39 protein-coding genes are annotated in these 44,829 nt (G+C 69.9%); 16 read left to right on the top strand and 23 right to left on the bottom strand.

Annotation, left to right across the window (positions count from 1 at the left end):
• Nucleotides 1-51 precede the first annotated feature (51 nt).
• From E3O62_RS14505 to E3O62_RS14495, 3 genes are all read right to left on the bottom strand, one after another.
• Nucleotides 52-2,802, bottom strand: coding sequence for an alpha/beta fold hydrolase (locus tag E3O62_RS14505; RefSeq protein ID WP_241973525.1), 2,751 nt, complete (start codon nt 2,800-2,802; stop codon nt 52-54).
• Entirely contained in the window at nt 2,799-3,821 is a 1,023-nt protein-coding gene (locus tag E3O62_RS14500; RefSeq protein WP_134394415.1) for a 3-oxoacyl-ACP synthase III, read from the bottom strand. Before E3O62_RS14500 ends, E3O62_RS14505 begins: the two co-directional genes overlap by 4 nt.
• A gap of 173 nt (nt 3,822-3,994) precedes the next feature.
• A complete protein-coding gene (locus E3O62_RS14495; protein ID WP_134398963.1) occupies nt 3,995-7,615 on the bottom strand; it encodes a bifunctional proline dehydrogenase/L-glutamate gamma-semialdehyde dehydrogenase in 3,621 nt (1,206 codons plus the stop codon).
• A 141-nt stretch (nt 7,616-7,756) separates the two neighbouring features.
• Between E3O62_RS14495 and E3O62_RS14490 the strand changes: the two genes are divergently transcribed.
• The 4 genes from E3O62_RS14490 to E3O62_RS14480 all read left to right on the top strand — a co-directional run bounded on the left by E3O62_RS14490 (nt 7,757) and on the right by E3O62_RS14480 (nt 11,069).
• Nucleotides 7,757-8,674 (top strand): LysR family transcriptional regulator, encoded by a 918-nt coding sequence (locus E3O62_RS14490; RefSeq protein ID WP_134398962.1) that lies wholly within the window; start codon nt 7,757-7,759, stop codon nt 8,672-8,674.
• Nucleotides 8,671-8,763 (top strand): META domain-containing protein, encoded by a 93-nt coding sequence (locus E3O62_RS17245; RefSeq protein ID WP_241973524.1) that lies wholly within the window; start codon nt 8,671-8,673, stop codon nt 8,761-8,763. Before E3O62_RS14490 ends, E3O62_RS17245 begins: the two co-directional genes overlap by 4 nt.
• 71 nt (nt 8,764-8,834) lie before the next feature.
• Nucleotides 8,835-10,457, top strand: a complete 1,623-nt coding sequence (locus tag E3O62_RS14485) for an NAD(P)/FAD-dependent oxidoreductase (RefSeq protein ID WP_134398961.1) — start codon at nt 8,835-8,837, stop codon at nt 10,455-10,457.
• 99 nt (nt 10,458-10,556) lie between these two features.
• Complete coding sequence (locus E3O62_RS14480; RefSeq protein ID WP_134394419.1) at nt 10,557-11,069, top strand: hypothetical protein; 513 nt, start codon at nt 10,557-10,559, stop codon at nt 11,067-11,069.
• Nucleotides 11,070-11,165: 96 nt separating this feature from the next.
• Here E3O62_RS14480 and E3O62_RS14475 read toward each other — a convergent pair whose 3' ends face one another.
• A complete protein-coding gene (locus E3O62_RS14475) occupies nt 11,166-11,729 on the bottom strand; it encodes a thioesterase family protein (RefSeq protein WP_134394420.1) in 564 nt (187 codons plus the stop codon).
• A 203-nt stretch (nt 11,730-11,932) separates the two neighbouring features.
• Here E3O62_RS14475 and E3O62_RS14470 point away from each other — a divergent pair, with 203 nt between their 5' ends.
• On the top strand, nt 11,933-12,571 hold the full coding sequence (locus E3O62_RS14470) for a LysE family translocator (RefSeq protein WP_134398960.1): 639 nt from the start codon (nt 11,933-11,935) through the stop codon (nt 12,569-12,571).
• 56 nt (nt 12,572-12,627) lie between these two features.
• Here E3O62_RS14470 and E3O62_RS14465 read toward each other — a convergent pair whose 3' ends face one another.
• A complete protein-coding gene (locus E3O62_RS14465) occupies nt 12,628-13,338 on the bottom strand; it encodes an alpha/beta hydrolase (RefSeq protein WP_241973523.1) in 711 nt (236 codons plus the stop codon).
• 172 nt (nt 13,339-13,510) lie between these two features.
• On the opposite strand from E3O62_RS14465, the gene E3O62_RS14460 reads away from it, so the two are divergent.
• Entirely contained in the window at nt 13,511-14,482 is a 972-nt protein-coding gene (locus tag E3O62_RS14460; RefSeq protein ID WP_134398959.1) for an aldo/keto reductase, read from the top strand.
• Nucleotides 14,483-14,594: 112 nt separating this feature from the next.
• Nucleotides 14,595-15,455, top strand: a complete 861-nt coding sequence (locus E3O62_RS14455; RefSeq protein ID WP_134394424.1) for an aldo/keto reductase — start codon at nt 14,595-14,597, stop codon at nt 15,453-15,455.
• 33 nt (nt 15,456-15,488) lie between these two features.
• On the opposite strand, the gene E3O62_RS14450 is transcribed toward E3O62_RS14455, so the two are convergent.
• Complete coding sequence (locus tag E3O62_RS14450) at nt 15,489-15,977, bottom strand: YbhB/YbcL family Raf kinase inhibitor-like protein (RefSeq protein WP_134394453.1); 489 nt, start codon at nt 15,975-15,977, stop codon at nt 15,489-15,491.
• A gap of 188 nt (nt 15,978-16,165) precedes the next feature.
• Between E3O62_RS14450 and E3O62_RS14445 the strand changes: the two genes are divergently transcribed.
• From E3O62_RS14445 to E3O62_RS14425, 5 genes are all read left to right on the top strand, one after another.
• Nucleotides 16,166-17,092: a rhodanese-related sulfurtransferase gene (locus E3O62_RS14445; protein ID WP_134398958.1), complete on the top strand. Its 927-nt coding sequence runs from the start codon at nt 16,166-16,168 to the stop codon at nt 17,090-17,092.
• A 92-nt stretch (nt 17,093-17,184) separates the two neighbouring features.
• Entirely contained in the window at nt 17,185-18,399 is a 1,215-nt protein-coding gene (locus E3O62_RS14440) for a cysteine desulfurase-like protein (protein WP_134394426.1), read from the top strand.
• A gap of 84 nt (nt 18,400-18,483) precedes the next feature.
• Nucleotides 18,484-19,404 (top strand): ABC transporter ATP-binding protein, encoded by a 921-nt coding sequence (locus E3O62_RS14435; RefSeq protein ID WP_134394427.1) that lies wholly within the window; start codon nt 18,484-18,486, stop codon nt 19,402-19,404.
• Complete coding sequence (locus E3O62_RS14430; protein ID WP_134398957.1) at nt 19,401-20,243, top strand: ABC transporter permease; 843 nt, start codon at nt 19,401-19,403, stop codon at nt 20,241-20,243. Before E3O62_RS14435 ends, E3O62_RS14430 begins: the two co-directional genes overlap by 4 nt.
• Nucleotides 20,244-20,277: 34 nt before the next feature.
• The gene (locus E3O62_RS14425) at nt 20,278-21,294 is read left to right on the top strand and encodes an MDR family oxidoreductase (RefSeq protein ID WP_134394429.1); all 1,017 of its coding nucleotides are present in this window, start codon (nt 20,278-20,280) and stop codon (nt 21,292-21,294) included.
• A 43-nt stretch (nt 21,295-21,337) separates the two neighbouring features.
• Here E3O62_RS14425 and E3O62_RS14420 read toward each other — a convergent pair whose 3' ends face one another.
• The 12 genes from E3O62_RS14420 to hemE form a co-directional block, all read right to left on the bottom strand.
• Nucleotides 21,338-21,688 (bottom strand): hypothetical protein, encoded by a 351-nt coding sequence (locus tag E3O62_RS14420; RefSeq protein ID WP_134398956.1) that lies wholly within the window; start codon nt 21,686-21,688, stop codon nt 21,338-21,340.
• 88 nt (nt 21,689-21,776) lie between these two features.
• Nucleotides 21,777-23,105, bottom strand: a complete 1,329-nt coding sequence (hemL, locus tag E3O62_RS14415; RefSeq protein ID WP_134398964.1) for a glutamate-1-semialdehyde 2,1-aminomutase — start codon at nt 23,103-23,105, stop codon at nt 21,777-21,779.
• Nucleotides 23,105-24,091, bottom strand: a complete 987-nt coding sequence (gene hemB, locus E3O62_RS14410) for a porphobilinogen synthase (protein ID WP_369828346.1) — start codon at nt 24,089-24,091, stop codon at nt 23,105-23,107. Before hemB ends, hemL begins: the two co-directional genes overlap by 1 nt.
• A gap of 43 nt (nt 24,092-24,134) precedes the next feature.
• Nucleotides 24,135-24,926: a uroporphyrinogen-III synthase gene (locus E3O62_RS14405; protein ID WP_134394455.1), complete on the bottom strand. Its 792-nt coding sequence runs from the start codon at nt 24,924-24,926 to the stop codon at nt 24,135-24,137.
• A complete protein-coding gene (gene hemC / locus E3O62_RS14400) occupies nt 24,926-25,879 on the bottom strand; it encodes a hydroxymethylbilane synthase (protein ID WP_134398955.1) in 954 nt (317 codons plus the stop codon). The genes E3O62_RS14405 and hemC overlap by 1 nt, the downstream gene beginning before the upstream one ends.
• Nucleotides 25,876-26,970 (bottom strand): ferrochelatase, encoded by a 1,095-nt coding sequence (locus E3O62_RS14395; RefSeq protein WP_104169349.1) that lies wholly within the window; start codon nt 26,968-26,970, stop codon nt 25,876-25,878. The genes hemC and E3O62_RS14395 overlap by 4 nt, the downstream gene beginning before the upstream one ends.
• On the bottom strand, nt 26,970-27,734 hold the full coding sequence (hemQ, locus tag E3O62_RS14390) for a hydrogen peroxide-dependent heme synthase (protein WP_134398954.1): 765 nt from the start codon (nt 27,732-27,734) through the stop codon (nt 26,970-26,972). Before hemQ ends, E3O62_RS14395 begins: the two co-directional genes overlap by 1 nt.
• Before the next feature lie 69 nt (nt 27,735-27,803).
• Complete coding sequence (locus E3O62_RS14385; RefSeq protein ID WP_134398953.1) at nt 27,804-28,127, bottom strand: DUF3618 domain-containing protein; 324 nt, start codon at nt 28,125-28,127, stop codon at nt 27,804-27,806.
• Nucleotides 28,117-28,533, bottom strand: a complete 417-nt coding sequence (locus E3O62_RS14380; RefSeq protein ID WP_166786503.1) for a phage holin family protein — start codon at nt 28,531-28,533, stop codon at nt 28,117-28,119. Before E3O62_RS14380 ends, E3O62_RS14385 begins: the two co-directional genes overlap by 11 nt.
• Nucleotides 28,534-28,564: 31 nt before the next feature.
• Nucleotides 28,565-28,873 (bottom strand): hypothetical protein, encoded by a 309-nt coding sequence (locus E3O62_RS16680; protein ID WP_166786502.1) that lies wholly within the window; start codon nt 28,871-28,873, stop codon nt 28,565-28,567.
• An 88-nt stretch (nt 28,874-28,961) separates the two neighbouring features.
• A complete protein-coding gene (gene hemG / locus E3O62_RS14375) occupies nt 28,962-30,443 on the bottom strand; it encodes a protoporphyrinogen oxidase (protein WP_134398951.1) in 1,482 nt (493 codons plus the stop codon).
• A 28-nt stretch (nt 30,444-30,471) separates the two neighbouring features.
• Nucleotides 30,472-31,662 carry a uroporphyrinogen decarboxylase gene (gene hemE / locus E3O62_RS14370; RefSeq protein WP_134398950.1) on the bottom strand — a complete coding sequence of 397 codons (1,191 nt, stop codon included), beginning with the start codon at nt 31,660-31,662 and terminating at the stop codon, nt 30,472-30,474.
• Between the two features lie 71 nt (nt 31,663-31,733).
• Here hemE and E3O62_RS14365 point away from each other — a divergent pair, with 71 nt between their 5' ends.
• Together E3O62_RS14365 and E3O62_RS14360 are read left to right on the top strand one after the other, a co-directional pair.
• Nucleotides 31,734-33,098 carry a glutamyl-tRNA reductase gene (locus E3O62_RS14365; RefSeq protein WP_134398949.1) on the top strand — a complete coding sequence of 455 codons (1,365 nt, stop codon included), beginning with the start codon at nt 31,734-31,736 and terminating at the stop codon, nt 33,096-33,098.
• 58 nt (nt 33,099-33,156) lie between these two features.
• Nucleotides 33,157-34,221: an alcohol dehydrogenase catalytic domain-containing protein gene (locus E3O62_RS14360; protein ID WP_134398948.1), complete on the top strand. Its 1,065-nt coding sequence runs from the start codon at nt 33,157-33,159 to the stop codon at nt 34,219-34,221.
• Between the two features lie 212 nt (nt 34,222-34,433).
• On the opposite strand, the gene E3O62_RS14355 is transcribed toward E3O62_RS14360, so the two are convergent.
• Nucleotides 34,434-35,819 (bottom strand): glycine--tRNA ligase, encoded by a 1,386-nt coding sequence (locus E3O62_RS14355; protein WP_134394440.1) that lies wholly within the window; start codon nt 35,817-35,819, stop codon nt 34,434-34,436.
• A gap of 164 nt (nt 35,820-35,983) precedes the next feature.
• Between E3O62_RS14355 and E3O62_RS14350 the strand changes: the two genes are divergently transcribed.
• Both E3O62_RS14350 and E3O62_RS14345 read left to right on the top strand, forming a co-directional pair.
• Entirely contained in the window at nt 35,984-38,278 is a 2,295-nt protein-coding gene (locus tag E3O62_RS14350; protein WP_134398947.1) for a carbon starvation CstA family protein, read from the top strand.
• Nucleotides 38,275-38,508, top strand: a complete 234-nt coding sequence (locus tag E3O62_RS14345; RefSeq protein ID WP_134394442.1) for a YbdD/YjiX family protein — start codon at nt 38,275-38,277, stop codon at nt 38,506-38,508. The genes E3O62_RS14350 and E3O62_RS14345 overlap by 4 nt, the downstream gene beginning before the upstream one ends.
• A gap of 90 nt (nt 38,509-38,598) precedes the next feature.
• Here the strand turns inward: E3O62_RS14345 and E3O62_RS14340 are convergent, their stop codons facing one another.
• The 4 genes from E3O62_RS14340 to E3O62_RS14325 all read right to left on the bottom strand — a co-directional run bounded on the left by E3O62_RS14340 (nt 38,599) and on the right by E3O62_RS14325 (nt 44,281).
• Nucleotides 38,599-39,507 carry a serine hydrolase gene (locus E3O62_RS14340; RefSeq protein WP_134394443.1) on the bottom strand — a complete coding sequence of 303 codons (909 nt, stop codon included), beginning with the start codon at nt 39,505-39,507 and terminating at the stop codon, nt 38,599-38,601.
• A gap of 69 nt (nt 39,508-39,576) precedes the next feature.
• Nucleotides 39,577-41,541 carry a M13 family metallopeptidase gene (locus tag E3O62_RS14335; protein WP_134398946.1) on the bottom strand — a complete coding sequence of 655 codons (1,965 nt, stop codon included), beginning with the start codon at nt 41,539-41,541 and terminating at the stop codon, nt 39,577-39,579.
• Between the two features lie 66 nt (nt 41,542-41,607).
• Nucleotides 41,608-43,248: an ABC transporter permease gene (locus E3O62_RS14330; protein WP_134398945.1), complete on the bottom strand. Its 1,641-nt coding sequence runs from the start codon at nt 43,246-43,248 to the stop codon at nt 41,608-41,610.
• 31 nt (nt 43,249-43,279) lie between these two features.
• Nucleotides 43,280-44,281, bottom strand: a complete 1,002-nt coding sequence (locus tag E3O62_RS14325; protein WP_134398944.1) for an ABC transporter ATP-binding protein — start codon at nt 44,279-44,281, stop codon at nt 43,280-43,282.
• Nucleotides 44,282-44,829 lie beyond the last annotated feature (548 nt).

Here is a 44,829-nt window from a genome sequence, read left to right as displayed (position 1 = left end):
CGGCGTGCCGGCAGCGCAGCGGCGCAGCCTGCGCGTGACGCGTGAGTGGCCTCACGGGCGGGTCATCCGCGCGCCGGAGAGGATGCCGCCGGCCCAGCGCCCCAGCCGGGTGCGGTCGATCTTCGAGTTGTGACGGATGTCCGTGGGCAGGTGCGGCACGACCAGCACCGCGGCCAGCGGCAGCCCCGCGACGGCACGAACGGCGGCGGCCAGCCCGGGGTCGGCCAGCGCGACCCGGCGGGTCGGCGTGCGGATCTCGACCACGGCGACCACCTGCTGGGTGCCGGCCGGCCCGACCCCGACGACGGCGGCCCGGGCCACCGCTGCGACGGACTCGATACGCTGCTCGGGACCGACCGGGGTCACGACGCCGGTCGCCGTCGTGATCACATGCGGCAGGCGCCCTTCCACCCAGAGTCGTCCGGCGGCGTCGAAGTGTCCGACGTCGCCCGTGCGGTGCCAGCGTTCACCGGGCACGGCGCCGCTGCGGGCGGCCCGGTCGGTCAGCCACAGGCGGTCGTAGTGGTCCTCGACGTGTGGCGCGGAGACCACGATCTCGCCGGTGACCCCGGCGGCCTCCGACAGCTCGCCGGTGGCGTGCCCCCGGGCGTCGAGGGCACTCGTGCGGATGCGCGTGGTCGCCGTCGCGCGGCCGACGCAGACCCCGCCGGGGCCGGCCGGGGCATCCGTCGCCGTGGCCATCGCCGTCGCCTCGCGGATGCCGTCGAGCGAGATGTCGGCCATCAGCAGCCCCTCGGTCATGCCGTAGGGCGTGTGTGCGGAGGCCGACGGCATCAGCCGGGCCGCGGCCGCGAGCAGCGGCTCGGAGACGGGGGCACCGGCGGAGAGAAAGCTCGTCACGCCGGCGAGGCTGACCTGGTCGGCGGCGGTCAGGCTGCCGGCGGTGGCCACGACATTGGCCAGCGCGGCCGGTGACAGGAACACCACGGCCGCGTCGATGGCGGCGACCGCGGCGGCGACGGATGCGGCGGTCAGGGTCTTCGGCTTCGTCACGTCCATGTCCGGGGTCACCGAGCGGGCGCCGAGGGCCGGGCCGAGCAGCGCGAACGGGGCGAAGCCGGCCACCAGGCCGGTACCGCGGCCCACGCCATACTGCGCGAACAGCGCGTGGCTGACCGCGGCGAGCTGGCCGTGCGTGTAGACGACGCCCTTGGCCGGCCCGGTCGAGCCGGAGGTGAACAGCACGGCGGCAGTGTCTCCGGGTTCCGGCGGCGGCGGAAGCTGCTCGTCCACGCCGAGCGCGATCAGCTCGGCGAGGGTGGCGGAGATGTCGAGGGCGCGCATGGCGGCGCGGGGAAACCGCGCCACGGAGATCTTCTGGCCGGGCCAGTCGAGGGCCCGGGCGGCGAGCAGCCCGGGGGCGGCGCCGATCACGTGGTCGGGGCGCGCGCCGCGCACGGCGCGGGTCAGCCCGCGTAGGCCGAGGCCGGCATCCGCGACCACCACGATCGCGCCGATCCGCACGCAGGCGTAGAGCACCGCGGTCAGGTCGGCGCCGGGCGGGACGAGCAGCGAAACCCGGTCGCCTTTCCGCACGCCGATCCGGTCGAGGCCGCAGGCGAGCTGCCGCACCCGCCGGGAGAGCAGTCGCCAGCTGACGACGCGGGGTGCACCGCCCCCGGGCGGGGCCATGTCGATCAGCGCGGTCTCGTCGCTGTTCTGCAGTTCGTCCAGGTAGTGCCAGAGCGGATGCCGCTCGCCGGCCGCCCAGCCGCCCACACCCGGTTCGACCGGAACGTCAACCTGCGGGGCAGCGGAGGCGATTGCAGCGGCAGGCACGGCACGGTCGCCGAGCCAGGTCAGGGCGGCCGCGGCGTAGTCGACGTCTTCCATGACGAGATGCCCGGCGCCCTCGAAGCGATGCACGTCCGCGTGCGGCAGGCGGTCCACGAGGTCGTCGAGGTAGCGATCGCTGAAGATCGGGTCGGTCGGGCCCCAGAGCATCAGGGCCGGTACAGTCAGGTCCCGGATGCCGCCGGAGATGCGGGCGAGTTCGGCCGCGCTTTCGTGTGAGCCATGCACCGGGATGTCGGCGACGAACGCGCCGATCCCGCCGCGGCGGGCCGCACCGCGGTAGGGCGCGCGATACGCCTGCTTCACCGCGGCCGGAAGCGGCGGGTGCGCCAGTGCCAGGGTCGTCTCCAGAAACGCCGGCGTGGCCACGGTGCCGGAGCCGAGCACGCTGCTCCGCAGGGCCAGCCGCAGCGGGGCCGGCACCGGCGCATCGCCCGGCTGGTGCACGGCCGTGTTGAGCAGCATGACCCCGGCGAGCACGTCCGGGTGGTCGACGGCCCAGCCGAGCGAGATCGACCCGCCCCAGTCGTGACCGAAGGTGACCACCGGGCCGGCCAGGCCGAGGGTGTCGGTCAGCTCGCCCAGGTCCCGCACGCGGGCGGCGAGCGGGCGCACCGCGCCGCTCCGCTCGGAGAAGCCCATCTCGAGCTGGTCGACGGCGATGACGCGCCAGGCCTCGCCGCCGTGCCCGGCCGCATCCGTCGCCGCCGTGATGAACTCGCGCCACAGGTAGGACCAGGTGGGGTTACCGTGCACGCAGAGCACCGTGCCCACAGGGGTCACGCCCAGCTCGGCGAGACGCTCCGCGTTGTCGAGCAGGTGCCAGGTGCGGGTGACCGGATGCCCAGAGGCGGTCGACACGACCGGCACCAGGCGCGAGAACGCGGCATCGAGCCCCGCCAGGCCGGCCGGCGGCAGGGACGCGGGCGCCGGCGTCGCGGCGGCGCGCGGGAGACGGTAGGACACGGGCGCAGAGCCGCGCTTCACCAGGCGAGTTCCATCATGGCCGTGTTCAGGCCACTGCCGACGCCCATCAGCAGCACCCGATCGCCGGTCCTGAGCCGCGCGGCCTCCTCGGCCAGGGTGATCGGGATCGACGCGGGCCCCACATTGCCGTACAGCGGGTAGGTGAGCGGCACCCGGCTGCGGTCCAGCCCGGTCGCCTTCACGATCGCGTCGGTGTGCACATCCGAGACCTGGTGCAGGATGTACCGGTCCATGCCCGACCAGTTCCAGTCGCGTTTGGCCTCGGTCCAGGCCGAAACGACGAGCTCCATGCCGCCCTTGAGCAGCGCCTTGGCGTCGGTGAACATGCCGTCGACGCTGCCGACGCAGAGGCCGTTGAACTCGGTGGCGGCGCGGGCCACGCCGCCGAGGATGCGGTGCCCTTCCGGATGCGCGTCGGCCCGACCGAGCACGGCCGCGGCCGCGCCGGAGCCGAGCGTCAGGCTCGCGAACTCGCTCATGAAGTCCTTGCGGTTGATGTCCGGGCGGCCGAGGCGCTCGATCGTGTTGGTCTGGATCTCGTCGGCGTCCTCCCCGTCGATGATCACGGCGTACTGCACCTGGCCGGAGTCGATCAGCTGTGCGGCCAGGGTCATGCCGTTGACGAAACCGAGGCAGGCGTTCGCGATGTCGAAGTTCGTGGCCGAGGAGGGCAGGCCGAGGCCGTGGTGGATGCGCACGGCGACCGAGGGCTCGAGGTGCTTGCGGGTCACCGAGGTGTTGATCATCAGGCCGACCTGGCCCGGCTGGATGCCGGCGGCGGCCAGGGCGCGCTTGCCGGCCGTGACGGCCGCGTCGTCGAAGGCCTGGCCGGGCGCCCAGTTACGGCGCTCGTGCACGCCCGCCACCCGCTGGAGCAGGCCGCTCGGCAGCTTCAGCCGTTTGAGGGCCGGCTGCAGGCGACGATCGATGTCCACCGAGGTCGTGACCTGCGGGGCGAGCTCGGTCGCCACCGACAGCAGGGCGACATTGCGGTGCGTCGTCGTTGCGTTACCGTCCAACTGTGGATCCCCTGTCGAATTGCAGCAGTGGTCAGCCACGCCTCGATCATTGTGCACCAGAAGCCTGATCGTTGTCCGCACTCCTGCTGGTGCAGTCGACCGCAGACTGCGGCCATCACAGACCTATTTTAGCCTTGTGGTCGGCCGTCGTCGCACGGGCCGCAGCCCGGCCCCTAGATGATCCCCTCGGAGAGCGTGCTCGGGTTGCCGAAGCGGTGCGCCGTGATCGAGATCGCCTGCTCGCGCAGGAACGGGAGCAGCTCGACCCGGCCGGCCTGGGTGACGGGGTGTGCGTACACCGCGATGTCCGGGCTGCCGCCGAGCGCGTGGGCCAGGCGGGAGGCCTCCGCCTGCGCCCCTGTCAGGCGGTCCCCGCCGATCAGGCGCACCCGGCTGGTGCGGATGCCACCGGCCTGGGCCCGCTCCAGCCATTCGTCGTCGCTCTCGACCGCGACCGCGATCTCGCGCTCGGCGAGCACGTTGCGCACCATCGGCGGCACCGGGATGGCGCTGGAGACCTCGAACGACGCCGTCGACAGGGTCGCGGCAATGATCACGCGCAGCAGGTCGGCGAGGGTGCCGTCCTCGGTCAGGCGCACGGTGACGGGCAGCGGGCGGTAGCGGAACAGGTTGCGTTCGAGACCGAGGTCTGAGACGTCCCTGACCGCGCCGAACTCGTCGCGCCAGGCCAGCGCGTCACTCAGCGCCGACCGGCGCAGCACGTCGAAGTCCGCGTAGTCGAGCACGGTCTGCGCCGCCTCTATCAGGGCGGTGACGGTCTGGTCGAGGCCGCGCAGGTGGAGCGTCGAGCTGTTGCGGCCGGCTTCGCTCACCCAGCTGCCGAACCCGTACAGGTAGTTCGGTCCGCCGGCCTTGGTTCCCGGGCCCACGGCCGAGCGCTTCCAGCCGCCGAAGGGCTGGCGCTGCACGATCGCGCCGGTGATGCCGCGATTCACGTAGAGGTTTCCGGCCTCGATCGTGTCCAGCCATTCGGTCAGCTCGGCCGGGTCGAGCGAGTGCAGCCCCGAGGTGAGGCCGTAGTCGACCGCGTTCTGGAAACGGATGGCCTCCGCCAGGTTGCGGGCGTGCATCACCCCGAGCACGGGCCCGAAGAACTCGGTCAGGTGCACGTAGGAGCCGGGCAGCACCCCGGTGCGGATGCCCGGCGACCAGAGGGCGCCGGACTCGTCGAGCTGCTGGGGCTCGACCAGCCACTTTTCACCGACGCCGAGCGTGGTGAGGGCGTGGCGCAGCTTGCCCTCGGCCGGCTCGATCAGGGGGCCCATCTGGGTGACCGGGTCGGAGGGGCGGCCGACGCGCAGGGAGGTCGCGGCATCCGTCAACTGACTGATGAAGCGCTCCGATTTGGCGACCGATCCGACCAGGATGACCAGGCTCGCAGCCGAGCACTTCTGCCCGGCGTGCCCGAAGGCGCTCTTGATGACATCGGCGGCGGCGAGGTCGAGGTCGGCGGAGGGAGTGACGATGATGGCGTTCTTGCCGCTTGTCTCGGCCAGGAGGGGCAGGTCCTCGCGGAAACTGCGGAACAGCTGCGCGGTCTCGTAGCCCCCGGTCAGGATGACGCGGTCGACAGCCGGGTGCGAGATCAGGCGGGTACCCAGTTCCCGGTCGGCGAGGTCCACGAGCACGAGCAGGTCGCGCGGCACGCCGGCTTCCCAGAGCGCCTCGACCATGACCGCGCCGGAACGCTGGGCAAGCTTGGCGGGCTTGACGATGACGCCGGAGCCGGCCGCGAGGGCGGCGAGCACGCCGCCGGCGGAGATGGCTACCGGGAAATTCCACGGCGGGGTGACCACGGTCAGCTTCGAGGGCACGAAGATCGCGCCCTGCACGGCGTCGAGGTCGCGGGCCCGTTCGGCGTAGTAGTAGGCGAAGTCGATCGCTTCGCTGACCTCGGGGTCACCCTCGGCGATGGTCTTACCGGTTTCGGCGGCCATCACCTCGACCAGGCGGTCGCGGTTCGCGGCGAGCGCGAGCCCGGCCCGGTGCAGCACTGCGGCGCGCTCCGCTCCGGTGCGCTGCCCCCAGGCGGCGCCGCAGACCGCCGCGGCCTCGATCAGGCGGTCCAGCTCGGCCGGGTCGCTGACCCGGGCGTCACGGATGGCGTCCAGCCCCAGCGTGGATGTCTCGACCCGGCTCAGGATGTGGCGACCCCAGGCCCGGTTCGCGGGCAGGGACGGGTCCGTGTCGGGTTCGTTGTGGAAACCGGCGTGCGGCAGGCTCTCGATCGAGCCGCGGGTGAGCCCGAGCACGGCTGCGGTGAGCCCGATGTCGGACTCGTCTCCGAATTCATCCTCGTCATCGCCGGATTCGCTTGCGGGGACCTCGCCGCGGCCGGCCGCATCGAGCTGGGTGACCTGGGTGCGGTCCTGGCGGCGGTTCGGCTGCGGGACGACCGCGTCGAGGCCCGCGAGAGAGGCCAGGAACCGCTCCTTCTCGCGGTCGAAGAGCTGCGGGGAACTCGTCAGCTCGAACACCGCCGACATGAAGTTGTCCTGGCTGGCGTTCTCCTCGAGGCGGCGGATCAGGTAGCTGATGGCCACGTCGAATTCGGCCGGGTTCACGACGGGCGTGTAGAGCAGGAGGCGGCCGACGTCGCGGCTCACGGCCTCGGCCTGGCTGGTGGCCATGCCCAGCAGCATCTCGAACTCGACCCGGTCGTCCACGCCGCGCTTCGTGGCCAGGAGGTGAGCCCAGGCCACGTCGAAGAGGTTGTGGCCGGCGACGCCGATCTTGACGGCATCCGTGTTCTGCGGGGTGAAGGCCCAGTCGAGCACGCGCTTGTAGTTCGTGTCGCTGTCCTGTTTGGTGGAGTAGGTCGCCAGCGGCCAGTCGTGCACGGCGGAGTCGACGTGTTCCATGGCCAGGTTGGCGCCCTTGACGACGCGCACCTTGATCGGGGCTCCGCCCGCGGCCCGGCGGCCCTGTGCCCAGTGGGTGAGTCCCTGCAGGGCCCCGAGGGCGTCGGGCAGGTAGGCCTGCAGCACGATGCCGGCCTCCAGGTGGCGCAGCTGGGGTTGGTCGAGGATGCGCTCGAACACCGCGATGGTGAGATCGAGGTCGCGGTACTCCTCCATGTCGAGATTGATGAACTTGGCCCCGGTGGTGGAGCCGCCCCCGGTGGTCGAACCGCCCCCCGCCGCCAGCTCGTAGAGCGGGGTCAGGCGTTCGACGACGCGGTCGACGGCCTCGTCGAAGGACCACATCGACAGCTGGCTGGCGATGGAGGAGACCTTGATCGAGACGTAGTCCACGTCGTCGCGGGCCAGCAGGGCACGGGTTCCCTCGAGTCGGCGCAGCGCCTCCTTCTCCCCGAGAACGGCCTCGCCGAGCAGGTTGATGTTGAGCCGGTTGCCGGACTCGCGCAGGTGGGCGATCGCCGGACCGAGCTTCTCGGGCGTGGCGTCCACGACCAGGTGCCCGACCATCTGGCGCAGCACCTTCCGCGCGGCGGGGATGACCACCCAGGGCACCACCGGGCCGAGCACGCCGCCGAGGCCGATGGCCCCGCGCAGGTAGGAGGGCAGGAAGCCGGGCGCCTGTCTCGCAACCTTCTGCAGGTTGTAGCCGGCGACCATGAGGTCTTCCGGACGCATGACGCCGTCGACGAAGCCCACGGTGAAGTCGAGCCCGTTCGGGTCTTTCAGCACACCGGCGAGGCGCTGGGCCGACAGGTCGGCGGGGATCGTGGCGCTCTCGGCGAGCCACTTCTGCACGAGGGCGACCACATCGGCGCTGAGATCGTGCTGCACGGATGGAGTGGAGTTGGTCATGGTCACGAGGCTAGTTCTTTCGTTCACGGCGGACGGCTAATTTCAGTGTGAGGTTTTCGTTCCTTTAGCAAAAGCGAATCTTTATGATCGATATTGATTAGCATTTATGATCAGTATTGAGACGATCGAGGAGAGTGACGGATGCTGGATGTGCGCCGACTGCGTCTGCTGCACGAGCTCAAGATCCGCGGCACCCTGGCGGGAGTCGCCGAGGCCCTCGCTTACAGCCCGTCCGCCGTGTCGCAGCAGCTCGCGCTACTGGAGAAAGAGGCCGGGGTTCCCCTGTTGCAGAAGGTCGGGCGCCGGGTGCGGCTCACCCCACAGGCCGAGGTTCTGGTGCTGCACACGACCTACCTGCTCGAACGGCTGGAACTGGCCGAGGCGGAGATGACCGCGTCGCTGACGACCGTGTCCGGCACGGTGCGCGTGGCCCTGTTCCAGTCCGCGGCGCACGCCCTCATCCCTCAGGCCCTCACGTTGCTCGCCGAGGAGTTCCCCGAGCTGCGGGTCGAAGTCACCGAGCGCGAGCCGGAGCGCGGCCTGTTCGAGGTGTCTGCGCGCGATTTCGACCTCGTGCTCGCCGAACAGTATCCCGGGCACACCCGGGTGCACTGGCCTGACCTGGACCGCGTGAACCTGGCGACGGATGCGCTCCGGCTGGCCGTTCCGCCCTCGCGCGGCGGCCGCGCGGCGGCAGCGTCGCTTGCCGACGCCGCCGATCTGCCCTGGGTGATGGAGCCGGAGGGAACCGCCTCGCGGCACTGGGCAACCCAGCTCTGCCGGTCGGCGGGATTCGAGCCCGACGTGAGGTTCGAGACGGCCGACCTGATCGCACACATCCGCCTGATCGAATCCGGCAATGCCGTCGGCATCCTGCCGGACCTGATCTGGGCCGGGGAGACGCCGACCGTCCGCGGTGTCGAGCTTCCCGGCGGGCCGCTCCGCACCGTCTTCTCCTCGGCCCGGCGCTCGAGTGCCAGCCGACCGGGCGTGCTCGCCGTGCGCGACGCCCTGGCCCGCGCCGTGGAACTGGTCGCCGCCCCCCCGACTCGTCCGTGACCGGCACCGACGGCTGCAACCGGCTCGTCGGCACCTGGTCGATGAGCGGCGACACCGTCGAGTTCGGCACGCTCGAACGTGCCGACTGACCCGGCCGCGCCGGCAGGCTGCGCGCGCCCGACGCCCCGGGCTGGTCTCGGTTCCTGAGTAGTCTCGGTGCATGAGCGAACCCACACACGATGTCGTGATCATCGGCGGCGGCCACAACGGCCTGACCGCCGCCGCCTATCTGGCCCTGGCCGGTAAGAGCGTTCTCCTACTCGAGCAGGGCGAACACGTCGGAGGCGCGGCCATCTCAGCCCAGGCCTTCCCCGGCGTCGACGCGCGGCTCTCGCGCTACTCCTACCTGGTCAGCCTGCTGCCGCAGCGGATCATCGACGAGCTCGGTCTCGAGATCGGGCTGGCCCGGCGCCGGTACTCCTCATACACCCCCGATCCGGCCGACACCCGAACCGGACTCCTGGTCGACCGCGGCGACGAGCCGGCCACCCGCGCCAGCTTCGACCGGGTCGGCGCGGCCGCGGATTTTTCCGCCTGGAATGCCTTCTACCGTGACACGGAGAGCGTTGCCCGGGCGATCTTCCCCACCGTCTGCGAGCCGCTGCCCACCCGCTCGGAGGCCAGGACCCTGCTCGGAGACGACAGGCTCTGGGAGCAGTTCTTCGAGCGGCCGCTCGGCGGTGCGCTCCGTGATCGCTTCCAGAACGACCTCGTGCGCGGGGTGGTCGCCACCGACGGCCTGATCGGCACCTTCACGTCGCTGGAAAGTCCGGAGCTCAACGCGAACCGCTGCTTCCTCTACCACGTCATCGGCAACGGCACCGGGGACTGGGACGTGCCGGTCGGCGGCATGGGCGCCGTCTCCGGCGAGCTGGAGAAGGCCGCCCGGCAGGCCGGCGCCCGGATCGTGACGGAGGCCGAGGTCACCGGCGTCACGCCGGAGGGCGAGGTGAGCTACCGGCACCGCGGCGTCCTGCGGGTCGTTCAGGGTGCGCACGTGCTGGCCAACGTGGCCCCGTGGGTGCTGCGGGGTCTCCTCGGCGAGGCCGCGCCGGCATCCGTGCGCCTCGACGTCGAGCCGGGTGCCGGCCCGGGCGCCGGCTGGAGCGCGGGGCCCGACGCCAAACCGGAGGGCGCGCAGGTCAAGGTGAACCTGCTGCTCCGCCGACTGCCGCTGCTGCGCGACGAAGCCGTGTCCCCCGAGGCCGCGTTCGGCGGCACCTTCCACATCAATGAGACCCTGACCCAGCTGGAGAGCGCCTACGACCAGGCCGACCACGACGGCTTCCCCGAGTTGCTGCCCTGCGAGATCTACTGCCACTCGCTCAGTGACCCGAGCATCCTCTCCCCCGAGCTCGTCGCCGCCGGCGCGCAGACCCTCACGGTGTTCGCGCTGCACGCCCCGCACCGCTGGCTCACCGAGGAGAACAACGACGTCAGCCGCGACCGGCTGCAAGCCGCCGTTCTGGCGTCGCTGAATTCCGTTCTGGCCGAACCCATCGAGGACCTCTTGCTGACCGATGCCGACGGCCGGCCCTGCATCGAGACGAAGACCACGCTCGACCTGGAGCACGCCCTCAACCTCCCCGGCGGCAACATCTTCCACGGTCCTCTGGAATGGCCGTTCCTCGAGGATGACGCGCCGCGATCCACCGCGGCCGAGCGGTGGGGGGTGGCGACGGAGCATCCGCGGATTCTGATCTGTGGGGCGGGTGCCAGACGCGGCGGCGGCGTCAGCGGCATCGGTGGTCACAATGCGGCGATGGCGGTGCTCGAGGGGTAGGCGCCGGGTCCCGGCCCGAGGGCGTGGCTGTTGGTCCCCGCCCGGAGAAGGGCATAGTTTTGGACTGAGGCCCGTGCCTCACTCACCGTGGAGGTTCGCATGTCATTCAAGCCAACCGGACGCCTTGCCTATCGCGAAGACGGTCTGTACCTCATGCTCGACCGGCTCTTCAGCGCGTCGAAGGAAGACGTGTGGGCGAGCGTGAGCCGGTCCGCCGGCCTCCACGGCTGGATCGGAACCTACACGGGTGCTCCCGAGACCGGCGCCGTGCGCTTCAAGTTGGACGAAGCGGATGCCGAGTGGGAATACGTGAGCATCATCAAGTGCATCCCGCCGAAGCGGTTCACCGCCGACATCGGCGAGGGTGCCGCCGCCCGGCACGTGATCCTGCACCTCGTCGAGGGGGCGGGGATGACCACCCTCACCTTCGGCCAGCGCCTGCACTCCGCCGCCGAGGCCGCCACCGTCGGCCCGTTCTGGGACTACTACTTCGACCGCCTCGTGGCGGCGCGCACCGGCCAGCCGATACCCGCCCGGACCCACTACAAGCCCCACGTCGAGTACTACAGTGAGCTCATCCCGCCCAAGAAGGCCACCGAACCCACCGTCTAGTCCTGATCAATTGGTTGTGTCGCTCGCGGAGGTTCAAAGCTGATCCCCCGCGTGGACGCTGACACGGCAGGCACGGCGCGTGGACCGCGCTCCCACTCAGGTCCAGTGGCTGGGGGCGGCGGCGCGGGTGGCGGGCATCGCGACATCCGCGCTCCACTCGAGCAGCCAGGCCGGCACCGTCACGTCCTCGGGCACCGCGCCCACGGCGTCGACGAGCTCGTCGATGCCCACGACCCCTCCGCTGCGCTTCAGGAACCGTCCGCGGATGAAGCCCTGCGCGTAGACCTCCGGGGTGCCGTCGGCGTCGGGCCGCACGAACCGTTGCTCCACGTAGACGGCCTTCTCGTCGAAGCCCAGGATGCGCGACTCCACCGTGAACTTCTGGCCGAGGGTCAGCGACTTGCGGAAACTGATCGTCTCCGACACCACCACCGGGTACCAGCCGCGCTTCAGGAAGATCGCCCAGATGCCGGTACGGTGCAGCATGTCGAAGCGGGCGATGTCCATGATCGACAGGTAGACGCCGTTGTTCATGTGCCGAAGGATGTCTTGGTCGGTCGGCACAGTGATGAACCGGGTGCTGGCCACGTCGTAGTGGCCCAGGCGCGGGCCGAAGCGGGAGAGGACGGAGTGCAGGAGGGTGCGCCAGAGCATGTGCATCTTGAGAGGCTAGCCACCGGCGGTGCCGGGGCGCATTCTGCTGCCGCGAGCCACAAGCATCCGGGCCCGCACGACCGGAACCTGCACGATTACCACAGTGCCTCCGGTTGAGCGTGCCCGTTCCGCGGGTCACTCTCGACCGGACTCGGCGCACTCGCGACAGCGGATGCCCCGGACGCCCGGCCGGGTCTAACCTTTCGTATATGGTCCCGTTGCCCAACCTGCTGACGTTCGCGCTGGCATCCGTCGCCCTGATCGTGCTGCCCGGACCCACCGTGCTGTTCGTGATCGGGCGTTCCCTGGCGCTCGGACGCCTCGGCGGTCTGCTGAGCGTGCTCGGCAACGCCCTCGGACTGATCCCGGTGGTCGCGGCCGTCGCGCTGGGCCTCGGCGCAATCGTGACCGGGTCCATCGTGGTGTTCACGACGATCAAGTTCGCCGGCGCCGCGTACATCGTCTACCTCGGCGTGCAGGCCATCCGACACCGGCACGCGGCCGCCCGGAGCCTCGGACTGAGCAGTGTGCCGAAGACGAAGTGGCGCCTGCTGGCCGAGGGATCGGTCGTGGGGATCAGCAACCCCAAGTCGATCGTGTTCTTCGTGGCCGTGCTGCCCCAGTTCGTGGACTACTCGGCCGGGGCCGTCCCGCTGCAGCTGCTGACCCTGGGCCTCGTGTTCGTGCTCCTGGCCCTGCTCGGCGACAGCGTGTGGGCCCTCGCGGCAGGCTCGGCCCGCGACTGGTTCGCCTCGTCCCCCCGCCGCATGGAGCACCTCGCCGCGGGCGGCGGCGTCATGATGATCGGCCTCGGCGGCGTGCTCGCCGCGACGGGCGCCCAAGCCTGACCTTGCCCCCCGGTGGTCGACCCCGGTTCCGGTATCGGCCCCGATGGTCGGGCCTGTCAGACCCGGTGAGCCGATGTCCGATGTCCGAAGGTTTCCCTGCGGCCCCATCTAGGCGACGGTTGCGACGGCCGCGAGCGGCACCCGGAGACGCGGCGCACGAAGGCACCCAGGCGGCGGTAGACCTCTTGCGATTCCGGATGTGCGCCGTCCTGCTGCCAGGTGTGGCGCGTGTTGGTCTGCTTCCGGTCGTAGATCAGCGTGTCGACCGCGATGTGGCCGCCGGCGGAATCCCCGCCGAGCACGATCCGGTGGGGATCCCCGCCGAACTCCTCGATGTTGCGGGCCACCCAACGCAACACCTCGTTGCCGTCGTCCAACATGTGCTTCAGCTGGAAGCGCGTCGCCATCCGGTAGTTCGCGTTGACGACGATCATGCCGTCGACCGCCTGGCTGGCCGCGTACTTCGTCAGCGGCGCCTTGTCGCCCGAGGTCCAGCCGCCGCCGTGGAAGTAGACGTAGACCGGCAGCGGCCCCGGCGCCTCATGCGGCACCAGCACGTCGAGACGATGGTCACGGATGCCGTCACCCACGTAGTCGAGATCGAAATGGTAGTCGACGGCGTCGAGGGGTTCCGCGTTGAAGCGATGCAGCTCGCCGGGCGAGATGCGGTGCATCAGCGCCCGCCAGGCCCACACCGGGACGCGAGACAGGCTGGTTTCGCGGTGCTTCTTGGGGCGGTGCGGTTCGGGGCGGGTCTGGTGGCTCATCTGGCGGAGCTGCGGATCTGGTTCACCCCTGAACTGTAAGTGGTCGTTCCGCGAGCAAGCTGAGAAAGCCTCAGCTGCCGCTGCCCCTCCCGCGATTGCGAGATCGCGCGCCGGCGGCCGCACCCAACCCTCGGTTGGACAGGCCGCTCGTCGCGGGAGGATGCTGGGTACCATGGAATACACACAGCTCGGCCGCTCCGGCCTCGAGGTATCACGCCTCTGCCTCGGTACCATGAACTTCGGCCAGTGGACCCCGGAAGACGAGGCCCACGCGATCATGGACTCGGCCCGCGGCCACGGAATCAACTACCTCGACACTGCGAACGTCTACGGCGACAGCGCCGGCAAGGGCGGCACCGAGAAGATCATCGGCAACTGGTTCGCCCAGGGCGGTGCGCGCCGTGAGGGAACCGTGCTCGCGACCAAGCTCTACGGCGACATGAGCGGGTTGCCCAACGAAGGCAAGCTTTCCGCACTCAACATCAGGCGCGCGCTCGACGCCAGCCTCACCCGGTTGCAGACGGACTACATCGACGTCTACCAGTTCCACCACATTGACCGGAACACTCCGTGGGACGAGATCTGGCAGGCGATGGAGACGGCCGTCGCGCAGGGCAAGATCCTCTACGCCGGCAGCAGCAACTTCGCCGGCTGGCACATCGCCACCGCCCAGGCCGAGGCGAAGCGGCGCAACTTCACCGGGCTGGTCAGCGAGCAGTCGATCTACAACCTGCTGACCCGTGACATCGAGCTCGAGGTCATTCCCTCCGCCGTCAGCAACGGCCTGGGCATCATCCCCTGGTCGCCGCTGCAGGGCGGGCTGCTGGCCGGGGTGCTTCGCAAGGAGCAGGAGGGCAAGCGCCGCCTGGAGGGCAAGGTCAGCGAGCTGCTCGAGAAGAACCGCGCCGCGATCGGGCAGTACGAGGACTTCTGCGCGGAGCTCGGCCATGAGCCGGGAGACGTCGGACTGGCCTGGTTGCTGCACCAGCCGGCGGTAACCGCCCCGATCGTGGGCCCGCGCACCCTGGGCCAGTTGGATGCCGCGGTGCGCGCACTCACGGTGAGCCTCGATTCCGCCTCCCTTACCCGGCTGGACGAGATCTTCCCCGGCCGACGGCCGGCGCCGGAGCACTACGCCTGGTGATGCCACCAGCCGACCGCCCTCAACCGGGGCCGGGCGACGCTCCGCCCCTCACCCTCACCCTCACCGTGGCCGCAAGGCCGGACACCGGCCTCGCCCGGGGATCGAAGGACTCATGAAGACCAGACTCATCGCCCAACACGAAGTCAGCGCCATCGGGCTCGGCGGCATGCCGATGTCGATAGAGGGGCGACCGGATGCCGCACGCTCCGTGGCCACGATTCACGCCGCCCTCGAGGCGGGCGTCACGCTCTTCGATACGGCGGATTCGTACCACGTGCACAGCGACGAGGTCGGCCACAACGAAACCCTCATTGCCGGCGCGATCGCGTCGTGGGGCGGCGACACGTCGAACGTGCTCGTGGCGACGAAGGGCGGGCACCTCCGGCCGGGGGACGGCACCTGGGCCGTGGACGGCCGTCCCGACCACCTGAAGCGGGCCGCCGAAGCGTCGCTGAAGCGCCTCGGCGGCGACGCCATCGGGCTCTACCAGTTCCACAGACCCGACCCGGCCGTGCCCTACGCCGACTCGATCGGGGCCCTGAGCGAGCTGCTCGATGCCGGCACGATCGAACTGGCTGGCATCTCCAACGTGAACCCGGAGCAGATCCTGATGGCCAGCGAGATCCTGGGCGGCCGCCTGACGTCCGTGCAGAACCAGTTCTCCCCGGCGTTCCGCAGCAGCGAGCCCGAGCTGAGGCTCTGCGACGAGCTCGGGATCGCGTTCATCCCCTGGAGTCCGCTCGGCGGCATCCGATCCGCCGAGTCACTCGGGGCTCGGTTCCCCGCGTTCGCGTCCGTCGCCGCCGAACGCGGAGTGAGTCCGCAGGTGGTCTGCCTCGCCTGGCACCTGTCGAAGTCGCCTCACGTGATCCCGATCCCGGGAGCCTCCCGCCCGGAGAGTATCCGCGATTCGGTTCAGGCGACCGAGTTCACGCTCACGGCGGAGGAGTCGGCGACGCTCGACGCCGCCTGAGCGCGCACGGCCGGCACCGCGTTCCGGGGGTGCCTAGTGGTGTTTCAGGTCGGCGGGGGCTCCGCCGAACACGCCCGTGGCCTCCAGCACGGCGCGGCCCAGCGTGTGGGAGTGCAGGGTGAACCCGAGTACGGCCGGGGTCGAGTCCGGGTCGACGTCGAGTCTGGCCACGTCGACCGCGTACACGATGAACTGGTACCGGTGCGTGCCGGTGCCGGCCGGCGGTCCCGCGCCGACGAAGGCCGGCCGCCGGGCCTCATTGGGCAGGGTGACCGCGCCAGGGGGCAGCAGGCGCCCGCCCGACGCTCCGGCCCCGGCCGGCAGGGAGGTGCAGGTCGCCGGCAGGTTGAAGACCGCCCAGTGCCAGTACCCGGAACCGGTCGGCGCGTCGGGGTCGTACACGGTCACGGCGAAACTCTTCGTCCCGGCCGGGAACCCCGACCAGGACAGCTGCGGCGACATGTTCCGGCCACCGGACCCCAGGCCGAACTGCGCCGCGGCGAGCGGGGCCCCGTCGGTCATGTCGGTGCTGGTCAGGGTGAAGAGCGGGACCTCGCAGAAGCGGGCGAGGGGGTCATTCCGGGCCACGTTGCCTCCAATGGTTGCCAACAGTTTAGACGACCGTCCCGCACGGCGCCCTGCTGGAGCGAACCGGCGTGCACGGAGCGGACCCGGCGTGAACCACGCGTCAAGCTCGGTAAAATGGCGTGGTGGCCATTCCGAAGATCCTGCTCTACTACGTCTTCACCCCGCTGGCCGACCCCGAGGCCGTGCGCCTCTGGCAGCGAGACCTGTGCGAATCGCTGGGCCTGCGCGGGCGAATCCTGATCTCCACCGACGGCCTCAACGGCACCGTCGGCGGCGACCTTCCCGCGATCAAGCGCTATCTGCGCAAGACTCGGGACTACGCCCCGTTCAAGAATCTTGACGTCAAGTGGAGCGAGGGCACCGGGCTCGATGAGCAGGGCTTGAGCCTCGACTTCCCCCGGCTGGTCGTGAAGGTGCGGGATGAGATCGTGAGCTTCGGCGCACCCGGCGAGTTGCGCGTCGACGCCGGCGGCGTGGTCGGCGGCGGCGCCAAGCTCTCCCCGGCTGAGCTGCACGCCCTCGTCGGTGAGCGCGGCGACGAGGTCGTTCTCTTTGACGGCCGCAACGCGTTCGAGGCCGAGATCGGCCGCTTCCAGAACGCGATCGTGCCGGATGTCGCCAACACCCGCGAGTTCGTGGCTCTGCTGGAGAGCGGCACGTACGACCACCTCAAGGACCAGCCCGTCGTCACCTACTGCACCGGCGGCATCCGCTGCGAGGTGCTCAGTTCTCTGATGAAGGAGCGCGGCTTCGGCGAGGTCTACCAGCTTGACGGCGGCGTCGTGCGCTACGGCGAGGCCTTCGGCGACGACGGCCTCTGGAACGGTTCGCTCTACGTCTTCGACCAGCGGATGTCGCTGAACTTCAGCGACCACACCGCCGTGATCGGGCGCTGCTCGGTGTGCGGCGAACCGACGAAGAATCTGCTCAACTGCCGGGATGCCTCCTGCCGGGAACAGCTCGTCGTCTGCCTGGGCTGCGTCGCCGCCAAGGCCCCGGCGTGCGGGGCCCACGCCACCGCCCACGCTGACGCGCACGCCGGGGCCTGACCGGTCGCGGTGCGCCCTCTCGCCGATGCCGACCTGCTCCTTGCCCGAGGCAGGAGACGGGGCCGTGATTGGAGGCCGTGATTGGATGCACTGTGACCTTTGATGCGCAGACGATCCGACCCAGCTTTCCCGCCCTCTCCACCGGCACGGCCTTCTTCGATGGCCCGGGCGGCACCCAGACCCCGTTGGCGGTCGGTTCCGCGATCGCGTCGACCCTGACCGGGCCGCTCTCGATCCGGGGAACGGGCAGCGCTTCCCAGCAGAACGCGGAGGACGCCGTCACCGGATTCCGGAGCGCCATGGCGGATCTGCTCGGCGCCGAAGAACGCGGAATCGTCTACGGGCGCAGCGCCACGCAGCTGACCTACGACCTGGCGAACGCCCTGTCATCCGGATGGGGCCCGGGCGACGAGGTCGTGGTCACCCGGCTCGACCACGACGCGAACATCCGCCCATGGATGCAGGCCGCCGACCGGGCCGGCGCCACGGTGCGTTGGGCGGACTTCGACCCGGCCACCGGTGAGCTGAGCGTCCCGGACATCGCCGCGGTCCTCAGCGAGCGCACCCGGCTGGTAGCCGTGACCGCCGCCTCCAACCTGATCGGCACCCGCCCTCCGGTGGCGGCGATCGCCCGGCTCGCACATTCCGTCGGCGCGCTCCTGTACGTCGACGGAGTGCACTACACGCCGCACGCGTCGGTGGACGTCGCGGCGCTGGGAGCGGACTTCTTCGTCTGCTCGGCCTACAAGTTCTTCGGTCCGCACTGCGGGATTCTCGCTGCCGCGCCCGCGCTGCTCGAATCGATCCATCCCGACAAGCTGGTGCCCTCGAGCGACCAGGTGCCCGAGCGTTTCGAGTTGGGCACGCTCCCCTATGAGACGATGGCGGGGGTCACGGCCGCCGTCGAATTCCTCGCCGGCCTCGGCGGCGCCGCGCCGGCCGGGGCCTCTCGGCGGGAGCGCCTGATCCGCTCGTCCCAGGCTCTCGAACACCACGAGGAGACCCTGCGCAGCGAACTGGAGGCCGGCCTGGCGGAGCTGCCGGGGGCACGACTGCACTCGAGGGCTGCCGTGCGCACACCCACCGTGCTGGTCACGTTCGCCGGCCACGACACCGCGGATGCGTCCCGCCACCTGTGCAAGCAGGGTATCCTCGCCCCCGCCGGCTCGTTCTACGCCCTCGAAGCCTCCCGGCACCTCGGACTCGGCGACCGTGGCGGCCTGCGGATCGGCCTGGCCCCGTACAACACCGTCGACGAGGTGGGCCGGCTGCTCGCCGCGCTGCGCGTCTTCCTCCGCATTACCTGACCCGGCCGTCTCCGCCCCTAGGCTGGAACCAGATCCCAGCGAACGACTACCAGCGCGGGACTACCAGCAACGAAGGGGGAACGGATGCCGGTCGGCGCGGTCATCGAGTTCAGCAACATCACCAAGACGTTCGGCAGCGTCACCGCGGTGGACAACCTGTCGTTCACCGTGGAGCCCGGCCGGGTCACCGGCTTTCTCGGCCCCAACGGCGCCGGAAAGACCACCACGCTGCGCATGCTGCTCGGGCTGGTCGCGCCCACGTCCGGCACGGCCACCATCGACGGCATCCGCTACCGTGACCTGCCCCGCCCGCTGCAGACCGTCGGGGCCGCCCTGGAGGCAGCCAGCTTCCATCCCGGCCGCAGTGCCCGGAACCACCTGGCGGTCTACGCCATCGCGGCGGGGCTGCCCTCCGCCCGCATCGACGCGGTGCTGCACACGGTCGGCCTCGGCGCACACGGCGCCCAGCGTGTCGGCGGCTTCTCGCTGGGCATGCGGCAGCGGCTCGGTCTGGCCTTCACCCTGCTCGGCGACCCCGGCGTGCTCGTGTTGGACGAGCCGATCAACGGGCTCGACCCGGAGGGGATCAAATGGATCCGCGGCTTCCTCCGCACCATGGCCGACGAGGGGCGCACGGTTCTGGTCAGCTCCCACCTGCTCTCCGAGGTGCAGCAGAGCGTCGACGACGTGATCATCATCGCCGACGGAGCCCTCGTGCACCGAGGCACCCTGTCGAGCCTCGAGACCGAGGCGGCGCCGCGCATCCTGGTCGACTCCCCCGACCGCACGGCTCTCGAGGCCGCCCTCAGCCAAGCCGGCATCGAGTTTTCCACCGGGCGCACCGGGTTGTTCGCCGCTGCACCCGACCCGGCCCTGATCGGCCACATCGCGTTCTCGGCCGGCGTGGAACTCAGCGCTTTGCACCGGGAGAGGAAGGGGCTCGAGGATGCCTTCCTCGCCCTCGTGAACGGCAACGCAAACGGAAACGGAGGCGAGTCGCGATGACGTCCTTCATCCGCGCCCTCGGCGCCGAGTTCGCCAAGCTCGGCACAACGCGCCTGTGGTGGGTCCTCGCCGCGGTCATGTTCGGTTATATCGCCCTGCTCGCCGGCGGCCTCTCGGCGCTGTTCGCGGGGATCGAGAGCGGCGCGATCAGCCCGGATGCCGCCGGTGCCGGATCCCAGGGACTCGCCGGGTTCGGCAGCCTCCCACCCCTGATCTACAGCTTCGCGTCATCCGTCGGCTATGTCTTCCCGGTTCTGCTCGGGGCCCTCGCCACCACGGGCGAATTCCGGCACCAGACCCTCACCCCCACATTCCTCGCCAATCCCCGGCGGGCCCAGGTGCTCGGGGCCAAGACGATCACTCTCTTCGTGGTCGGCGCGGTCTTCGGGGTCGTCGCGCTGCTCGCATCCGTGGGCGTCGGCGCGCTCGTCATCAGCGCGTTCGACGTCGACCCGCTGCTGGCCGATAGCGCCACCTGGGCACTGATCGGCCGCACGGTGCTCGCCATGGCCATCTGGTCGACCATCGGTGTGGGCCTCGGCGTGCTCGTGCCCAGCCAGGTGGCGTCGATCGTCATCGTGCTCGCCTTCACCCAGTTCGTCGAACCGCTGTTGCGCTTCGCGTCCCTGTTCACCGACGTGACGCGAGGAATCGGCAACTATCTGCCGGGGGCCGCCTCCGATGCCCTGGTCGGCGCGAGCTTTTTCACCCTCGCCGCGCCGGGAGGCACCCCGGCGGCGCTGCTCGAGTGGTGGCAGGGCGGGCTCGTCCTCCTGGCCTACATGCTCGCCGCGACCGTGATCGGCTATGCGGTCAGCTGGAAGCGCGACGTCACCTGACCACCTGACTCGAACGCCCGCGTAGTCTCGACGCATGGGTATTGAGACTGAGTTCCGGGCCATCGTCGTCGACCGCACCGTAGATGCCGAGGGCCGGAAGACGCAGAGCGCGGCCCTCCGCGTGGTCGACGACGGCTTCCTGATGGCCGGCGACGTCACCATCGCTGTCGAGTACTCAAGCATCAACTACAAGGACGGGCTCGCCCTGATGGGCCGCCCCGGGGTCGTGCGCGCCTGGCCCCTGATCGCCGGGATCGACCTGGTCGGAACGGTCGAGCAGAGCGCCGACCCGCGCTGGTCGGCCGGAGACCAGGTCATCCTCAACGGGGCCGGTCTGAGCGAGACGCACCACGGCGGGTTGGCCGAACGGGCCCGCGTGTCGGGGGCCTCCCTGGTGCGGCTGCCGAACGGTATCAGCGCCGTGCGGGCCGCTGCGATCGGCACGGCGGGGTTCACCGCCATGCTGTCCGTACTCGGCCTCGAACGGGGTGGAGTCACACCGGAATCCGGTGCCGTGCTGGTGACCGGCGCGGCCGGCGGGGTCGGCAGCATTGCCGTGGCACTGCTCGCCGCCCGCGGCTTCCAGGTGCACGCGTCAACCGGCCGCATCGACGAGCTCGGGGACTACCTGCGCGGGCTCGGCGCCGTCGAGCTCGTCGATCGCGGCACCCTCAGCGAGGCCGGCAAACCGCTGCAGGGCCAGCGCTGGGCCGGGGCCGTCGACTCGGTCGGCAGCGCCACCCTCGCCAACGTCCTCGCCCAGACGAACTACGGCGGAGTGGTCACCTCCTGCGGCCTGGCCCAGGGAGCCGACCTTCCGGCCACGGTCATGCCCTTCATCCTGCGCGCCGTCAGCCTGATCGGGATCAATTCGGTCGAGGCCCCGCTCGCCCAGCGCGAGGAGGCCTGGCAGCGCCTCGCCACGGACCTCGACCTGGGCCTGCTCGACCAGCTCACCCAGGTGATCCCGCTGGAGGCGAGCTTCACTGCCGCCGCGGGCATCCTGGCGGGCACCATGCACGGTCGCACCGTCGTCGACGTGCGCCGCTAGCGCGCTTCGGTTCGACAGCGGACATGCTCGACCAGCGGGACGGTCAACCGCTGAGCTTGAGCGACGCGATCAGGTCCGGGGCGTGGTTGGTGGTCAGGATCACCCGGGAGAACTCATCGTCGATGAGGTCGATCACGACCGCCTGGCGCTTGCGCTTGATCGCCAGGAAGTCCTTGCCGCCGCGGAACTTCCAGGTGCCCACCGCGACCACCTGCGGCAGGCCCACCCCGGGAGAACGGATCCCGCGGATCCAGATCCACGGGTCATCCGTGATCGTCACCGAACGGATGTTCCCGCGCGGTACGACGATGTCCTCGCGCCGCAGGGCGAGGGTCTTCTCCGCTTTCGTGAGGTGGATCTCAAGCCGGTCAGAGTGAACGCGGAGGGAAGCCATGCGTCTAGTCTGCCTGTTCCGAGGCAAAATCCACCTGTCGGAACCTCACAAAGGAATAACTCCCGGGTGTACGGGTCACACCTACGGGTCACACCTGCGGGGTCGCGGCGGCCGCGGCCTTCGCTGCGGCAGGGAGGGCATCGAGGATCCAGCCGACCGCGCTCTCGTCGTGGGCGTTGGAGACGAACCAGGCCTCGAACACGGACGGCGGCAGCGAAACTCCCTGATCCAGCATGGAGTGGAAGAACGGACCGTAGCGGAACGTCTCCTGGCGCTGCACCTGCGCGTAATCCCGAGGCGCGCTGGCCGCTGCTTCCGCACCGAATACGAAGCTGAACAGGTTACCGGCCCGCTGCACGCTGTGCGCGACGCTCTCGGCCGAGAAGGCGGCGGAGACGGCCTCGGAGAGCAGCAGCGCGGTCGCGTCGATGCGCTCGTAGACGCTCTCGTCCAGGGCCCGCAGGGTGGCGATGCCGGCGGCGACCGCCACCGGGTTCCCGGAGAGCGTGCCGGCCTGGTAGACCGGGCCGTTCGGAGCCAGGAAGTCCATCACGTCGGCGCGACCGCCGAGGGCCGCCACCGGCAGGCCTCCGCCGATGACCTTGCCGTAGGTGAACAGGTCCGGCGTGTAGTCCGCCTGCCCCTGGCCCATGGTGTCCAGTCCCCAGTAGCCGGCCGGATGCACGCGGAAGCCGGTGAGGACCTCGTCGATGATCAGGAGCGCGCCATGCTCGTGCGCGAGGGCGGTGAGCGCGGCGTTGAAGCCGGCGTCGGGAGCCACGACACCCATGTTCGCCGCCGCCGCCTCGGTGATCACGGCGGCGATCCGGCCCGGGTGCGCCTCGAAGGCGACTCGTACGGCATCCAGGTCGTTGTACGGCAGCACGAGGGTCTGCGCGGCCGTCGCCGCCGTGACCCCGGCCGAGCCGGGCAGGGCCAGCGTGGCCAGGCCGGACCCTGCCTGAGCCAGCAGTCCGTCCGAGTGACCGTGGTAGTGCCCGGCGAACTTGATCAGCAGGTCACGACCGGTGAAACCGCGAGCCAGACGGATGGCCGTCATGGTGGCCTCGGTGCCGGTCGAGACCAGGCGCAGCTTCTCGACCGCGCCGACGCGTTCCTCGATCAGTTCGGCCAGGATGGTCTCGCCGGGCGTGGAGGCACCGAAGGACAGGCCGAGCGCGGCGGCATCCTGCACGGCCTGCACGACCTCCGGGTGGGCATGGCCGAGGATGGCCGGGCCCCAGGAGCTGACCAGGTCGACGTATTCGCGCCCGTCCGAGTCGGTGACGTAGGCGCCCTTCGCTTTCACCAGGAACAGCGGGGTACCCCCGACCGACCGGAAGGCCCGAACGGGTGAGTTCACTCCGCCGGGGATGGCGCGCTGCGCGCGGGCGAAGAGATCGTCGTTGCGGGACATCATCGGGCCTGTCTTTCGTTGAACCAGGTGGCCAGTTCGACCGCCCAGTAGGTGAGCACGGCGTCCGCTCCGGCGCGACGGATGCTGAGCACGGACTCCTCGACGGCCCGGCGGCGGTCGATCCAGCCGTGGGCGGCGGCGGCCTCAATCATCGCGTATTCACCGGACACCTGGTAGGCCCAGACCGGAACGTCACTGACGGCGGCGACCTCGGCGAGCACGTCGAGATAGCTGCCGGCGGGCTTCACCATCACGATGTCGGCGCCCTCCTGGATGTCGAGCCGGGCCTCACGCACGCCCTCCCGGCGGTTCGCCGGGTCGAGCTGGTAGCTGCGCCGGTCACCGTCGAGGGTTGACTCCACCGCGTCGCGGAAGGGACCGTAGAAGGCCGAGGCGTACTTGGCCGAGTAGGCGAGCACGGCCGTATCGACGTAACCGTTCTGGTCGAGCGCCTGGCGCACGGCGGCAACCTGGCCGTCCATCATTCCGCTCAGGCCGAGCAGCTGCGAGCCGGAGGCCGCCTGCACGAGCGCCATGTCGCAGTAGCGCTCGAGGGTGGAATCGTTGTCGACGCTGCCGTCTGCGCCGACCAATCCGCAGTGGCCGTGGTCGGTGAACTCGTCGAGGCAGAGGTCGGTCTGCACGACGAGGGCGTCGCCGACCTCGTCGGCCAGCGCGCGGGTGGCGGCGTTGAGGATGCCGTCGGGATCGGTCGCCCCGGAGCCGACGGCGTCGCGCACGGTCGGCACCCCGAAGAGCATGACGCCGCCGATGCCCGCTTCCGCGGCCTCGGTCACCGCCCGCCGGGCGCTGTCAATGGTGTGCTGAACCACCCCGGGCATCGACTGGATCGGCATCGGGTCGCCGCTGCCCTCCCGCACGAACATCGGAAGAACCAATTCGGAGGGGTGCAGACGGATTTCGCTGGCCAGGCGACGGAGCGCGGGAGTGGTGCGCAACCGTCGCGGGCGGATGACGGGGTTTATCACCCGTCAACCCTACGTCGCCGGGCCGGGCGTGCGCGAACCGTCAGCGGGACTGGGCGACGTGCACCAGGGCCTGGATCAGAGACTCGGCGCTGGGCGAGTCGGCCACGACGTCGACGCGCAGGCCGATGGCCGCCGCATCCCGCGCCGTCCGCGGCCCGATGCAGGCCACCACGGTCGATTCGGGGATCGGCCCGAGTTGATCCTGCACCTGCTGCGCCACGCTTCCGGAGGTGACGAGCAGGGCCTGGACGGTGCCGGCCGCGACGTCCGCGACGACGCGCTGGTCGACCGGGACGCCGATGGTACGGTATGCGACGACCGATTCGACGTCGTGGCCGATCCGGCGCAGCCCCTCGGTCAGCAGTGGCTTGGCGATTTCCGAGCGGAGGGTGAGGATGCGCAGCGGCACCTGGCCCGAGGTGGCCGTTTCCCACTCCTCGAGGAGTCCCCGGGCCGAGTTGTCTTCGGAGGGGACGATGTCGACCCGGTAACCGGCCGCGATCAGGGCCGCGGCCGTCGTCTCGCCGACCGCCGCGATGCGCGTGGACGCCGCCACGACGGCACGGTGCGACGACAGAACGTCGACGGTCGTGGCGCTGGTCACGGTCATCCAGTCGAAGTCGCCCGCCGCGAGGCGTGCCAGGGCGGCCTCGAGCGCGGGGGCGTCGTCGGTCGGGGCGAAGTTGATCATGGGGGCCACGATCGGCTGGGCGCCCTTGGAGCGCAGGTCGGCGGCGACGTGGTCGCCCCACGGGCCGCCGCGCGGCACGAGAACCCGCCAGCCGGTGAGCGGCTTGGCGAGGCTGGTTTTTGTCTTGTAGCGCGAGTTCATCACGAAGTCACCTTCATCGGGGCGAAGTCGGCAGCGCCGCCGGCGAGCAGGTCACACGAAACACGGTTGGACACGTCTTGCGCGGCCTCGGTCAGGTGCGCAAGGGAGTGGGAGTCGGGGGTCGCGGCATGGGAGCTCACGACGCTTCGGGAGCCGTCCGGGCTGTACACCGTGGCGGTGAGGAACAGGAGTCCATCGTCGATCGCGGCCATGGCGCCGATGGGCGCGGCGCAGCCGGCTTCGAGCCGCTCCAGCACCAGACGCTCGGCCATGACGGTGGTCTGGCTGGTCGAGTGGTTGATCGCAGTGAGGGCCGTGGCGAGAGTACGGTCGAGCTTCCCGTCGCGCACCTCGAGCGCGAGCGCTCCCTGGCCGGGTGCGGTCGGCCAATCCGACAGTTCCAGGTATTCGCCGTCCACGGACTCGAGCAGCGCGAGCCGGCTGAGGCCCGCGGCGGCGAGCACGACGGCGTCGAGGTCGCCCACGGCCACACGGTTCAGACGGGTCTCCACGTTGCCACGGATGTCCACGACGTCCAGATCCGGGCGCAGCGATCGCAGCTGAGCGGCCCGGCGCGGTGACCCTGTGCCGACTCGCGCGCCCTCGGGCAGGGTGGTCAGGTTCAGCCCATCGCGGGCGCACAGCACGTCGCGCGCATCCGCACGCTTCGGGGTGGCGCCGATCCGGAGACCCGGGTAGGCGGCCGTCGGCAGGTCCTTGAAGGAGTGCACGACGACGTCGCATTCTTCGGCCAGGAGCGACTCCCGCAGGGCGCTGGCGAAGACGCCCGTGCCGCCCAGGCTCGACAGAGACTCACGGGAGGTGTCGCCGTGCGTCGTGACCGTGACGATTTCGACCTCGGAGCCGGACGCGGTCGCGATGCGGTTCGCAATCGCAGTGGTCTGCGCCAGGGCGAGCGCGCTGCCACGGGTTCCGACGCGGATCAGGCTCACGGAGCCATCCCGGCGACGGCCGGCTTGAAGCCCAGGCGCACGTTCTCGCAGCAACCGGGGCGGCAGACGTCGTACCAGGGTCCGAGGTCGGTCTCGTGCGGACGAGCGTCGGCGGGCGTGTCGTTCATACGCTCCTCAACCAGGTCGATGAGCCCGCTCACGAAGGCCGGGTCGACGCCGGGCGTCGGCACGCGCACGGACACCAGGCCGAGGTCCCCGGCGGTCTCGGTGGCCTCGTTGTCGAGGTCCCACATGACCTCCATGTGGTCACTGACGAAGCCGAGCGGCACGATGACGATGGCACGGATGCCCCGCTCCGGCAGCAACGCGATGGCGTCGTTGATGTCGGGCTCGAGCCACGGCATGGTGGGCGGCCCGCTGCGGGACTGGAAGACCAGCTGCCACGGGGTGTCCACCCCGACCATGACCTTCTGGGCGACGGCGAGGTGCTGCGCCGCATAGGCGCCACCCTCGCCGAAGCCGCGCTCGGCCGGGCCGCTCTTGTTGGCGTCGGTCATCGGGATCGAGTGGGTCGAGAACAGGATTTCGACCTCGGTGGCCAGGTCGATTCCGGGGACCTGGGCCGCGACATCCGCGAGCCCCTTCTGGAGGGCGGTCACGAACGGGGTGACGAATCCGGGGTGGTCGAAGAACTGGCGCACCTTGTCGATGTGCACCACGCCCTCCAGCCCGGTCGCGGTCAGCGCGGCCGCGAAGTCCTCGCGGTACTGGCGGCAGCCGGAGTAAGAGCTGTAGGCGCTGGTGGCGATGGCCAGGAGCCGGGTCTGGCCGTTGTCGTTGGCCTCGCTGATGGTGTCGCGCAGGTAGGGTGCCCAGTTGCGGTTGCCCCAGAGCACGGGCAGGTCGATGCCGCGACGTTCCAGTTCGGCCTGGAGCGCGGCGCGCAGCACACGGTTCTGGTCGTTGATCGGGCTGACCCCGCCGAAGTGGCGGTAGTGCTTGGCGACCTCTTCGAGGCGCTCCTCGGGGATGCCGCGCCCGCCGGTGACGTTGCGCAGGAACGGGATCACATCGTCCTGACCCTCGGGGCCGCCGAAGCCGGCGAGCAGGATGGCATCGTAGGTAGTCATTACTGCAGAACCTCCACCAGTTCGGCCGTCGAGATGCGGCGGCCGGTGTAGAACGGGACCTCTTCGCGCACGTGGCGGCGCGCCTCGGTGTTGCGCAGTTCGCGCATCAGGTCGACTAGCTCGGTGAGCTCGTCGCTTTCGATCGGCAGCAGCCACTCGTAGTCGCCGAGGGCGAACGAGGAGACGGTGTTGGCGATGGCTCCGCGGAAGGCCGCGCCCTTGCGTCCGTGGTCGGCGAGCATGGCACTGCGCTCGGCCTCCGGCAGCAGGTACCACTCGTAGCTGCGCACGAACGGGTAGAGGGTCAGCCAGCCCTTCGGCTCCACTCCGCGCAGGAACCCAGGCACATGGCTCTTGTTGAACTCGGCGTCGCGGTGCACGCCCATGGCGTTCCAGGTCGGCAGGAGGCTCTTGAGGAGGCGGCTACGACGCAGCTGGCGGTGGGCCCACTGCAGGGTCTCGGCGTCCGGTGCGTGGGTCCAGATCATCACGTCGGCGTCGGCGCGGAGCCCGGAGACGTCGTAGAAGCCGCGGACGGTGACGCCCTCGGCCTCAACCAGACCGATGACGTCGTCGAGCTCCAGTACGGCTCGGGGCACATCGTGGCCGTCGAGGTCGTCCGGGTTGCTCGGATCCTTGCGCAGCACAGCGAAGAGCGTGAAACCCTGCGGCGACGCGCCTGGCGCGTCAGTCGTTCCGTGGGTCTCGGCAGAGGTGGTGGAGTGAGGTGGGTTTACTGCCTCTCCGGCAGCCGGGTGAGTCATAACTACTAGTCTCTACTCCTTTGCCGCGAGAGCCAAAACTGCGCGGTCGGGTACCGGCTTCCGTTGGCCTCAGCGGCGCTGCACGCCCCTGACACCGAGCCAGACGGCGCCCACCGCGACCGTGGCCGCGCCCAAGACGATGCCGGCCAGTGCGAGGGGATTCTTTTCGCCGAGTTCCCGCAGGCGCACGTTGACCAGGCGCGAGCGCACGCGCAACTGCCTCGGCACGTTGAGCCGGTACTCGATCGCGTCGAGCGTTTGCGCGAGTTCGACGCGGGCACGGGCGACCTCGGCGCGCAACTCGGTCTTGGTGCGCGGACCGGCCTCAACCGTGACAGCTTCGACGCTCCCGCGGACGGCCTCATGTGTCGTCGTGTTCACTTCAGTGCTCATATTTGCCAATTCCCTTGAGGGCGTCGACGTCGCGACGGATGCTCTCCGTCACGCCGTCCGGATCCGATGACGTTCCCGCCTGCAGCCGGTTTCTGCCGATCAGCCCCAACAGGAGCGCGAGCAGCAACAGGGCGACCGCCACGATCAGGGTCGCGAGCCAGAGCGGCAGGACGAGGGCGAGCGCGATGACCGCGAGGGCGACCAGCACCAGGGCCGCGAAGAACGCGAACAGGGCCGCCCCGACGAAGAGCCCGATGCCCAGCCCGATGTTTTTGGCCTTACCGGCGAACTCCGCCTTGGCCGCGTCGAGTTCGGCCTTGACCAGGGCGATGATCTGACCGGGCAACTCACCGAGAAGGTCGAACGTCGATTTCCGGCTCTTCGGGTTGAATTCGCTGTTTCTCACAGTTTCCCCTTCGTTCGGAGTGTCGCGGTGATTATTTCGTGGTGGTGTCGCCGGCGGCCGTCGTCGGTGTCGGCACGGTGTAACTGGTTCCGGACGTCTTGGACGTCTTGGACTGCATGACCGAGGCGATCTTCTTGCCGGTCTCGAGGAGTGCCGACGGCACATCCCCGACCCGCTCGAGCGCGAAGTCGCGCGCCTCGTTCACCCGGCGCTGAACGGGCGGCGCGTTCCACAGGTTGTCTGCCGCGGCCACGATCTGGTCGTAGCGCTTGCGCCCGGCGCGCGCGCCGAGGACGTATCCGACGAGTCCACCCGTGATGAACAGAAGCTTTCCCCGCATTGTGACTCCATTCATCAAGGTGCACGTGTCCCTCAGAGTATCCCCCATTAGGGATAGCAGCAGGTCGGCGCGGCCGGTGACCCGGTGATCAGATGCCGAGGGCCGCGTGCCGGGTGCGGGAGGCCGCGGCGACGGCATCCGGGATCACCGAGGCCAGGCCGGTGCCGGCGAGCCACGCACCCGTGAGTTCGAGCCCCGGGGTGGCGGCCACGACCTCGCGCACCTGGTCGACTCGCTCGGGCGCGCCGACGGTCGCGGGCGAGAGGGCATCGCCCCAGACCGTGCGCGCGAAACCGCGCACGGCGGTCGCGTCGAGGTCGACGCCCAGGATCGTGCGGGCGTCCGCCAGGGACAGCGCGAGGAGCTCGTCATCGCGGAGAACGGCGGTGGGGCTGTCCTGGCCGGCGCGACCGTAGGACAGACGGATGACGTGTCGGCCCGGTCCGGCGGCCTCGGCCAACCACTCCCACTTCGCGGTCACGTGGGTGAGCGCCTTGGCGGTGACCCCGGGGGTCGCGGCCGCGACCAGCACGCCGGTGCCGCGCGGGTGCACGTCGAGCTCCGGGGCGTCGATGACGATCGTGGCCAGCTCGATCGCCGTCGGCTGCGGCCAGTCGAGTTCGGCGAGCGCCGCATGGGCCGGGCTCAGGCCGGCCAGTAGGCCGAGCGCCTGCGCGCCTGGAGTCGCGATGATCACGAAGCGGGCGTCCAGGGTGGTCTCCGCCGCCGCGGCTGCCGGCGCGTCTGCGTCCGCCGCCGTGTCCGGTGCCACGCAGGTGGCCGTCCAGGTGGGCGCGTCCTCGGTGCCGGAGCGCTGCAGGGCGGTGACCGGGGCATCCGTCACGATCTCGGCGCCGAAGTGCACGAGGTCGGCCACCAGAGCGGTCACGAGCCGGAACATGCCGCCGCGGAGCCCGGACACGTTCGAGCCGGCCGGGGCGCCGGAGCGCAAAGACAGCACGGCCCCGGAGAGCGAACCCGTCACCGTGAGGGCGGAGTTGAGGCCCGGGGCCACGACGTTGATCTCGAGATCGTCGGCAGCGGACGAGTACACCCCGGCGGTCACGGGTTCGACGAGCCGTTCGAGCACGCGGCGCCCCATCCGCTTGCGCACGAGTTCACCCAGGCTGTGTTCCCGGCCGATCGTCAACACCGGCATCAGCCGGTCCGCGTAGGCGCGCCAGGCGCCACTCCAGCCGATCACGCGGCGCACGTCGTCGGCGAGCGGAGAACCGGGGATGCCGAGCACGCCGGCCTTAGGCAGCGGAACGCTGACCGAACCATTCGGCACGCGGTCGTCGGGCAGGTGCAGCCAGGCGCCGGCGGGGTTCGGCGCGACAACCTCGTCGGACAGGCCGAGGTCGGCGATGAACTCGGCCACCACGTCCCGCCGCACGGCGAAGCTCTCGGCACCGCTGTCGAGGGTGAGGCCGGCCACCTGGTGGCTGCCGAGTGCTCCGCCCGGCACACCGGTGGCTTCGAGCACGGTCACGCTGAGTCCGACCCGGGCGCAGGCTCGGGCGGCGATCAGGCCCGCCACCCCTCCACCGATGACGATGACGTCTTTCATTCGCGCCCCCTGAGCCTGCGTGCGATTGTCAGGACGCGGACGGCGCGGCGGCCGGGGCTTCCGGGCCGGCGCCGGCTGGGTTGGCGGAGACCGCGGTGACCTCGTGCACGAAGGCCACCAGGCGAGTCAGCACGTTCGGGTCGGTCATCGGCGGAACGCCGTGTCCCAGGTTCAGCACGTGGGACGGTGCCGTGCGCCCACGCTCGAGCACGTCAAGGACATGCGCTTCGAGCACCGGCCACGGTGCCGCGAGGAGCGCCGGATCGACGTTGCCCTGCACCGGGACCAGTCCGCCGAGGCGACGGTTGGCTTCATCGAGCGGCACCCGGTAGTCGACTCCGACGACGTCGGCGCCCACCCCGTGCATCTCCCGAAGCAGCTCGCCCGTGCCCACTCCGAAGTGCACGACGGGCACGTTGCGGCGCACGGACGCGACGCCGTCGGCATCCGTGCCCGCGGCGCCCTCGTCATAGGTGAGGTCGCGCACGTGGGCGATCGCCGCGGTGGAGGCAGGAGCGACGAAGCGCGTGTAGTCGGCCAGCGAGAGCGCGCCGGCCCAGGAGTCGAATAGCTGGGCGGCGCTGGCGCCGGCCAAAACCTGCGCGCGCAGGAATCGTCCGGTGACCTCGGCCGTCCACTCCATCAGGGTGGCCCAGGCGTCGGGGTCCGCATGCATGAGCGTGCGGGCGTTGATGTGGTCCTTCGACGGGCCGCCCTCCACGAGATAGGCCGCCAGCGTGAACGGGGCCCCGGCGAATCCGATCAGCGGCGTCGAGCCGAGCTCGGCGACGGTGCGCGCGACCGCCGCGGTGATCGGGGCGAGGTTCCCCTCAAGCACGGCCGGGTCGAGAGCGGTGAGCTCCGCGACATCCTTCGCCGTGCGCACGGCCGTGCCGAGGACGGGGCCGGTGCCTGCGACGATCTCGACGTCGACGCCCACGAGCTTGAGTGGGATGACGATGTCGCTGAAGAGGATGCCGGCGTCGACGTTGTGGCGGCGCACCGGCTGCAGCGTGATTTCGCTCGCCATCTCCGGGTCGAGGCAGGCGTCGAGCATGCGCGTACCGACCCGCAGCGAGCGGTATTCGGGCAGCGAACGGCCGGCCTGGCGCATGAACCAGACGGGGGTGACGTCTGGCCTGGTGCCCTGGTAGGCGCGGATGAGGCGTGAATCGGCTGTGAGTCCGGTTGCGAGTGGGTGTTGCGCGTCGAGGTTCATTATCTTGATTCTGTCAAACTTCCGACACTCGGGCGATTCGGACCCTCAGCCACAGGTCGTAGACTCATCAAGTGTTGATCTGCCTGTCCGCCAGCCATAAGAACTCCAGCTTTGACGTGCTGGAGAAATTGTCTGTCGGTGCGAACGACACGGCGGGTGGCATTCTCGAGCGGCATCCGGCCCTGGTCGGTGCCGTGGTCGTGGCCACCTGCAACCGGTTCGAGGCCTACCTCGACCTCGACGAACCGTTGGGCTCCTCCCCCATTTCGGCCGTGCACGCCGCCATCGACGGCGTCAGTGCGAGCACCGGCGTGGCCGTCGACGTTCTGCGGAACACCCTGGACCTGGTGCACGGCAGCGGCGTCGCCGAACACCTCTTCGCCGTGACGAGCGGCCTCGAATCGGTGGTCGTCGGCGAGGGCGAAATCGCCGGCCAGGTTCGCCGCTCCCTCGAGCAGGCCCGGCTCTTCCGCACCACCAGCCCCGAACTCGAACGCCTCTTCCAGCGTGCGTCGCAGACCTCGCGGGGCGTCAAGAACCGCACCGGCATCGGAGCCGCGGGGCGTTCACTCGTGCGCCTGGCCCTCGAACTGGCCGAAAGCCGCGTCACGGACTGGGCCCAGACCCGCGTGCTCCTGGTCGGCACCGGCCGCTACGCGGGGGCCTCCCTCGCCGCGCTGCGGGACCTCGGCGCCGAGGACGTGCGGGTGTACTCCCCTTCGGGCCGCGCTCAGAAGTTCGCCACCTCGCATCAGATCACCGCCGTCGCCGAGTCGGCGTTCGCCATCGAAGCCGCCGAGGCCGACCTGATCCTCACCTGCACGACCGCCGACACCCACGTGATCGACGCGGCCCTGCTCCACTCGGGCCGCGCACTCTCCCTGCAGCTCCCGGCCGCCGAAGCGCGCACACTCCCCTCCTGCCCGATGACGGATGCCCCGACCGAGATTCCGCGCCGGCTCATCATCGACCTGGGTCTGCCGCGCAACGTCGACCCGGACGTCACCGACCTGGCCGGCGTCGAGCTGCTCGACCTCGAGACCATCCGCATCCACGCGCCGCTCGAGGAGCTCAACGCCACCAGCGACGCCCGACTGCTCGTGGGTCGCGCCGCCCGCAAGTTCTCCGCGGTCGCCGAGGAGCAGAGCCTCGCCCCGGCCGTCGTGGCCCTCCGCAGCTATGTCTTCGACCTGCTCGACGGTGAGATCGACCGGGCGCGCAACCGCGGCGACAACAGCGAGCAGACCGAGGCGGCCCTGCGCCACTTGGCCGGCGTGCTTCTGCACACCCCGATGGTGCGATCCCGCGAGCTGGCCCGAGCGGGCGAGCAGGCCGCATTCCTGACCGGACTCGATGCCCTGTTCGGCATCCAGGTTGAGCTGCCCGCCGCCGGGACCGCGGCCACGGCCGCCGATATCGGCCCCGCGGCATCCTGACGGTGGGCGGCCTGGCCCTGCACGGTGCGAGCGTGCACGGCACGGCCGGGATCTGCGGGTGAGAGCCGTCTGGTTCGACGCGTTCGGTGCCGTACCCGAGTTGAGGGAGGTTCCAGACCCGGTGCCGTCCGCGTCCGGGGTCGTCGTGCGAGTGGAGGCCACCGGCCTCTGTCGCAGCGACTGGCACGGCTGGCTCGGGCACGACGCCGGCATCGCCCTGCCGCACGTTCCGGGCCACGAGCTCGTCGGTGTGATCGACGCCGTGGGGCCCGAGGTGCGCCGCTTCGCCGTGGGCCAGCGCGTCACCGTGCCGTTCGTCTGCGCCTGCGGCGACTGCCCGGAGTGCCGGGGCGGCAACGGCCAGGTCTGCCGCAATCAGACCCAGCCCGGCTTCACCCACTGGGGCTCCTATGCGGAGCGGGTGGCCCTGCACAACGCCGACGTCAATCTGATCGCGATTCCCGTGGGACTGGATGCCGGCGCCGCCGCACTGCTCGGCTGCCGCTTCGCCACCTCCTATCGCGGCCTCGTGCATCAGGCCCGGTTGCAAGCGGGCGAGACCCTCGTCGTGGTCGGCTGCGGCGGCGTCGGTCTCTCCGCGGTCATGATCGGCGCGGCGCTCGGTGCGACCGTGATCGCCGTGGACATCAGTGCCGCGGCCCGTGAGACGGCCGCGCGAGTGGGCGCGACCTTCACGGTGGACTCCGCCGGGCTCTCGAACGATGAGGTGGTGGCGCGGATCCGCTCGGTGACGGGAAGGGGCGCGGATGCGGGTGCGGGCGCGCAGGTCAGCGTCGAGGCGCTCGGCCGGGAGAGCACGGTGGGCATCGCCATCCGTTCTCTGGCAACCCGGGGGCGTCACGTCCAGATCGGATTGCTGGCGGAAGACCCACGGCTTCCGCTCGGCGACGTCATCGCCCGGGAACTGACCGTGATGGGCAGCCACGGGATGCCCGCGGGGGACTATCCGGCCCTGCTGGCCCTGGTCACCTCCGGCCGGCTGCGCCCGCAGGACCTGATCGGCCGCCGTCTCAGTCTGGCCGAGGCGCCCGCCGCCCTCGCCGCCATGAGCGACCCGGCCGCGCCGGGCGGCGTCACCCTGATCGAGCTCGCCCGCCCCTGAACTCGTGCGGCGGCTGCGGCAGCGGCGGCTCGCCAGGTATCCGTCTCCCTCCCCCTGTGGGGCCAACTCAGGAAAACCGGTGTGTCCGGGCGCCGCGGTGCCGCCGTTCCGGGACCGCCGAGGCTCGCCCGCGAGACTTCTCCTGAGTTAGCACCCCACCGGCACCGGCACCCCACCGGCCCCAGCCCGCAGCGCGCGGCCGGCAGACTCGGCTACGCGCCGCGGAGCCGCTCGGCCAGGTAGGCGTCGAGCCTGTCGAGCGGCACGCGCTCCTGCGCCATGGTGTCGCGGTCACGCACGGTGACGGCCTGGTCCTCGAGCGAATCGAAGTCGACCGTGACGCAGTACGGGGTGCCGATCTCGTCCTGGCGGCGGTAGCGGCGGCCGATGGCGCCGGCGTCGTCGAAGTCCACGTTCCAGGACTCGCGCAGCCGCGCGGCGAGGGACTTGGCCATCGGCGAGAGCGCCTCGTTGCGGGACAACGGCAGCACGGCGACCTTGATCGGCGCCAGGCGCGGGTCGAGTTTCAGCACGGTGCGCTTGTCGACGCCGCCTTTCGCGTTGGGCACTTCCTCCTCGTGGTACGCGTCGACCAGGAACGCCATCAGCGAGCGGGTCAGTCCGGCCGCCGGCTCGATCACGTAGGGAACCCAGCGCTCGTTTTTCGTCTGGTCGAAGTAGGACAGATCCTTGCCGGATGCCTCCGCGTGCGTCCTGAGGTCGAAGTCGGTTCGGTTGGCAACACCCTCGAGCTCGCCGAATTCGCTGCCGCTGAAACCGAAGCGGTACTCGATGTCCACGGTGCGCTTGGAATAGTGCGAGAGCTTCTCGGCCGGGTGCTCGAACAGGCGCAGGTTGTCGACGTTGATGCCGAGGCCGGTGTACCACGTCAGGCGCTGGTCGATCCAGTACTGGTGCCACGTCTCATCCGTGCCCGGCTCGACGAAGAATTCCATCTCCATCTGCTCGAACTCGCGGGTACGGAAGATGAAATTTCCCGGGGTTATCTCGTTGCGGAAGCTCTTGCCGATCTGGCCGATTCCGAACGGCGGCTTCATGCGCGCAGCCTGCAGCACGTTGGCGAAGTTCACGAAGATGCCTTGCGCGGTCTCGGGGCGCAGGTAGTGCATGCCGGCCTCGTCGTCGACCGGGCCGAGGTAGGTCTTGAGCAGGCCGGAGAAAGCGCGCGGTTCGGTCCAGATATGCCGGTTGCCGCAGTTCGGGCAGGGGATGCCGTCGATGCCGCCCTCGGGCGGACGGCCCTTCTTCTCCTCGAATTCTTCCTCGAGGTGGTCTGCGCGGAATCGCTTGTGGCAGCTCGTGCACTCGACCAGCGGGTCGCTGAAGACTTCGACGTGACCGGATGCCTCCCACACCTTGCGGGGAAGGATCACCGAGGAGTCGAGGCCCACCACGTCGTCGCGGCTGGTGACCATGAAGCGCCACCACTGCTTCTTGATGTTCTCCTTGAGCTCCACGCCCAGCGGCCCGTAGTCCCAGGCGGACCGGGACCCACCGTAGATTTCACCGGCCTGGAACACGAACCCGCGGTGGCGGGCAAGGGCGATGACGGAATCGAGGCGGGAGAGGGCGGCCACGGGGCTCCAATGGTCGAGAGGGCGGGGGATCTGGAAAGCACACAGGACAGGCAGAAGCCGCCCGGCGCTCCGTCCATTTTAGGCGTCCGTCCGGAAGGTGCCGCCAAGCTGTTAGCCTTGCTAAGGATTTCCGCAGTCCTTGCGGGTACCTCAAAGGAGAGATCATGGGCACCAAGCCCCGCACGCCACACGAATCAGCCAAGCGGGGTGAGGAGCTGGACCGGGATCCCCTCCTGTTGCCCGTTGCTCTCGACCAGATCACCCACGACGCCGAGGAAGCGCACTGGACCCCCCTGAAGGTCGGGATCTGGGGCGGCATCTCGCTGCTCGGCGGGCTGAGCTGGGTGATGCTCGCCGTTGTTCGCGGCGAGACCGTCAACGCCATCTGGTTCGTCTTCGCCGCCGTCTGCACGTATCTGATCGGTTACCGTTTCTACTCCAACTACATCCAGAAGCACCTGCTGCACCCCGATGACCGGCGCGCGACGCCGGCCGAGTACAAGGCCGATGGCAAAGACTTCGCGGCCACGGACCGCCGGGTTCTCTTCGGTCACCACTTCGCCGCTATCGCCGGCGCCGGACCGCTCGTCGGCCCCGTGCTGGCCGCCCAGATGGGCTACCTGCCCGGCACGATCTGGATCATCGTCGGTGTCGTGCTTGCCGGCGCGGTGCAGGACTACATGGTGCTGTTCTTCTCAATGCGCCGCGGCGGACGCTCCCTGGGTCAGATGGCCAGGGACGAACTCGGCAAGGTGGGCGGCACGGCCGCCCTCGTCGCGACTCTGGCGATCATGGTCATCATCGTGGCCATCCTCGCCCTCGTCGTCGTCAACGCCCTCGCGGACAGCCCCTGGGGCGTCTTCTCGGTCTCGATGACCATTCCGATCGCCCTGTTCATGGGCGTCTACCTGCGCTTCTTCCGCCCGGGCCAGGTCACCGAGGTCTCGATCATCGGCTTCATCCTGCTGCTGGCCGCCATCATCGGTGGTGGCATGATCGCGGACACCGAGTGGGGCTCGACCTTCTTCGCCATTGAACCGCTGCCCCTCGCGATCGGCATCATCGTCTATGGCTTCGTGGCTGCCATCCTTCCGGTCTGGCTGCTGCTGGCCCCCCGGGACTACCTGTCCACCTTCATGAAAATCGGCACGATCGGGATGCTGGCAATCGCCATCATCATCGTCCGCCCCGAGATCTCGGCCCCGGCCGCCAGCGAGTTCGTGAACGGCGGCGGCCCCGTGGTGAGCGGCTCGCTCTTCCCGTTCCTCTTCGTCACCATCGCCTGCGGCGCCCTGTCCGGCTTCCACGCCCTGATCGCCTCCGGAACGACGCCGAAGCTGATCGAGAAGGAACGCCAGACCCGGTTCATCGGTTACGGCGGAATGCTGATGGAATCATTCGTCGCCATCATGGCGCTCGTCGCCGCGCTGTCGATCGACCGCGGCATCTACTTCGCCATGAACTCCTCGCCGGCCCTGACCGGCGGCACCGTTGAGGGTGCTGTCACATTCGTGAACAGCCTCGGCCTGACCGGCGTCAACCTAACCCCCGAGATGCTCACCGAGACCGCGAAGAACGTGGGCGAGGAGACCATCGTGTCCCGCACCGGCGGCGCCCCGACCCTGTCGGTCGGCCTCGCCAACATCATGCACCAGCTTGTGGGCGGCTCGGGGATGATGGCGTTCTGGTACCACTTCGCCATCATGTTCGAGGCGCTGTTCATCCTGACCGCCGTCGATGCCGGAACCCGCGTGGCCCGGTTCATGCTGCAGGACAGCCTCGGCAACTTCTTCCCGAAGTTCAAGAACACGTCCTGGCGCCTGGGCGCCTGGGTCACGACCGGGATCATGGTCGCCGCCTGGGGTGCCGTGCTCGTGATGGGCGTCACCGACCCGCTCGGTGGCATCAACACCCTGTTCCCGCTGTTCGGAATCGCGAACCAGCTGCTGGCGGCCATCGCCCTGGCCGTCTGCCTGGCGATCGTGGCCAAGCGAGGGCTGTTCACGTACCTCTGGGTTGTGGCGCTGCCGCTGACCTTCGCCGCCGTCGTGACCATCTACGCGTCGTTCCTGAAGATCTTCTCGACCGTTCCCGGCGTGGGCTATTTCGCCCAGAATCGAGCGTTTTCCAACGCTCTGGATGAGGGACTCACCAGCTTCGGCACGGCGAAGACCGTCGAGGCGATGGAGGCGGTCGTGCGCAACACGATGGTGCAGGGCATCCTTTCGATCCTGTTCGTCGTGCTGGCCATCATCGTGATGGTGACCGCCGTGCAAGCCACCTGGAGGTCCTACAAGACCCGCAGCTTCGGCACCAACGAGGATGACGCGGTGGCGTCGCAGATGTTCGCCCCGTCCGGCTTCGTGGCCACTCCGGAAGAGAAGAAGCTGGCCGCACGTTGGGACGCCCAGATCGCCCAGGCCAAGCTGGTCAAGGCAGGGAGGACGACCCGCCGATGAATCTGCTCGCCAGTGTTCGCCGCGGCGCGAAGAGCTTCGCCTGGTTCATGAGGGGGGTCATGGGTGAAGACGCCTACGACAAGTACAAGGCCCACCATGAGGCCCACGACGAATCGATTCATGACCCGGATGCCGCCGCCTGCTCCGGACCAGTGATGATGACGGAGCGCGAATTCTGGCGCGACCAGACCGACCGCCAGGACATCAACCCCCAGGGTCGGTGCTGCTGAGCGGTTGCGCCACCATCACCCAGGGCTGCCCCCGCGAAGGATTGCGTCGCGAGGGCAGCCCCGTTTTCCTGTTTTCGCCGGCGACGCCGGTCAGTGCACGTATTCCAGCAGGTCGAGGCCGACCGCGCGCATCCCGTCGAGCACCGCGAGCCGGGACGAGAGGCGGGTGTCCGCGAAGGACATCGAGACCATGTAGGTCACCCCGGCGCGCGGGCCGCGCAGAATGCCGATCTCACTGCGCACGCCGGCATCCGTTCCGGTCTTGTTGACCAGCAGGAGGCCGTGATCGCCGGACCGATGCGCGAGCGGGTCGAGCCCGAACGCGCTGGCGACCATGGACAGGTCGGCGCCGAGCGACAGCCAGCCGAGCACGCGCTCGCTCGCCTCCGCATCGACGACCTCCCCCCGGGCCAGCGCCGTGAACAGCCAGGTGAGCTCCTTGGCGCTGCCGACCGAGAGCTGCGGCGCGTCATCGGGCCCGCGCCGGTCGCGCACAAGGTCGAGCAGGGCGGTGCGGCTGAGTCCGAGCTGCTCGGCGCGGGACCGCACCGCGTCCAGGCCGACTGCGCGGAGCAGCACATTGGTGGCCAGGTTGTCGTTGGTGGCACCGATCAGCGCAGCGAGGTCGGCGATCGGCAGCGAGGGAGCCTGCAGGTGCTGCCAGAGGCCGGATCCGGCGACCGAATCGGACACGGTGCGATCGAGGATCGTGTACGCGCCGAAGTCGGCGTCGCGGAGCCGGGCGGCGACCTCGGTCAGCAGAAGCACCATGCCGATGCCGGCGGTGGGCATGACCACGTGGTCGTCCACGGAGAACAGCACCCGGCCGGTGACCAGATCGGTGGCGCGGGCCGAAACCTGCACCCCGTCGACCGCGAGGTCACCGAGCGCCTGGAACCCGCGGCCGAAGTTCGCCGTGGCGTCCACGCCGCCGTGCCTGCCGCGGCGCGCCGATGAGTGGCGAGACCGGCGCTCTGAGTCCTGGGATGGCATGGCCACAGTGGGCAGGTCCTTACGTAGATTCGGGCTGCTCGACCCCCGTGACACGGACTGACGGTCGCGCTGAGGTCACCAGATCGTAACGCGCTTCTCCGGGTCCAGCCAGAGAGCATCGTCCGGGGTGACGCCGAACGCCGTATAGAACTCGTCGATGTTGCGCACGATCTGGTTGCAGCGAAATTCGTTGGGCGAGTGCGGGTCGATCGAGAGCAGGCGGACGGCCTCCTCGTCACGCATCTTGAGCTGCCAGGCCTGTGCCCAGGAGAGGAAGAAACGCTGGGTGCCGGTGAGTCCGTCGATCACGGGTGGTTCCTGGCCGTCCAGCGAGATCAGGTAGGCCTTCCAAGCGATGGAGAGCCCGCCGAGGTCGCCGATATTCTCGCCGATGGTGAGTGCGCCGTTCACGTGGTGGTCGGGAACCTGGTGCGGGGCGAGCCCGTTGAACTGCTCGATCAGGGAGCTGGTGCGCTCGTCGAAGGCCGTGCGGTCTTCTTCGGTCCACCAGTCGGTGAGCAGCCCGGTGCCGTCGTATTTCGAGCCCTGGTCGTCGAAGCCGTGGCCGATCTCGTGGCCGATAACGGCGCCGATCGCGCCGTAGTTGGCGGCGGAATCGCGGGCATCGTCGAAGAACGGCGGCTGCAGGATGGCGGCCGGGAAGACGATCTCGTTGAAGCCCGGGTTGTAGTACGCGTTGATCGTCTGCGGAGTCATGAACCACTCGTCGCGGTCGAGGGGGTTGCCGATCTTGCCCAATTCCCGCTGGAACTCGAACTCGCTTGTGGCGCGAACGTTCTTGATCAGGTCGGCCGGGTCGATCGAAAGGGCCGAATAGTCACGCCACTTGACCGGGTAGCCGATCTTGGGGGTGAACTTCTCGAGCTTGTCGAGCGCACGGGCGCGCGTCTCCGCGGTCATCCAGTCGAGTTCGGTGATGCTCCGGCGGTAGGCCTCGACCAGGTTGGCCACGAGTATGTCCATGCTCGCCTTCGCGCTGGGCTTGAAGTGCCGCTCGACGTAGATGCGCCCGACGGCCTCGCCGAGCGCCCCCTCGACGAGCGAGACGCCACGCTTCCAGCGCTCGCGCAGTTGGGGCGTGCCAGTCAGGGTGCGACCGTAGAAGTCAAAGCTGGACTCGACGAAATCGCTCGACAGGAACGCGGCGCTGGAACGGATGATCTGCCACCGCAGCCAGTCCTTCCAACCGTCGAGCTGGTCCTCGGTGAGCATCTCCGCCAGACCGGTCACGAAGCTGGGCTGGCGCACGACAACCTCGTCGAGAGCACCGGCCGGGCCGTCGAGCCCGTCAAGCCAGAGGTGCAGGTCGGCGCCGGCGGCCAGCGCGGTGACCTGACCCCAGGTCTTGAGGTTGTAGGTCTTCTCGCTGTCGCGCGAGCGCACCTTGTCCCAGTGGTGGGTGGCGAGCTCGGTTTCGAGAAGGAACACGCGCTCGGCGCGACCGGCGGCGTCCGCGGTACCGACGAGGCCGAACATCCGGGTCAGGAACGCCTGGTAGGCCTCCCGGATCGCGGCAAACTTCTCGTCGCGGTAGTAGGACTCGTCGGGGAGGCCGAGCCCGCCCTGCTCGACGAAGACGAGGTAGCGCTCGGGGTCCCCCGGATCGTTGTCGACGAAGAGACCGAAGGCGCCGGACACGCCCGCGCGCTCGAGACGGCCGAGGGTGCCGAGCAGCTCGGGGATGGAGGTGACGGCGTCGACGGTGGCGAGATCGGCCGCGAGCGGGGTCGCTCCGAGCTCTTCGACGCGGTCCTCGTCCAGGAAGCTGGCATAGAGATCACCGAATTTGCGCTCCTCGGTGCCGGGGGCGGCGGTCTGGGCTTCGAGGATGATCTCCCGGACGGCCTTCTCCGATTCCTCGGCGAGCAGGTAGAACGAGCCCCAGCGGGCCTTATCGGCCGGGATCTCACTGCGGGCGATCCACTTGCCGTTCACATGGCGGAAGAGGTCGTCCTGCGGACGCACCTCGAGGTCAAGTTCGTCGCGGTCGATTCCGGATGCGGTCCCCTGGTCAGTCATGCCTCCACCCTATTCGCACTTGCCGGTGATCGAGCCTGTCGAGACCCGGTCGAGGCCCGCTCGAAACTAGAGCGCAAGATCGCGGCGACGGATGCCCACGCCGGCCAGCACCGCGCCGGCCAGGGCGAGGCCCAGCATCCACCAGGCGCCGCTCCAGTCGACGTCGGCGGCGCCGATCGTCGGCGTGTGGGTGAACGGAGACAGGTTGAGCAGCCAGTCGGGCAGGCCGAACAGCTCGCCAAACTCGCCGATGAACGCCGCGCCCAACAGCACACCCCAGCTCAGGCCACTGCTGAGCCGCGGCACGAAGGCGAAGAGCAACGCGGCGATCGTCAGGACGAGCAGCGCGGCCGGCGCCTGGGCCACCCCGGAGGCCACGGCGCTGGCCACCCGGTCGGCCGTGTCGGTGGTGCCGGCGGCACCTGCCTCGGGCGACGAGGCGAGCCCGGCCGCGGCGCCCCCGGCGGCCACGAGCAGCACCAGCGCGATGGCGACGGTGCCCACGAGGAGGTAGTCGACGAACCAACGGCCGCGGCGAAGCGGCAGGGCGAGCAAAAGCTCGGCGGAACCGTTGACCTCCTCCTGGCGCATGCGGATCATCGCCTGGGTTGCCGCCGCAGCAGCGATCACGCCCACCAGACCGAAGATGGTGTCCGTGAACAGGTCGATGATCGACGCCCGGCCGCCCGCCATCCGGGCCAGCGTATCGCCGATCTGCGAGCTCGACTCGACCAGTTCGACCACGGTTTCGCCCAGGGTTCCGGCGAGGACGCCGAGAACCAGGCCGGCAAGGGCCCAGCCGATCGTCGGCGCCCGCTGCAACCGCCAGGCCAGGCCGAGCGAACCGCCGAGTGTGCCCGATGCGTGCTGGGGGCCGGGCCGCTCTCCGATCAGGCTCGAGCCGAGGTCGCGCCGATGCTGCAGCAGCACAACCATCGCCACGAGCACGGCCGCGAGGGCCAGATCGAGCAGGAGCGGAGCCGGCCGATTCGTGCTGAACGCCTCCGTCTGCTGACCCCAGCCGATGGGTGACAGCCAGCTCGGCCAGGCACTGGTCATACTCAGCCCGTCGGCGGATGCGGTGCCGCCGGCGTCGCCGAAGGCCCGCAGGGTGTAAGCGAGACCGATGAGCGCCGCCCCCAGGCCGTTCGCGCCACGGGAGGTACGCATCACCTGGCCGGCCAGAAGCCCGACCCCGAGGAAGGTGATCCCGGTGGCGGCGACCGCGGCTCCGGTGGTGATCGCACCGGCGGCATCCAGCCCGGAGGTAAGCAGACCCAGCGTGACGGCCACCCCCGCGGCCAGGGCCGCGGCGATGCCGTGCAGCGCCGTCGCCAGCAGCGGGACCAGTCGGCCGGCGGGCGTCGCGGCGATCAACTCGGAGCGGCCCGACTCCTCCTCGGCGCGGGTGTGGCGTACGGCAAGGAACGTGCTCATGAAGGCCACGAGCGTGGCGAGGAAGGCGAAGATGAGGAAGAAGGTGACCGCGTCGGTATCCGCTCCCTGCGGCTCTCCGCGGAAGATGAGGATGGTCGGTGAGCCAACCGCGATCCGCATCAGCGCCTGGCGGTCGAGGCTCGTTCCGAAGCTCGAGTCGACCGCGACGACGACGAAGGCGGCGAGCCCGAAGAACACGGCGATCCAGATCGGCAGCTGCACCCGGTCGCGACGGATGCGCAGTCCCAGCAGTGGCCAGAGGGTGTTCACGCGGCCCTCGTCGGGACAGTCAGGACGAGGCTCACCGTCGTGGTCCGGTCGACGGCTCCGACGCCGGGGCATCCTCGCGGTAATGGCGCAGGAACAGGGTCTCCAGGGACGGCGGAGCGATGGTCAGACCCTGCACACGCAGCCCGGCCAGAACGGGCAGAACCTCGGGCAGCGCGTCGCTGTCAGCCGTGAAGCTCACCCGGTCGATGCCGGCCCGCTCGGTGCCGATCTGCGGTTCGGCGGCGTGCCGGGCGCCGTTTCCGACGACGAGGTCGTGGGCGGCCGGGATGCGCGCGGCCAACCCGGCCAGGTCGGCCTCGGTCAGGCCGGTGGTCGCGAAGGCGACCTCGGTGCGGGTGAGGTGGCGGAGCTGGGCCAGCGTTCCGGTCTCGACGGTGCGGCCGGCCCGGATGATGCTCACCCGGTCGCAGAGGTGTTCCACCTCGGAGAGAATATGGCTCGAGAGCAGAACGCCGGCGCCATCCGCCGTCGCGGCCTGCAGCTCCCGGCGGAAGACGGCTTCCATCAGCGGGTCGAGGCCCGAGGTCGGCTCGTCGAGGATGAACAGGTCGGCCGGGGCTGCCAGGGCTGCGATCAGCGCGACCTTCTGCCGGTTGCCCTTCGAGTAGGTGCGGCCCTTCTTGGTCGGGTCGAGCTGGAAGGCGTCGACGAGGTGCGCCCGGCGCGCACGATAGGCCGCGGCGTCCGCCGTTCCACCACGCATCCGGCAGAGCAGGTCGATCGCCTCACCGCCGGACAGGTTGGGCCACAGGCTGACGTCGCCGGGGACGTAGGCGATGCGGCGGTGGAGGGCGACGGCATCCGTCCACGGATTCCGGCCGAAGACCGTGGCGGCTCCTCCGCTCGGGCGGTAGAGGCCCAGAAGCACGCGGATGGTGGTGGACTTGCCGGCCCCGTTCGGGCCGAGGAAGCCGTGCACCTCGCCGGGGGCGACCGTGAGGTCGAGTCCGTCGAGGGCCCGAACCCGGCCGAATCGCTTCTCCAGTCCTCGGGTCTCAATGACGCTGCTCATGCTGCCCAAGTTACGCCCCTCCGTCGCCCGTCAGTGGAGCGGCCCGCTCCAAAGGTTCCCACCCCGGCGGTCGAGCCCGTCGATACCAGAGGCCGAACTCCCGCCTCAGATCCGCTTGCTCGGCAGTGCGATCAGTGTCTGCTTCGGGTCGTTNGTTTCCGGTGCGGGTGATCTTCCAGTGCTGGTTGTGTAGCAGCAGGTGGTGCGGGTGGCAGAGCAGTACTCCGTTGGCGAGGTTGGTGTTCCCGGTGTCCTTCAGCCACTCGTTGATGTGGTGGGCCTCGGACCAGGCCGGTGACCGGTCGCAGCCGCCCCAGAGGCATCCGCCGTCACGTACCCCCATTGCGGTCCGCTGTGCCTCGGTGAAGAGTCGTTCGTCGCGGCCGACGTCGATGATCTGGGCTTCCGCGTCGAACTTGATGCCGCGGGTGCCGGTGTCGCAGAGCAGCCGGTCGATGGTTTCCTGCGAGATCGGCACCGGGTTGCCCTCGATCTGCCCGTGAGCGGCGGGTTCGGTCGTTCCCGTCTCTTCGCCCGGGACCGACGTG

Origin of the sequence: Cryobacterium sp. TMT2-15-1, from assembly GCF_004402345.1 — a bacterium.
GTDB classification, from domain to species: Bacteria; Actinomycetota; Actinomycetes; order Actinomycetales; family Microbacteriaceae; genus Cryobacterium; species Cryobacterium sandaracinum.
This window is presented reverse-complemented; position numbering and strand designations above follow the sequence as displayed.

What these genes read in the sequence shown, in the direction of transcription:
- E3O62_RS14495 (WP_134398963.1), bottom strand. Translation starts at nt 7,615, where the DNA reads ATGACCAACTCCACTCCATCCGTGCAGCACGATCTCAGCGCCGATGTG.
- E3O62_RS14490 (WP_134398962.1), top strand. Translation starts at nt 7,757, where the DNA reads ATGCTGGATGTGCGCCGACTGCGTCTGCTGCACGAGCTCAAGATCCGC.
- E3O62_RS14485 (WP_134398961.1), top strand. Translation starts at nt 8,835, where the DNA reads ATGAGCGAACCCACACACGATGTCGTGATCATCGGCGGCGGCCACAAC.
- E3O62_RS14480 (WP_134394419.1), top strand. Translation starts at nt 10,557, where the DNA reads ATGTCATTCAAGCCAACCGGACGCCTTGCCTATCGCGAAGACGGTCTG.
- E3O62_RS14475 (WP_134394420.1), bottom strand. Translation starts at nt 11,729, where the DNA reads ATGCACATGCTCTGGCGCACCCTCCTGCACTCCGTCCTCTCCCGCTTC.
- E3O62_RS14470 (WP_134398960.1), top strand. Translation starts at nt 11,933, where the DNA reads ATGGTCCCGTTGCCCAACCTGCTGACGTTCGCGCTGGCATCCGTCGCC.
- E3O62_RS14465 (WP_241973523.1), bottom strand. Translation starts at nt 13,338, where the DNA reads ATGAGCCACCAGACCCGCCCCGAACCGCACCGCCCCAAGAAGCACCGC.
- E3O62_RS14460 (WP_134398959.1), top strand. Translation starts at nt 13,511, where the DNA reads ATGGAATACACACAGCTCGGCCGCTCCGGCCTCGAGGTATCACGCCTC.
- E3O62_RS14455 (WP_134394424.1), top strand. Translation starts at nt 14,595, where the DNA reads ATGAAGACCAGACTCATCGCCCAACACGAAGTCAGCGCCATCGGGCTC.
- E3O62_RS14450 (WP_134394453.1), bottom strand. Translation starts at nt 15,977, where the DNA reads ATGACCGACGGGGCCCCGCTCGCCGCGGCGCAGTTCGGCCTGGGGTCC.
- E3O62_RS14435 (WP_134394427.1), top strand. Translation starts at nt 18,484, where the DNA reads ATGCCGGTCGGCGCGGTCATCGAGTTCAGCAACATCACCAAGACGTTC.
- E3O62_RS14430 (WP_134398957.1), top strand. Translation starts at nt 19,401, where the DNA reads ATGACGTCCTTCATCCGCGCCCTCGGCGCCGAGTTCGCCAAGCTCGGC.
- E3O62_RS14425 (WP_134394429.1), top strand. Translation starts at nt 20,278, where the DNA reads ATGGGTATTGAGACTGAGTTCCGGGCCATCGTCGTCGACCGCACCGTA.
- E3O62_RS14420 (WP_134398956.1), bottom strand. Translation starts at nt 21,688, where the DNA reads ATGGCTTCCCTCCGCGTTCACTCTGACCGGCTTGAGATCCACCTCACG.
- hemL (WP_134398964.1), bottom strand. Translation starts at nt 23,105, where the DNA reads ATGTCCCGCAACGACGATCTCTTCGCCCGCGCGCAGCGCGCCATCCCC.
- E3O62_RS14405 (WP_134394455.1), bottom strand. Translation starts at nt 24,926, where the DNA reads ATGAACTCGCGCTACAAGACAAAAACCAGCCTCGCCAAGCCGCTCACC.
- E3O62_RS14395 (WP_104169349.1), bottom strand. Translation starts at nt 26,970, where the DNA reads ATGACTACCTACGATGCCATCCTGCTCGCCGGCTTCGGCGGCCCCGAG.
- hemQ (WP_134398954.1), bottom strand. Translation starts at nt 27,734, where the DNA reads ATGACTCACCCGGCTGCCGGAGAGGCAGTAAACCCACCTCACTCCACC.
- E3O62_RS14385 (WP_134398953.1), bottom strand. Translation starts at nt 28,127, where the DNA reads ATGAGCACTGAAGTGAACACGACGACACATGAGGCCGTCCGCGGGAGC.
- E3O62_RS16680 (WP_166786502.1), bottom strand. Translation starts at nt 28,873, where the DNA reads ATGCGGGGAAAGCTTCTGTTCATCACGGGTGGACTCGTCGGATACGTC.
- hemG (WP_134398951.1), bottom strand. Translation starts at nt 30,443, where the DNA reads ATGAAAGACGTCATCGTCATCGGTGGAGGGGTGGCGGGCCTGATCGCC.
- hemE (WP_134398950.1), bottom strand. Translation starts at nt 31,662, where the DNA reads ATGAACCTCGACGCGCAACACCCACTCGCAACCGGACTCACAGCCGAT.
- E3O62_RS14350 (WP_134398947.1), top strand. Translation starts at nt 35,984, where the DNA reads ATGGGCACCAAGCCCCGCACGCCACACGAATCAGCCAAGCGGGGTGAG.
- E3O62_RS14345 (WP_134394442.1), top strand. Translation starts at nt 38,275, where the DNA reads ATGAATCTGCTCGCCAGTGTTCGCCGCGGCGCGAAGAGCTTCGCCTGG.
- E3O62_RS14335 (WP_134398946.1), bottom strand. Translation starts at nt 41,541, where the DNA reads ATGACTGACCAGGGGACCGCATCCGGAATCGACCGCGACGAACTTGAC.
- E3O62_RS14325 (WP_134398944.1), bottom strand. Translation starts at nt 44,281, where the DNA reads ATGAGCAGCGTCATTGAGACCCGAGGACTGGAGAAGCGATTCGGCCGG.